At 46.5% G+C, this 54437-nt stretch carries 69 protein-coding genes and 3 pseudogenes (1 of these 72 running past the window's edge); 46 read left to right on the forward strand and 26 right to left on the reverse strand.

The features are described 5' to 3' along the window. Positions 1–122: 122 nt before the first annotated feature. Positions 123–1043, reverse strand: a complete 921-nt coding sequence (gene lpxP, locus BEB54_RS00005; protein ID WP_000484014.1) for a kdo(2)-lipid IV(A) palmitoleoyltransferase — start codon at positions 1041–1043, stop codon at positions 123–125. A gap of 352 nt (positions 1044–1395) precedes the next feature. Here lpxP and BEB54_RS00015 point away from each other — a divergent pair, with 352 nt between their 5' ends. Continuing rightward, positions 1396–1638, forward strand: a complete 243-nt coding sequence (locus BEB54_RS00015) for a YfdY family protein (protein WP_000639883.1) — start codon at positions 1396–1398, stop codon at positions 1636–1638. 76 nt (positions 1639–1714) lie between these two features. Here the strand turns inward: BEB54_RS00015 and ypdI are convergent, their stop codons facing one another. Continuing rightward, positions 1715–1990 carry a colanic acid biosynthesis lipoprotein YpdI gene (ypdI, locus tag BEB54_RS00020; RefSeq protein ID WP_000867670.1) on the reverse strand — a complete coding sequence of 92 codons (276 nt, stop codon included), beginning with the start codon at positions 1988–1990 and terminating at the stop codon, positions 1715–1717. A gap of 295 nt (positions 1991–2285) precedes the next feature. On the opposite strand from ypdI, the gene BEB54_RS00025 reads away from it, so the two are divergent. From BEB54_RS00025 to yfdE, 5 genes are all read left to right on the forward strand, one after another. Then, positions 2286–2918 (forward strand): YfdX family protein, encoded by a 633-nt coding sequence (locus BEB54_RS00025; protein ID WP_000825610.1) that lies wholly within the window; start codon positions 2286–2288, stop codon positions 2916–2918. A 513-nt stretch (positions 2919–3431) separates the two neighbouring features. Beyond that, positions 3432–4682, forward strand: coding sequence for a formyl-CoA transferase (frc, locus tag BEB54_RS00030; protein ID WP_000106772.1), 1251 nt, complete (start codon positions 3432–3434; stop codon positions 4680–4682). Between the two features lie 53 nt (positions 4683–4735). Beyond that, positions 4736–6430 (forward strand): oxalyl-CoA decarboxylase, encoded by a 1695-nt coding sequence (gene oxc, locus BEB54_RS00035; protein ID WP_039020916.1) that lies wholly within the window; start codon positions 4736–4738, stop codon positions 6428–6430. A 68-nt stretch (positions 6431–6498) separates the two neighbouring features. After that, positions 6499–7443 (forward strand): transporter YfdV, encoded by a 945-nt coding sequence (yfdV, locus tag BEB54_RS00040; RefSeq protein WP_000955028.1) that lies wholly within the window; start codon positions 6499–6501, stop codon positions 7441–7443. Between the two features lie 73 nt (positions 7444–7516). Next, positions 7517–8662: a CoA:oxalate CoA-transferase gene (yfdE, locus tag BEB54_RS00045; RefSeq protein ID WP_105277563.1), complete on the forward strand. Its 1146-nt coding sequence runs from the start codon at positions 7517–7519 to the stop codon at positions 8660–8662. A gap of 55 nt (positions 8663–8717) precedes the next feature. Here the strand turns inward: yfdE and evgS are convergent, their stop codons facing one another. Together evgS and evgA are read right to left on the reverse strand one after the other, a co-directional pair. After that, positions 8718–12311 carry an acid-sensing system histidine kinase EvgS gene (gene evgS, locus BEB54_RS00050; RefSeq protein WP_105277562.1) on the reverse strand — a complete coding sequence of 1198 codons (3594 nt, stop codon included), beginning with the start codon at positions 12309–12311 and terminating at the stop codon, positions 8718–8720. A gap of 4 nt (positions 12312–12315) precedes the next feature. After that, on the reverse strand, positions 12316–12930 hold the full coding sequence (gene evgA / locus BEB54_RS00055; RefSeq protein WP_000991370.1) for an acid-sensing system DNA-binding response regulator EvgA: 615 nt from the start codon (positions 12928–12930) through the stop codon (positions 12316–12318). 415 nt (positions 12931–13345) lie between these two features. On the opposite strand from evgA, the gene emrK reads away from it, so the two are divergent. Together emrK and emrY are read left to right on the forward strand one after the other, a co-directional pair. Continuing rightward, positions 13346–14509 carry a multidrug efflux MFS transporter periplasmic adaptor subunit EmrK gene (gene emrK / locus BEB54_RS00060; protein WP_105277561.1) on the forward strand — a complete coding sequence of 388 codons (1164 nt, stop codon included), beginning with the start codon at positions 13346–13348 and terminating at the stop codon, positions 14507–14509. Further along, on the forward strand, positions 14509–16047 hold the full coding sequence (gene emrY / locus BEB54_RS00065) for a multidrug efflux MFS transporter permease subunit EmrY (protein WP_039020914.1): 1539 nt from the start codon (positions 14509–14511) through the stop codon (positions 16045–16047). The genes emrK and emrY overlap by 1 nt, the downstream gene beginning before the upstream one ends. 128 nt (positions 16048–16175) lie before the next feature. Here emrY and dsdA read toward each other — a convergent pair whose 3' ends face one another. Continuing rightward, entirely contained in the window at positions 16176–17504 is a 1329-nt protein-coding gene (gene dsdA, locus BEB54_RS00070; RefSeq protein ID WP_105277560.1) for a D-serine ammonia-lyase, read from the reverse strand. After that, a pseudogene (locus BEB54_RS00075) lies at positions 17486–17702 on the reverse strand (GntT/GntP/DsdX family permease); the annotation flags it as partial. The pseudogene BEB54_RS00075 and the gene dsdA, both read right to left, overlap by 19 nt. Before the next feature lie 255 nt (positions 17703–17957). Here BEB54_RS00075 and BEB54_RS00080 point away from each other — a divergent pair. Continuing rightward, positions 17958–18953, forward strand: a complete 996-nt coding sequence (locus BEB54_RS00080; RefSeq protein ID WP_105277559.1) for a LacI family DNA-binding transcriptional regulator — start codon at positions 17958–17960, stop codon at positions 18951–18953. Between the two features lie 7 nt (positions 18954–18960). Here BEB54_RS00080 and cscA read toward each other — a convergent pair whose 3' ends face one another. Then, positions 18961–20394 (reverse strand): sucrose-6-phosphate hydrolase, encoded by a 1434-nt coding sequence (gene cscA, locus BEB54_RS00085; protein ID WP_105277558.1) that lies wholly within the window; start codon positions 20392–20394, stop codon positions 18961–18963. 215 nt (positions 20395–20609) lie between these two features. On the opposite strand from cscA, the gene BEB54_RS00090 reads away from it, so the two are divergent. Both BEB54_RS00090 and BEB54_RS00095 read left to right on the forward strand, forming a co-directional pair. Beyond that, on the forward strand, positions 20610–21524 hold the full coding sequence (locus BEB54_RS00090) for an aminoimidazole riboside kinase (RefSeq protein WP_105277557.1): 915 nt from the start codon (positions 20610–20612) through the stop codon (positions 21522–21524). Positions 21525–21595: 71 nt separating this feature from the next. After that, positions 21596–22843 (forward strand): oligosaccharide MFS transporter, encoded by a 1248-nt coding sequence (locus tag BEB54_RS00095; RefSeq protein WP_001197033.1) that lies wholly within the window; start codon positions 21596–21598, stop codon positions 22841–22843. 523 nt (positions 22844–23366) lie between these two features. On the opposite strand, the gene torI is transcribed toward BEB54_RS00095, so the two are convergent. The 19 genes and pseudogenes from torI to BEB54_RS00200 form a co-directional block, all read right to left on the reverse strand. Then, on the reverse strand, positions 23367–23567 hold the full coding sequence (gene torI / locus BEB54_RS00105; RefSeq protein ID WP_001163428.1) for a response regulator inhibitor TorI: 201 nt from the start codon (positions 23565–23567) through the stop codon (positions 23367–23369). A 57-nt stretch (positions 23568–23624) separates the two neighbouring features. Further along, on the reverse strand, positions 23625–23792 hold the full coding sequence (locus BEB54_RS00110; protein WP_032320906.1) for a hypothetical protein: 168 nt from the start codon (positions 23790–23792) through the stop codon (positions 23625–23627). A gap of 72 nt (positions 23793–23864) precedes the next feature. After that, positions 23865–24149 carry an ASCH domain-containing protein gene (locus BEB54_RS00115; protein ID WP_105282087.1) on the reverse strand — a complete coding sequence of 95 codons (285 nt, stop codon included), beginning with the start codon at positions 24147–24149 and terminating at the stop codon, positions 23865–23867. Then, the gene (locus BEB54_RS00120) at positions 24142–24741 is read right to left on the reverse strand and encodes a DUF551 domain-containing protein (protein WP_236943371.1); all 600 of its coding nucleotides are present in this window, start codon (positions 24739–24741) and stop codon (positions 24142–24144) included. Before BEB54_RS00120 ends, BEB54_RS00115 begins: the two co-directional genes overlap by 8 nt. A gap of 411 nt (positions 24742–25152) precedes the next feature. Further along, positions 25153–25331: pseudogene (locus BEB54_RS28490) on the reverse strand (hypothetical protein). Position 25332: 1 nt separating this feature from the next. Further along, on the reverse strand, positions 25333–25854 hold the full coding sequence (locus BEB54_RS00130; RefSeq protein ID WP_105282089.1) for an ead/Ea22-like family protein: 522 nt from the start codon (positions 25852–25854) through the stop codon (positions 25333–25335). A gap of 1 nt (position 25855) precedes the next feature. Beyond that, the gene (locus BEB54_RS00135) at positions 25856–26155 is read right to left on the reverse strand and encodes a DUF7739 domain-containing protein (RefSeq protein WP_000118152.1); all 300 of its coding nucleotides are present in this window, start codon (positions 26153–26155) and stop codon (positions 25856–25858) included. Then, positions 26152–26310 (reverse strand): annotated as a pseudogene (locus BEB54_RS00140) (DUF2737 family protein); the annotation flags it as partial. The pseudogene BEB54_RS00140 and the gene BEB54_RS00135, both read right to left, overlap by 4 nt. 5 nt (positions 26311–26315) lie before the next feature. Next, positions 26316–26597, reverse strand: coding sequence for a DUF5405 family protein (locus BEB54_RS00145; protein WP_000773123.1), 282 nt, complete (start codon positions 26595–26597; stop codon positions 26316–26318). A 16-nt stretch (positions 26598–26613) separates the two neighbouring features. Further along, positions 26614–26928: a hypothetical protein gene (locus BEB54_RS00150; RefSeq protein WP_000753555.1), complete on the reverse strand. Its 315-nt coding sequence runs from the start codon at positions 26926–26928 to the stop codon at positions 26614–26616. An 11-nt stretch (positions 26929–26939) separates the two neighbouring features. Next, positions 26940–27422 (reverse strand): siphovirus Gp157 family protein, encoded by a 483-nt coding sequence (locus tag BEB54_RS00155; protein ID WP_023241535.1) that lies wholly within the window; start codon positions 27420–27422, stop codon positions 26940–26942. Then, a complete protein-coding gene (locus tag BEB54_RS00160) occupies positions 27406–28317 on the reverse strand; it encodes a recombinase RecT (RefSeq protein ID WP_105282090.1) in 912 nt (303 codons plus the stop codon). The genes BEB54_RS00155 and BEB54_RS00160 overlap by 17 nt, the downstream gene beginning before the upstream one ends. After that, entirely contained in the window at positions 28314–28622 is a 309-nt protein-coding gene (locus tag BEB54_RS00165; RefSeq protein WP_000604108.1) for a hypothetical protein, read from the reverse strand. Before BEB54_RS00165 ends, BEB54_RS00160 begins: the two co-directional genes overlap by 4 nt. A gap of 84 nt (positions 28623–28706) precedes the next feature. After that, entirely contained in the window at positions 28707–28877 is a 171-nt protein-coding gene (locus tag BEB54_RS28960) for a hypothetical protein (protein ID WP_001183771.1), read from the reverse strand. Between the two features lie 239 nt (positions 28878–29116). Beyond that, entirely contained in the window at positions 29117–29482 is a 366-nt protein-coding gene (locus BEB54_RS00175) for a hypothetical protein (protein WP_010835874.1), read from the reverse strand. A 59-nt stretch (positions 29483–29541) separates the two neighbouring features. Next, complete coding sequence (locus BEB54_RS00180) at positions 29542–29793, reverse strand: hypothetical protein (protein WP_000394305.1); 252 nt, start codon at positions 29791–29793, stop codon at positions 29542–29544. 8 nt (positions 29794–29801) lie between these two features. Then, positions 29802–30101: a hypothetical protein gene (locus BEB54_RS00185; protein ID WP_094323805.1), complete on the reverse strand. Its 300-nt coding sequence runs from the start codon at positions 30099–30101 to the stop codon at positions 29802–29804. Positions 30102–30503: 402 nt separating this feature from the next. Further along, positions 30504–30872, reverse strand: a complete 369-nt coding sequence (locus BEB54_RS00195) for a hypothetical protein (protein WP_058914985.1) — start codon at positions 30870–30872, stop codon at positions 30504–30506. 17 nt (positions 30873–30889) lie between these two features. After that, positions 30890–31606 carry a LexA family protein gene (locus BEB54_RS00200; RefSeq protein WP_000428318.1) on the reverse strand — a complete coding sequence of 239 codons (717 nt, stop codon included), beginning with the start codon at positions 31604–31606 and terminating at the stop codon, positions 30890–30892. 106 nt (positions 31607–31712) lie between these two features. Between BEB54_RS00200 and BEB54_RS00205 the strand changes: the two genes are divergently transcribed. The 35 genes from BEB54_RS00205 to BEB54_RS00375 form a co-directional block, all read left to right on the forward strand. Further along, complete coding sequence (locus tag BEB54_RS00205) at positions 31713–31907, forward strand: Cro/CI family transcriptional regulator (protein ID WP_000620665.1); 195 nt, start codon at positions 31713–31715, stop codon at positions 31905–31907. A gap of 108 nt (positions 31908–32015) precedes the next feature. Beyond that, a complete protein-coding gene (locus BEB54_RS00210; protein WP_015966855.1) occupies positions 32016–32294 on the forward strand; it encodes a lambda phage CII family protein in 279 nt (92 codons plus the stop codon). A gap of 34 nt (positions 32295–32328) precedes the next feature. Next, positions 32329–32490 (forward strand): hypothetical protein, encoded by a 162-nt coding sequence (locus BEB54_RS28965; RefSeq protein ID WP_000166961.1) that lies wholly within the window; start codon positions 32329–32331, stop codon positions 32488–32490. Continuing rightward, complete coding sequence (locus BEB54_RS00215; protein WP_097492989.1) at positions 32477–33367, forward strand: DNA replication protein; 891 nt, start codon at positions 32477–32479, stop codon at positions 33365–33367. Before BEB54_RS28965 ends, BEB54_RS00215 begins: the two co-directional genes overlap by 14 nt. Next, positions 33357–34793, forward strand: a complete 1437-nt coding sequence (locus BEB54_RS00220; RefSeq protein WP_123059722.1) for a DnaB-like helicase C-terminal domain-containing protein — start codon at positions 33357–33359, stop codon at positions 34791–34793. The genes BEB54_RS00215 and BEB54_RS00220 overlap by 11 nt, the downstream gene beginning before the upstream one ends. 76 nt (positions 34794–34869) lie before the next feature. Continuing rightward, positions 34870–35310 carry a recombination protein NinB gene (locus BEB54_RS00225; RefSeq protein WP_000736903.1) on the forward strand — a complete coding sequence of 147 codons (441 nt, stop codon included), beginning with the start codon at positions 34870–34872 and terminating at the stop codon, positions 35308–35310. Continuing rightward, positions 35307–35834 (forward strand): phage N-6-adenine-methyltransferase, encoded by a 528-nt coding sequence (locus BEB54_RS00230; protein ID WP_000153280.1) that lies wholly within the window; start codon positions 35307–35309, stop codon positions 35832–35834. The genes BEB54_RS00225 and BEB54_RS00230 overlap by 4 nt, the downstream gene beginning before the upstream one ends. Then, entirely contained in the window at positions 35831–36007 is a 177-nt protein-coding gene (locus BEB54_RS00235; protein ID WP_001254255.1) for a NinE family protein, read from the forward strand. Before BEB54_RS00230 ends, BEB54_RS00235 begins: the two co-directional genes overlap by 4 nt. Before the next feature lie 2 nt (positions 36008–36009). Continuing rightward, entirely contained in the window at positions 36010–36393 is a 384-nt protein-coding gene (locus tag BEB54_RS00240; protein ID WP_000386649.1) for a phage protein NinX family protein, read from the forward strand. Continuing rightward, on the forward strand, positions 36386–36562 hold the full coding sequence (locus BEB54_RS00245) for a protein NinF (RefSeq protein WP_000950962.1): 177 nt from the start codon (positions 36386–36388) through the stop codon (positions 36560–36562). The genes BEB54_RS00240 and BEB54_RS00245 overlap by 8 nt, the downstream gene beginning before the upstream one ends. Then, positions 36555–37277 carry a phage antirepressor KilAC domain-containing protein gene (locus tag BEB54_RS00250; RefSeq protein WP_016231963.1) on the forward strand — a complete coding sequence of 241 codons (723 nt, stop codon included), beginning with the start codon at positions 36555–36557 and terminating at the stop codon, positions 37275–37277. Before BEB54_RS00245 ends, BEB54_RS00250 begins: the two co-directional genes overlap by 8 nt. Next, positions 37277–37567: a DUF1364 domain-containing protein gene (locus BEB54_RS00255; RefSeq protein ID WP_105282093.1), complete on the forward strand. Its 291-nt coding sequence runs from the start codon at positions 37277–37279 to the stop codon at positions 37565–37567. Before BEB54_RS00250 ends, BEB54_RS00255 begins: the two co-directional genes overlap by 1 nt. Continuing rightward, positions 37564–37926, forward strand: a complete 363-nt coding sequence (locus tag BEB54_RS00260) for a RusA family crossover junction endodeoxyribonuclease (RefSeq protein WP_001008200.1) — start codon at positions 37564–37566, stop codon at positions 37924–37926. Before BEB54_RS00255 ends, BEB54_RS00260 begins: the two co-directional genes overlap by 4 nt. Further along, positions 37923–38111, forward strand: coding sequence for a protein ninH (locus tag BEB54_RS00265; RefSeq protein WP_000994516.1), 189 nt, complete (start codon positions 37923–37925; stop codon positions 38109–38111). Before BEB54_RS00260 ends, BEB54_RS00265 begins: the two co-directional genes overlap by 4 nt. Further along, positions 38108–38731 (forward strand): antitermination protein, encoded by a 624-nt coding sequence (locus tag BEB54_RS00270; RefSeq protein WP_105282094.1) that lies wholly within the window; start codon positions 38108–38110, stop codon positions 38729–38731. The genes BEB54_RS00265 and BEB54_RS00270 overlap by 4 nt, the downstream gene beginning before the upstream one ends. A gap of 435 nt (positions 38732–39166) precedes the next feature. After that, positions 39167–39370 carry a phage holin family protein gene (locus BEB54_RS00280; RefSeq protein WP_000286100.1) on the forward strand — a complete coding sequence of 68 codons (204 nt, stop codon included), beginning with the start codon at positions 39167–39169 and terminating at the stop codon, positions 39368–39370. After that, positions 39348–39845 (forward strand): lysozyme RrrD, encoded by a 498-nt coding sequence (gene rrrD, locus BEB54_RS00285; protein WP_001504512.1) that lies wholly within the window; start codon positions 39348–39350, stop codon positions 39843–39845. The genes BEB54_RS00280 and rrrD overlap by 23 nt, the downstream gene beginning before the upstream one ends. Continuing rightward, the gene (locus BEB54_RS00290) at positions 39842–40279 is read left to right on the forward strand and encodes a lysis protein (RefSeq protein WP_040063255.1); all 438 of its coding nucleotides are present in this window, start codon (positions 39842–39844) and stop codon (positions 40277–40279) included. The genes rrrD and BEB54_RS00290 overlap by 4 nt, the downstream gene beginning before the upstream one ends. A gap of 201 nt (positions 40280–40480) precedes the next feature. After that, positions 40481–41002: a KilA-N domain-containing protein gene (locus BEB54_RS00295; RefSeq protein ID WP_105282095.1), complete on the forward strand. Its 522-nt coding sequence runs from the start codon at positions 40481–40483 to the stop codon at positions 41000–41002. 358 nt (positions 41003–41360) lie between these two features. Beyond that, complete coding sequence (locus BEB54_RS00300) at positions 41361–41603, forward strand: DUF2560 family protein (RefSeq protein ID WP_024623275.1); 243 nt, start codon at positions 41361–41363, stop codon at positions 41601–41603. Between the two features lie 3 nt (positions 41604–41606). Further along, positions 41607–41894, forward strand: coding sequence for a hypothetical protein (locus BEB54_RS00305; RefSeq protein WP_001700895.1), 288 nt, complete (start codon positions 41607–41609; stop codon positions 41892–41894). Between the two features lie 9 nt (positions 41895–41903). After that, entirely contained in the window at positions 41904–42083 is a 180-nt protein-coding gene (locus tag BEB54_RS00310) for a hypothetical protein (protein WP_105282096.1), read from the forward strand. Between the two features lie 23 nt (positions 42084–42106). Beyond that, on the forward strand, positions 42107–42595 hold the full coding sequence (locus BEB54_RS00315; RefSeq protein WP_000729922.1) for a DNA-packaging protein: 489 nt from the start codon (positions 42107–42109) through the stop codon (positions 42593–42595). Continuing rightward, entirely contained in the window at positions 42573–44072 is a 1500-nt protein-coding gene (locus BEB54_RS00320) for a terminase large subunit domain-containing protein (protein WP_105282097.1), read from the forward strand. The genes BEB54_RS00315 and BEB54_RS00320 overlap by 23 nt, the downstream gene beginning before the upstream one ends. After that, positions 44073–46238, forward strand: a complete 2166-nt coding sequence (locus BEB54_RS00325; protein ID WP_105282098.1) for a portal protein — start codon at positions 44073–44075, stop codon at positions 46236–46238. A 13-nt stretch (positions 46239–46251) separates the two neighbouring features. After that, positions 46252–47163 carry a scaffold protein gene (locus BEB54_RS00330; protein ID WP_000373006.1) on the forward strand — a complete coding sequence of 304 codons (912 nt, stop codon included), beginning with the start codon at positions 46252–46254 and terminating at the stop codon, positions 47161–47163. Further along, on the forward strand, positions 47163–48458 hold the full coding sequence (locus BEB54_RS00335) for a P22 phage major capsid protein family protein (RefSeq protein ID WP_072800732.1): 1296 nt from the start codon (positions 47163–47165) through the stop codon (positions 48456–48458). Before BEB54_RS00330 ends, BEB54_RS00335 begins: the two co-directional genes overlap by 1 nt. 44 nt (positions 48459–48502) lie before the next feature. Continuing rightward, a complete protein-coding gene (locus BEB54_RS00340) occupies positions 48503–48733 on the forward strand; it encodes a hypothetical protein (RefSeq protein ID WP_089519029.1) in 231 nt (76 codons plus the stop codon). Then, positions 48711–49211 (forward strand): packaged DNA stabilization gp4 family protein, encoded by a 501-nt coding sequence (locus tag BEB54_RS00345; protein WP_105282099.1) that lies wholly within the window; start codon positions 48711–48713, stop codon positions 49209–49211. The genes BEB54_RS00340 and BEB54_RS00345 overlap by 23 nt, the downstream gene beginning before the upstream one ends. After that, on the forward strand, positions 49211–50629 hold the full coding sequence (locus BEB54_RS00350; RefSeq protein WP_105282100.1) for a packaged DNA stabilization protein gp10: 1419 nt from the start codon (positions 49211–49213) through the stop codon (positions 50627–50629). Before BEB54_RS00345 ends, BEB54_RS00350 begins: the two co-directional genes overlap by 1 nt. Further along, positions 50629–51477 carry a tail needle knob protein gene (locus tag BEB54_RS00355; RefSeq protein WP_105282101.1) on the forward strand — a complete coding sequence of 283 codons (849 nt, stop codon included), beginning with the start codon at positions 50629–50631 and terminating at the stop codon, positions 51475–51477. The genes BEB54_RS00350 and BEB54_RS00355 overlap by 1 nt, the downstream gene beginning before the upstream one ends. Next, positions 51477–51944, forward strand: coding sequence for a DUF2824 family protein (locus BEB54_RS00360; RefSeq protein ID WP_000403514.1), 468 nt, complete (start codon positions 51477–51479; stop codon positions 51942–51944). The genes BEB54_RS00355 and BEB54_RS00360 overlap by 1 nt, the downstream gene beginning before the upstream one ends. Further along, positions 51931–52611 carry a hypothetical protein gene (locus BEB54_RS00365; protein ID WP_001544386.1) on the forward strand — a complete coding sequence of 227 codons (681 nt, stop codon included), beginning with the start codon at positions 51931–51933 and terminating at the stop codon, positions 52609–52611. The genes BEB54_RS00360 and BEB54_RS00365 overlap by 14 nt, the downstream gene beginning before the upstream one ends. A gap of 9 nt (positions 52612–52620) precedes the next feature. After that, complete coding sequence (locus tag BEB54_RS00370; RefSeq protein ID WP_105282102.1) at positions 52621–54033, forward strand: phage DNA ejection protein; 1413 nt, start codon at positions 52621–52623, stop codon at positions 54031–54033. Next, positions 54033–54437: the start of a DNA transfer protein gene (locus tag BEB54_RS00375; RefSeq protein ID WP_105282103.1), read on the forward strand. It continues 1440 nt past the right edge of the window; 405 of the gene's 1845 nt are visible here — the first part of the coding sequence; its start codon is at positions 54033–54035; the stop codon falls past the right edge of the window. Before BEB54_RS00370 ends, BEB54_RS00375 begins: the two co-directional genes overlap by 1 nt.

Raw genomic sequence — 54437 nt, forward strand, 5'->3', positions numbered from 1 at the left:
CAGTTTAATTTCTGACGGTAATAATTAGAGATTCAGCGAAGGAAAAAACCTTAAGAAAAAAGCCATAAAAACCATGAGGTTATTATGGCTGATTTGAGGAGGGAAAGAGTAAGAGCAGTTTGTTAAATGTATAACGACGATTCACCCACCGGGCGCGTTTTAAAGCGACGGTGGATCCAGAGGTATTGCTCAGGTGCGCGCATAATCTCTTTCTCGATAATCTTGTTCATATAGGCAGCGGCTTGATTTTCATCTGCCGGGTAGCCTTCCATTTCAGGGGTGATGAACAACCGATATCCGCTGTAATCCGTTTTTCTGACCATCGTTACGGTCAACATGGCTGCGCCAGAGAGACGAGAGAGGACATAGGTGCCATTGGTTGTGGCAACATTTTCTACCGCAAAGAACGGTGCGAAGGAGCTACCTTTACGACCATAATCCTGATCGGGAGCAAACCATACGGCTTCACCTTTCTTCAGCGCACCGACAATACCGCGCAGATTATTTCTGCCGATCATCGCTTTGTTAGAGCGCATGCGACCACGGGTCTGCACCCATTCCATCAGCTGATTATTATGCGGACGATAGGTGGCCATCATTGGCTGACATAGTCCCATCACGCGGCCGCCTAATTCCAGCGACATAAAATGGACGCCGACAACCATCACGCCACGATTTTGCAGTTGTGCGCGTTTGAGGTTATCCAGCCCTTCAACATCAAACCATTTACGTACGCGACTGTCGGGCCAGAACCATGCCATGCCGGTTTCTACCAGCGCCATGCCGAGTGAACGAAAGTTTTCGGCAATCATCTTCTCGCGCTCTTCAGCAGAATGCTGTGGGAAACAAAGTTCCAGGTTCTTACGGGCGATAGATTCACGACGTTTCAGGAATGGTCGCGCCATCGTGCCGATACGCGTGCCGAGAAAACAGAGAACAGGGTAAGGAAGCTGTACCCAAAGCCAGAGTACACCAAGCCCAAACCATGTGAGCCAGTAGCGAGGATGTAGAAACTCGCGGGAAAATTTGCATTTTGGAAACATAGTTACCTTCTGTAGATACGAATTGTTGTATCGCAGAAGATTCCATGTCGACAGCGGTACACTCAATTGATTGGGCCATCATGTACGACAATGGTTCCTGTAAAGAGTGTAAAGACTAGTCAGGACATAACCACGAGGAGCATGAATGCGGTATCTGTACTTTATCACTCGCTGACTGCTTTCAGCTACTGATTATTAATCGTGCAAAGTAAATATTTTTCCGTACGCAACAGTGTTGCATTTAACATGCTGTTTTCATTGATGCTTAGCAAAAATTGCCAGAGGTTAAGGATTGTCTTACTATTAAAGTGACTGAAGTTACAGGTTTTTTAGCGCGGCAGGAGGTTGAGCTATGATTTATTTATGGATGTTTCTCGCCCTGTGCATTGTCTGCGTAAGCGGATACATCGGTCAGGTACTGAACGTGGTCTCGGCGGTCTCTTCTTTCTTCGGCATGGTGATCCTCGCTGCACTCATTTACTACTTCACCATGTGGTTAACTGGCGGTAATGAACTAGTGACGGGGATATTTATGTTTCTTGCCCCGGCTTGTGGCTTGATGATTCGCTTTATGGTGGGGTATGGCAGGCGGTAGTAGTTCAGGATGGATCATTTGGGCAGGTGCTCACATCATCAACAGATATGATTGTTCACCTGCCATGTGACAGACGCTATCGCACAGGATGAATAAGATAATTCGCCTTTGTCGGAAAAGGGGGCGTGATGTCTTCTGTGAGATTTAATGGTGGCGCATCTTCTCTCATCTTAAACAAAATCGCCTGTGATGGTTGAAGTTTTGTAGAATGAGTTGTCGTCATCACTGATGTTTTTTCTGTCTCTTTATAGCTCGTCTCACTTCCACCACCAGAAATGGAAAATGCAAAAACATTGCATGCCATAATAGAGACCAATAAAAATAAGCTAAAAAGCATTAAGTTTACTTTCATAGAAAGTTATCCTGAGAATGGCTCACTGAGAACCTACGATGTTATGGCTGTATTTACATTTAATTAATCAGTATTTACATCGATATAATAAATGACATCTCTTTGTGGTATATAAGAATAGTTCTCTGCGACAGGAAGCATATTCCTACAATTGTAAGACTAAAATACTTCTTGCGATAATAACTACAACTGTAAGATAACCCTTTCAAAATGACCGTTGCTCTCTGATTTCTCATTTCATGCTCACCCAATATGATGGCGGCGTTTTCTAAAACTGTTAAAGAATGAGGTAAGTATGAAACGTTTAATTATGGCTACGATGGTCACAGCGATTTTGGCATCATCAACTGTATGGGCTGCTGATAATGCACCGGTAGCAGCACAACAGCAAACTCAGCAAGTTCAGCAAACCCAGAAAACTGTAGCAGCAGAGCGTATCTCTGAACAGGGTTTATATGCGATGCGTGACGTGCAGGTAGCGCGCCTGGCTCTGTTTCATGGCGATCCGGAAAAGGCAAAAGAACTGACCAATGAAGCTTCCGCTTTGCTGTCAGATGACAGTACTGAATGGGCAAAGTTCGCTAAACCAGGTAAAAAGACCAATATCAATGATGACCAATATATTGTCATTAATGCATCTGTCGGAATTTCTGAGAGTTATGTAGCGACACCAGAAAAAGAAGCAGCGATAAAAATTGCGAATGAAAAAATGGCGAAAGGAGATAAAAAGGGCGCAATGGAAGAGCTTCGCCTGGCCGGTGTTGGCGTAATGGAAAACCAATATCTGATGCCGCTTAAACAGACTCGTAATGCACTTGCTGATGCGCAGAAACTGCTTGATAAAAAGCAATACTACGAGGCAAACCTGGCGCTTAAAGGTGCGGAAGATGGAATCATCGTCGATAGCGAAGCACTGTTTGTGAACTAATGCTGATAGGCAGCATATTGAAGTAAAAGATTTTACTCCCTCCAGGCGACAATTTTTTATGACCACAATACGACCGATTGTGGTCATAAAATTATTTGGCGCTCGCGGTTCTATAAACACGCATTTTCTATTCCTCAAAGTAAACATCAATAATCCCGTGTCATCACGAAATCATTGTTTATGTTATGTTTTATGGTACGATTTAAAAATCGTAATCATTTCCCTAACTGTAAATCACAATCGCTTCTTACAGTTGTAAGAATAACATCACAAATGTCGCGGCTCTCTCTGATTACCGCAAACCAATATTTATCATATTCTTCTTTTCGTCCTCACTACTTACCATGCAAAAAGGAATTGGAAGTGGCGATGAAATGATTTTCAGCACTTGATACAGGAATTTAAAAATATCGAGTGCAGCTACGACGATATTTTGCGGATTATTTATAGAGGGCGTTATGCCTTAAATAAACGCTAAATTAACATATATTTAATTAACTAATAGGTATTGCTATGTCAACTCCACTTCAAGGAATTAAAGTTCTCGATTTCACCGGTGTGCAATCTGGCCCATCTTGTACTCAGATGCTGGCGTGGTTTGGCGCTGACGTCATTAAAATTGAACGTCCCGGCGTTGGTGACGTAACGCGTCGCCAGCTGCGAGATATTCCTGATATCGATGCACTTTACTTCACCATGCTTAACAGCAACAAACGTTCTATTGAATTAAATACCAAAACAGCGGAAGGCAAAGAGGTAATGGAAAAGCTGATCCGCGAAGCTGATATCTTAGTCGAGAACTTTCATCCAGGGGCCATTGATCACATGGGCTTCACCTGGGAGCATATTCAGGAAATCAATCCACGTTTGATTTTTGGTTCGATCAAAGGGTTTGATGAGTGTTCGCCTTATGTGAATGTAAAAGCCTATGAAAACGTTGCTCAGGCAGCGGGTGGCGCGGCATCCACTACGGGTTTTTGGGACGGCCCGCCGCTGGTAAGCGCTGCAGCGTTGGGTGACAGCAACACCGGAATGCATTTGCTGATCGGTTTACTTGCTGCTTTGCTGCATCGCGAAAAAACGGGGCGTGGGCAACGAGTTACCATGTCAATGCAGGATGCCGTGTTGAACCTTTGCCGCGTGAAATTACGTGACCAGCAGCGCCTCGATAAGCTGGGTTATCTGGAAGAATACCCGCAGTATCCGAATGGCACATTTGGCGACGCAGTACCACGCGGTGGTAATGCGGGTGGTGGCGGTCAGCCTGGCTGGATCCTGAAATGTAAAGGCTGGGAAACCGATCCTAACGCCTATATTTATTTCACTATTCAGGAGCAAAACTGGGAAAACACCTGTAAAGCTATCGGCAAACCAGAATGGATTACCGATCCGGCATACAGTACAGCTCATGCCCGACAGCCACATATTTTCGATATTTTTGCTGAAATCGAAAAATACACTGTCACTATTGATAAACATGAAGCGGTGGCCTATTTGACTCAGTTTGATATTCCTTGTGCACCGGTTTTAAGTATGAAAGAAATTTCACTTGATCCCTCTTTGCGCCAAAGTGGCAGTGTTGTCGAAGTGGAGCAACCGTTGCGTGGAAAATATCTGACAGTTGGTTGTCCAATGAAATTCTCTGCCTTTACGCCGGATATTAAAGCTGCGCCGCTATTAGGTGAACATACCGCTGCTGTATTGCAGGAGCTGGGTTATAGCGACGATGAAATTGCTGCAATGAAGCAAAACCACGCCATCTGATATTAACGGGGGCTTCTGGCTCCCAATTTATAAAAATTTCGAGGTTATTAATCATGTCAGATCAACTTCAAATGACAGATGGTATGCATATCATCGTTGAAGCATTAAAACAGAATAATATTGACACTATTTATGGTGTTGTAGGTATTCCTGTGACGGATATGGCGCGCCATGCCCAGGCGGAAGGCATTCGTTATATTGGTTTTCGTCATGAGCAATCTGCAGGCTATGCGGCTGCGGCAAGCGGTTTTCTTACCCAAAAGCCAGGGATCTGCCTGACCGTTTCTGCGCCAGGATTCCTCAATGGTTTGACCGCATTGGCCAACGCAACAGTAAATGGTTTTCCGATGATCATGATCAGCGGCTCCAGCGATCGCGCGATCGTTGATCTCCAGCAAGGTGATTATGAAGAGCTGGACCAAATGAATGCGGCAAAACCCTATGCCAAAGCGGCATTCCGCGTTAACCAGCCGCAGGATCTTGGCATTGCGTTGGCACGCGCTATCCGGGTCTCCGTTTCGGGTCGCCCTGGCGGTGTTTATCTTGATTTGCCAGCAAATGTCCTGGCTGCGACGATGGAAAAAGACGAGGCATTAGCCACTATTGTTAAAGTTGAAAACCCATCGCCAGCGTTATTGCCATGCCCGAAGTCAGTCACTAGTGCAATTTCGCTGTTAGCAAAAGCAGAACGGCCATTAATTATCCTTGGTAAAGGCGCGGCGTATTCACAAGCTGATGAGCAGCTTCGTGAGTTTATTGAAAGTACCCAGATTCCATTCCTGCCAATGTCTATGGCGAAAGGGATCCTGGAAGATACGCATCCACTTTCTGCGGCGGCTGCGCGTTCGTTTGCGCTGGCAAATGCTGATGTTGTCATGCTTGTTGGGGCGCGACTGAATTGGTTACTGGCGCACGGTAAAAAAGGATGGGCGGCAGATACACAGTTTATTCAACTGGATATAGAACCGCAGGAAATTGACAGCAACCGCCCCATTGCTGTGCCAGTCGTTGGCGATATTGCATCCAGTATGCACGGTATGCTGGCAGAACTGAAACAAAACACATTTACGACTCCACTGGTGTGGCGCGATATTTTAAATATCCACAAGCAGCAAAATGCGCAAAAAATGCATGAAAAGTTAAGTACAGATACCCAACCATTAAATTACTTTAATGCATTGAGTGCGGTGCGCGATGTATTGCGCGAGAACCAGGATATTTATTTAGTTAATGAAGGGGCAAATACTCTGGATAATGCACGAAATATTATTGATATGTATAAACCACGTCGTCGTCTGGATTGTGGCACCTGGGGTGTCATGGGCATCGGTATGGGCTATGCCATCGGTGCTAGCGTGACCTCTGGTTCTCCGGTTGTCGCCATTGAAGGTGATAGTGCTTTTGGTTTCAGTGGGATGGAGATTGAAACGATTTGTCGATATAACCTGCCGGTGACAATCGTTATTTTTAATAATGGCGGCATCTACAGAGGAGACGGTGTTGATCTCAGTGGCGCTGGTGCACCATCACCAACAGATCTATTGCACCATGCAAGGTATGACAAATTAATGGATGCATTTCGTGGCGTTGGATATAACGTCACCACGACAGATGAACTTCGTCATGCTTTAACCACCGGTATTCAGTCGCGCAAACCGACCATTATTAATGTGGTCATCGACCCAGCAGCAGGAACTGAAAGTGGCCATATTACCAAACTTAACCCAAAACAAGTCGCTGGTAATTAAATACTGACATCGTCTCCTCTTGCCAACTCATTATCGATGGTGAGGGGACCCTTATCGGAAATACTATTATGCTAACATTTTTTATTGGCGATTTATTGCCTATTATCGTAATCATGCTGTTGGGTTATTTTAGCGGCAGACGAGAAACTTTTTCAGAAGATCAAGCCCGGGCATTTAATAAACTGGTATTAAACTACGCTCTTCCTGCGGCCCTATTTGTTTCTATTACCCGGGCAAACAGGGAAATGATTTTTGCGGACACTCGCCTGACCCTTGTATCACTTGTGGTTATTGTCGGATGTTTCTTTTTCTCCTGGTTTGGTTGCTACAAATTTTTTAAACGTACCCATGCAGAAGCAGCAGTATGTGCATTAATTGCAGGTTCACCTACCATTGGATTCCTGGGGTTTGCAGTTCTCGACCCTATTTATGGTGATTCCGTATCAACAGGTTTAGTGGTAGCAATTATTTCTATTATTGTTAACGCAATTACTATTCCTATTGGTCTGTATTTGCTGAATCCCTCCTCAGGAGCGGATGGTAAGAAGAATAGCAATCTGAGCGCGTTAATCTCTGCGGCAAAGGAGCCAGTCGTATGGGCACCTGTTCTGGCAACGATCCTGGTGTTGGTTGGGGTAAAAATTCCGGCAGCATGGGACCCAACCTTTAATCTGATTGCGAAGGCTAACTCAGGGGTAGCGGTATTCGCTGCGGGGTTGACTCTGGCTGCACATAAATTCGAGTTCAGTGCTGAAATTGCTTATAACACCTTCCTGAAGCTGATTCTGATGCCACTGGCACTGCTTCTCGTTGGTATGGCATGTCATTTGAACAGCGAACATCTGCAGATGATGGTACTGGCAGGCGCATTACCGCCGGCATTCTCCGGAATCATTATTGCCAGCCGGTTTAATGTCTACACCCGCACTGGTACAGCGTCATTGGCTGTTAGCGTGCTGGGTTTTGTCGTCACGGCTCCCTTGTGGATTTATGTCAGTCGACTGGTTTCATAATTAATCATGTTATTAATTTTCATAAATGCCGAAGAGTCTTTTCACCTTCGGCTTTTTTTCAAGGCATAAGCAAATGACAAATACTGAAAGCAAAGGCCCATTTGAAGGGTTATTAGTTATTGATATGACTCATGTCCTTAATGGGCCTTTCGGAACTCAACTTCTTTGTAATATGGGCGCAAGGGTAATTAAAGTTGAGCCGCCAGGTCATGGTGATGATACCCGCACATTTGGTCCCTATGTGGATGGACAGTCACTCTATTACAGTTTTATTAATCATGGCAAAGAGAGTGTGGTTCTTGATTTAAAGAATGACCACGATAAAAGTATATTTATAAATATGCTTAAACAAGCTGATGTATTAGCCGAGAATTTCCGCCCAGGTACAATGGAAAAAATGGGGTTTTCGTGGGAAACGCTACAAGAAATCAACCCACGTCTCATCTATGCTTCATCGTCAGGTTTCGGACATACCGGTCCGCTAAAAGATGCTCCGGCCTACGATACCATTATTCAGGCAATGAGTGGAATAATGATGGAAACGGGATATCCTGATGCTCCGCCAGTGCGTGTTGGCACCTCTCTTGCAGATCTCTGTGGCGGTGTCTATTTATTCAGTGGAATCGTGAGTGCGCTTTATGGCCGCGAAAAGAGCCAGCGAGGGGCGCATGTCGATATCGCGATGTTTGATGCCACTCTGAGTTTTCTGGAGCATGGACTGATGGCATATATCGCGACAGGGAAGTCACCACAACGCCTGGGAAATCGCCATCCCTACATGGCTCCTTTTGATGTGTTCGATACTCAGGATAAACCAATTACTATTTGTTGTGGTAATGACAAGCTTTTTTCTGCGTTATGCCAGGCACTGGATCTGACGGAACTTGTTGATGATCTCCGATTTAACAGCAATATTTTACGTGTACAAAATCAAGCTATTCTTAAACAATATATTGAGCGGACGTTAAAAACGCAGGCAGCTGAAGTTTGGTTAGCCAGAATAAATGAAGTTGGTGTGCCTGTAGCGCCGCTATTAAGTGTGGCTGAGGCCATTAATTTGCCACAAACTCAGGCGAGAAATATGTTGATTGAAGCTGGCGGAATAATGATGCCGGGTAATCCGATAAAAATCAGCGGCTGTGCGGACCCGCATGTTATGCCGGGAGCGGCAACGCTCGACCAGCATGGGGAACAAATTCGCCAGGAATTCTCATCGTAAATGTTAGATGTGCTGGTAAATAGCTCCCACATTTGAACATTGTGGGAACCGCTATTTAGTCATTTTGTTGACAGAAAACCGCAATCTCCTGGTCTAACTCTGCAATGTGTTCTTTAACAGAGTTCAGCAACTTAAGAATTTCAGGCTTGCTGTCATCTGAAACGGGCGTTATTTCTAACTGGTGGCTAAGATTAATCAACTTTTGCAAATTCAGGATGTTAGCCGCACCGTGGATGCGATGAATACACTGATGGAAAGTTCTGTTATCGCCAGCTTCTAACGCATGAAACGCAGCGGGTAGATCTTTATGCGTTTCATGCTGGAAAGTCATGAGAATCTCCTGCATCAGTTGTAGATCGTTCGCCGTATTATTTTTCAGGGCCTCGATATCAAGGTGGCGATACTGAGGTGCAATATGCGCAACCTGGTGTAACTGACTTAAATGTGTTTTCAGTACATCCAGGGTTAACGGTTTGAACAAACATAAGTTCATGCCGCAATTTAACCCTTTTTCACGTTCGTTAGCCTGTGCGTTGGCTGTAAGCCCCCAGATGGGTAAGGAAGAATTTTGCTCACGGAGTTTGCGAGTCAACTCAAAACCATCCATATTCGGCATATTAACGTCAGTAATAAGCAGATCATAATGTTGCATACTGACTTTGTGTAGCGCTTGCACACCATCAGTTGCTTCATCAACATCATATCCTAATAGGTTTAGCTGGCGTTTGAGTAATAGCCTGTTGGTCGGATGATCATCCGCGATTAATATGCTCAACTTTTCAGGGAGTGTCATAGGTTGTTCTGCTTTTGCCTCGACAGTCGCCACTTGTTGGGTAATTTCTACCGGGATTGTGATCGTAAATGTCGTTCCTATGCCTGGATGACTTTCTAATGACAAATCGCCCTGCATGTTTTTAATTAATTCTTTGCAGATCATTAAGCCTAAACCAGAACCTGTTTGCTGACGACCTGCTGTTGTTTGGCTATAGCGTTTAAACAGTTGTTGTTGTTCTTCCTGCGATAATCCGCTTCCGGTGTCCATAATGGTCATTTTGATAACAGCGTGGTTGTCATCAATATGAACCAGGGAAGTCGTAATTTTTACTGCCCCCTCGGTGGTAAATTTAAGGGCATTACTCAGTAAATTAGACAGCACCTGCTTAAATGCTTGAGGGTCGATTTTAACCAGGTAGCGTTCAGGAAGCGTGCTGCTGCAATTTAATGCGATGGATTTGCTTGCAGCAATCGCACCGAAAGAATGACAAGTGTTTTGGACTAAAGTAGGGATATCGACCCATTGTGGTTGAAGTTGATAGTTACCCGACTCAATTTTGTCGACATCAAGGATTTCACCAATTAAGCCGAGGAGCGACTGTCCGGTGGCGTAAGCAAGTGAAATCGCCTCCACACGTTGCTCCTTGCTAAGACCTGAACCCGACAGAAGTTCCAGGAAGCCCATAATGGAGCTTATTGGTGTTCTTATTTCGTGACTCATTGTTGCCAGGAACTGGCTTTTTGCGACAGTTGCATTGATCGCTTTATTTCTTTCTACTTCGAGTGCATGAATTAAATCACGCGTCTCGGTAATATCTTGCCAACCACAAATATATACTGCATTGTCACTTGCAGGTAAATTACATAATGTATGCCAATGATTAATGCATCTTTTTTCAGTACCATTATTAATTTCAAAAACTTGGCTATATATTGTTCTGTTTTCTTTCGTTTCTGCTGTGACTTCATGCACATTAGAAAAAACATCTTTAAAGGGGGAGTCACTGTTTTCTAATGGTAACATTGCATTTTTGTAGTAATCAGCAGTGAAATAATGTTCAAATGCACTATTGTGACTAATGACATTACCTTGCCAGTTTACAACATAAGTTGGATTCGGTAAGGAATCCGAGAGTGCTTTCCGGAATGATATTTGGTTTTCTAAATCACCCTGAATTACCTTACGACGACGAACTGAGCGTAACAGGTAGAATCCCCATAAAAGGCTACTGCCAACTAATAAAACGGATAAAGTCGTAACAATGTAAAATTGCTCACTATAGAGGTCCCATGTGTCAATGGTCACATTGGGCATTTTGATCCATTTTTCCGTCAGGCGCAGAACTTCGCTTGGGGGAATTGCATTCAATGCTTTATTAATAATATCCTTAAGTTCTGGTTCTCCGCGAGGAAAAGCGAACGAAAGCGATGCATTCTCAACGCCGGGAATAAGAAAATGATAAAGCTCATTAGGATAGTAATGGTCGATCATGTAACGCGAATTTAGCTGTGTCGCGACCAGGGCATCAAGTTCACCTTCCTTAACCTTGTGAAATGCAGCGCTAGCATTATCGACTTGTATCCACTCAACCTCCGGATACATCTCTTTCAATTGCGAATGAAGCTCATAATAATATGGAATGGCAACTTTCATTCCTTTTTTTAAAGTTTGTTCACTATCAGGCGCTTTTTGCATGACGAAAACGTAAGGCGTTGTTATGAAGGCTTCAGCAAATAAAACATTATTTTCTCGATCTTCACTATAAATAGCACCAGGTAATATATCCCATCCACCGGGATTAAGCTGTGTTCCGGCATGGATATTGTGTGAAACGGTGATCGGAGAAAAATTTAAACCTGTTTGCAAGGTAATAATATTAAGAATATCCCCCATAACGCCCCGAACCGAGCCATTTTCATCAGTCATAGAATAGGGAGGGGAGTAAGGATTTTCCAGCACCTTTAAATCGGGATGTTGCTTAATCCACTGTTTTTCATGTTCAGTGAGTTCTAATGGTTTGTTCAGAAAGGCCAGGTTTCCTGTATCAAGCCAATTTTGTGATACTTCATAGCGAACTTCATTTGTTAAAGCATCAACAAACCGATTGAGTACTTCATTAAGAATGACGGATTCTTTTCTGGTCAAGAAAAAATTATATTGACGCGGCGAGTTATAATATTTCACTACATTTAAGGAGTGAGTGAAATAGCGGGAAATCATACTGCTGGTAATGATGTTACTACCAATAAAGTAATCATTATGTCCGGTAGAAACGGATGCTAATGCCTGATATAAATTTGTAAAAGAGATAATTGTTGCTTTTGGAAATGATTGATGAATTACCTCGTCTGGGGGGTAATTTGCTACCCGAGCAATATTTACTGGTTTTGGTGAGGTAAGCGGTCGCATTGAGTCGTGAAGGGTGGTTACCAGCGCCGGAAAGGTAATTATCAATGGTTTGGTTGCAGCAATGTCATTATTAAGAGGCGGAGAAGTAACTAAATGTGATAACACTATATCGACTTCACCTTCTGCAAGCGCGTCCATTGCTTTTTGATGATCTGCGTATTCCCGGAGTGTTAATTTGATATTTAACGCTCTTTTTAAAAGATTTAAATAATCCGCATTAATACCACGAACCCGTTGCTGCGAATCGGTATGCAACAACGTAGCCGTTTGGGACTTGTGTACTGCAATCACAAGATTTTTTTTGCTCGCTAACCAACGTAATTCCTTGTTGCTCAGACGTAGTGGATCAAGCGTGACACGGTTGTTACTACTGATGCCACGATATTCGATGTAATCTTCGTCTGCGAAACTTATGGTCGACCAAAGACCACAACAGAGAAGAAAAAAATAGGGTAAAAACTTCATGTGATTAGCCGATTTTGTTACGTTGCGCGAATGTGTAAAGATCCATCAGTGATTTACATTCTAATTTTTCCATCAGGCGACTTTTATACGTGCTGACAGTTTTGTTGCTGATGAACATTTTTTCCGCAATGTCATTATTGTCCTTGCCATCAAGAATATACCTCATGACACTAATTTCTTGTTTCGATAAGGAGTCGAGTTTTTGCTGGTCGGACGTTAAACTTCCAACAAACCGGTTGAGAGAGAAAGGGAAATAGCAGTAGCCATTTTTTGCAGCTTCAATAGCCGCAATGATATTGTTCATGCCTTCTTTTTTACTCACGAATCCATTAGCGCCTGCATCAGCACAATGTTTCCCGTAAAAATGGTCATTTTTAGCGGAGACGATAATAATAATTCCGCTATATTGGCGCTTCCTCAGCGTTTCTAACACCTGGATACCGTTAACTCCGGGGATATCGACATCAATGATGACGATATCAGGTTTAAGTGTTTCCACCCGCTGAACGGCACTTCCCCCTTCAGTCAACTCCGCTAAGATTTCAATATCGTTTTTGATCAATAAATTACGGATTGCTGCGATAGCAAGAGGATGGTCATCAATAATTATTGCGTTCATAGATTATTCCCTTTGCAATGAAGCATCTCCCTTCTCCCTGTAGTAATACAGACATAAGGCATCATCTCATTTTCTCAATCAAAATAAGAAAATTTGAGCTTCCTTTAAGATAATTCAAAAAGTATACCATATAAATAGTCGGCATAAATGAAATGTCAACAATAAAATCAGGGATAATACCGCTAACTTATAGTTTCAAATGAGTACTATAAGGCTTCTTATTAATCCTACAGGCGTAAGAATTGTATTGCAAAAGTCACGGTTTAGTCCTCTGTTGTATCTTCTGCAACTCCTTTAAATTAGGCCTCCAACGTTCCTGGGATAATGTGTAACACATGCACTGTGTTTGATATGAAGAATGAATACTCTTTTCATTCAATTCATAAATTTCATCTATGCGAAATGAGAGATAATAGTGGAACAGATTAATTCAAATAAAAAACATTCTGACAGAAGAAAATATTTTGCTTTATTAGCAGTGGTTTTATTTATTGCGTTTTCAGGAGCCTATGCCTATTGGTCACTGGAATTAGAAGACATGATTAGTACAGATGACGCCTATGTTACGGGGAATGCTGATCCAATTTCTGCACAAGTCTCAGGCAGTGTCACTGTCGTTAATCATAAAGATACGAACTTTGTTCGACAGGGTGACATTTTAGTTTCACTGGATAAAACTGATGCTACGATTGCACTCAATAAAGCTAAAAATAATCTGGCAAATATTGTGCGACAAACGAATAAACTATACTTACAGGATAAACAATACAGTGCCGAAGTCGCTTCAGCACGTATCCAGTATCAACAATCTTTAGAAGATTATAATCGTCGTGTGCCGCTAGCAAAGCAGGGGGTTATTTCAAAAGAAACGCTGGAGCACACCAAAGATACGTTAATAAGTAGCAAAGCGGCATTGAATGCAGCTATTCAGGCTTATAAAGCGAACAAAGCCTTAGTAATGAACACACCATTAAATCGCCAGCCACAAGTTGTTGAAGCTGCGGATGCAACCAAAGAAGCCTGGTTAGCGCTTAAGCGTACGGATATTAAGAGTCCGGTTACTGGTTATATTGCCCAGCGAAGTGTGCAGGTTGGCGAAACAGTGAGTCCTGGACAATCGTTAATGGCTGTCGTACCGGCACGTCAAATGTGGGTTAATGCCAACTTTAAAGAAACACAACTCACGGATGTACGGATTGGTCAATCGGTTAATATAATCAGCGATCTTTATGGTGAAAATGTTGTGTTTCATGGTCGGGTGACAGGGATCAATATGGGAACCGGCAATGCGTTCTCCTTATTACCTGCACAAAATGCGACAGGGAACTGGATCAAAATCGTTCAGCGTGTACCGGTTGAGGTGTCTCTGGATCCAAAAGAACTCATGGAACATCCCTTGCGCATTGGTTTATCGATGACTGCAACCATTGATACCAAGAACGAAGACATTGCCGATATGCCTGATCTGGCTTCATCCGTGACGTCCATGCCTGCTTACACCAGTAAGGCCTTAGTTATCGATACCAGTCCGATAGAAAAAGAGATTAACAACATTATTTCTCATAATGGACAACTTTAATGGCAATCACTAAATCAACTCCGGCACCATTAACCGGTGGGACGTTATGGTGCGTCACTATTGCATTGTCATTAGCGACGTTTATGCAAATGTTGGACTCCACTATTTCTAACGTCGCAATACCCACAATATCTGGCTTTCTCGGAGCATCAACTGACGAAGGCACATGGGTTATCACATCGTTTGGCGTAGCAAATGCCATTGCGATCCCTGTTACCGGCAGGCTGGCACAAAGAATAGGCGAATTAAGGTTATTTTTACTATCAGTAACCTTCTTTTCGCTGTCTTCATTAATGTGTAGTCTTTCGACTAATCTTGATGTTCTTATATTTTTTAGAGTCGTCCAGGGATTAATGGCGGGGCCGTTAATTCCATTGTCACAGAGTTTATTATTAAGGAATTATCCGCCAGAAAAAAGAACATTTGCTTTGGCGTTATGGTCAATGACCGTAATTATCGCTCCGATTTGTGGGCCGATATTGGGTGGCTATATTTGTGATAACTTTAGTTGGGGATGGATATTTTTAATCAATGTCCCTATGGGGATTATCGTCCTGACATTATGTTTAACTTTACTTAAAGGAAGAGAAACTGAAACTTCACCGGTCAAAATGAATTTACCAGGGTTGACCCTGTTAGTGCTCGGTGTTGGTGGCTTGCAAATTATGCTTGATAAAGGGCGCGATCTGGATTGGTTTAACTCGAGTACAATCATAATATTAACAATAGTGTCAATTATTTCTCTGATCTCTTTAGTAATTTGGGAGTCGACCTCAGAGAACCCAATTCTTGACCTCAGTTTATTCAAGTCGCGTAATTTCACCATTGGTATTGTGTGTATCACATGTGCATATTTATTTTACTCTGGGGCGATTGTACTTATGCCGCAGTTGCTGCAGGAAACTATGGGGTATAATGCGATATGGGCCGGGCTTGCCTATGCGCCAATCGGCATAATGCCACTATTAATATCGCCTTTAATAGGACGTTATGGCAACAAAATTGATATGCGTGCATTGGTTACATTTAGTTTTTTGATGTATGCGGTTTGCTATTACTGGCGTTCTGTGACATTTATGCCAACGATTGATTTCACAGGCATCATTTTGCCACAGTTTTTCCAGGGATTCGCCGTTGCCTGTTTCTTTTTACCCTTAACAACGATTTCGTTTTCAGGGTTGCCAGATAATAAATTTGCCAATGCCTCGAGTATGAGTAATTTTTTTCGTACCCTGTCAGGATCAGTTGGTACGTCGTTGACAATGACGTTGTGGGGACGACGCGAATCGTTACACCATAGTCAGTTGACAGCAACCATCGATCAATTTAACCCCGTGTTTAATTCATCATCACAAATTATGGATAAATACTATGGTTCGCTTTCAGGGGTTCTTAATGAAATTAATAATGAAATAACCCAGCAGTCACTTTCTATTTCTGCAAATGAGATTTTCCGTATGGCGGCTATTGCTTTTATCTTACTTACAGTTTTAGTTTGGTTCGCGAGACCGCCGTTTACAGCGAAAGGCGTTGGGTGATGGTAAAAAGAGGAGGCTAGAGCAGGTAAGTCCGCGGAATTTTGAACCTGTACCATCATTTTATATGGATATTATCAGGCAGCATCGCTCACCCAGGGAAAGGATGGCGATGCTGCGGTGAAACGTTATTAACGGACTTTAGCCAGATATTGCTTCATCTCTTCTTCCGGCACCATTCCACCTCCTGTCGCCCACACCAGATGAGTGGCATTACGCAGTTGTTCTGTGCTGAAACCTTGCATCTGTTGGTAAATTACTGATGCGCACACGCGCTGAGGCCCGGCCATACCCGCCAGTGCTGAAGGCTCAAGACGAATGTCTTCTTCCTGCGCCAGCCAGCCAAGCATGTCATACATGGTTTGATCGCTAAGGGTATAGAAGCCATCCAGTAGACGCTCCATTGCCCGCCCGACAAAGCCTGATGCGCGACCAACTGCAAGGCCATCCGCGGCGGTAAGGTTGTCGATACCAATATCCTGAACAGAAATCTGATCGTGTAATCCAGTATGGACGCCTAACAGCATACAAGGGGAGTGCGTGGGTTCGGCAAAAAAGCAGTGAACATGATCGCCAAACGCCAGTTTAAGCCCGAATGCGACGCCACCAGGACCACCGCCAACGCCACACGGCAGATAGACAAACAGAGGGTTATCAGCATCGACAATACGACCTTGCTCGGCAAATTGCGCTTTAAGACGCTGGCCTGCGACGGAATACCCAAGGAACAACGTGCGGGAATTCTCGTCATCAATAAAGAAACAGTTCGGGTCAGACTGCGCTGCTTTACGTCCTTCCTCGACGGCAACACCATAATCTTGCTCATATTCCACGACCGTAACGCCATGGCTGCGCAGTTTCGCTTTTTTCCATGCCCGGGCATCAGCAGACATATGTACTGTCACCTTAAAGCCAATGCGGGCGCTCATAATACCGATTGATAACCCCAGATTTCCGGTTGAGCCCACAGCAATGCTGTATTGGCTAAAGAACTGCTTAAACTCCGGAGAAAGCAGTTTGCTGTAGTCATCTTCAAGCGTCAGCAACCCTGCTTCCAGAGCCAGTTTTTCTGCATGTGCCAGGACTTCATAAATCCCGCCGCGTGCTTTTATGGAGCCGGAAATAGGCAAATGGCTATCTTTTTTCAGTAACAGTTGTCCGCTGATCGGTTGCTGATATTCCTTTTCCAGCCGTTTTTGCATAGCCGGAATCGCAACCAGTTCTGATTCAATAATCCCTCCAGTGGCAGCAGTTTCAGAAAATGCTTTTGCCAGATAAGGGGCAAAACGAGATAAGCGCGCATGGGCGTCCTGAACATCCTGTTCGGTCAGGCCAACATAAGGTAAACCTTCAGCCAATAGAGTCGTGCCAGGATTAAACCAGGTGGTTTCTTTAAGAGCAACCAGATCCTTTACCAACGGATACTGGGCGATGAGCGAGTTCATTTTAGCGTTTTCCATAATATGTCTCTTTGCGCTTCGATGATAAATGACAGCAGGAATGTGCCCGCCAGAGCGACGACTGAAGCGATAAATGTCGCTGTCGTATAGTATTTATATGTTTCACTGAGCGTAGCGCCGCAAAATTGTTTCATGCCAGAAAAGCGAGTCCGTAACGATCGTGCAGCCAATCGCAATAATTTCCGGGCTGATGTCTGGTTACAGCCACAGCACAATGATCCATATTTATATTTTTTCTCCGGGTGGATGATGCCAGTCGGCATGTTTTACCTACTTGTCTGCATGGTGACTCGTTGCGAGAACAGAGGCGGAATTGGTTACAATTGTCCGGGAATTCTTGTTATTTTTTACTGTATTGTCGTGTCGGGTGATAGGACGTTGAGAATATCGCTGGATCTCGCCAGTGACGTCTGTTTCTGCTACAGTGCCCGTTTTACGGCAAACGGCTTGGGTATGGCTTCATTAAAGGATGTCGCACGCCTGGCGGGAGTGTCGATGATGACTGTCTCCCGGGTGATGCATAATGCAGAATCTGTGCGTCCTGCAACGCGTGACCGCGTATTGCAGGCAATCCAAACCCTGAATTATGTTCCTGATCTTTCCGCTCGTAAGATGCGCGCTCAGGGACGTAAGCCGTCGACTCTCGCCGTGCTGGCGCAGGATACTGCTACCACTCCTTTCTCTGTTGATATTCTGCTTGCCATTGAACAAACCGCCAGCGAGTTTGGCTGGAATAGTTTTTTAATCAATATTTTTTCTGAAGATGACGCTGCCCGCGCGGCACGTCAGCTGCTTGCCCTCCGTCCGGATGGCATTATCTATACTACAATGGGACTGAGGCATATCACGCTGCCTGAGTCTCTGCATGGTGAAAATATTGTATTGGCGAACTGTGTGGCGGATGACCCAGCGTTACCCAGTTATATCCCTGATGATTACACTGCCCAATATGAAGCAACACAGCATTTGCTCGCGGCAGGCTATCGTCAACCGTTATGCTTCTGGCTACCGGAAGGTGCGTTGGCAACAGGGTATCGTCGGCAGGGATTTGAGCAGGCCTGGCGTGATGCTGGACGAGATCTGGCTGAGGTGAAACAATTTCACATGGTCATAGGTGATGATCACTACACCGATCTCGCAAGTATACTCAATGCCCACTTCCAGTCTGGAAAACCAGATTTTGATGTTCTGATTTGTGGTAACGATCGCGCAGCCTTTGTTGCTTATCAGGTTCTTCTGGCGAAGGGGGTACGTATCCCGCAGGATGTCGCCGTAATGGGCTTTGATAATCTGGTTGGCGTCGGGCATCTGTTTTTACCGCCGCTGACCACAATTCAGCTTCCACATGACATTATCGGGCGGGAAGCTGCATTGCATATTATTGAAGGTCGTGAAGGGGGAAGGGTAACGCAGATCCCTTGCCCGCTGTTGATCCGTTGTTCCACCTGATATTATGTTACCCCAGTTGCCAGAGTGCTCCATGTTGCAGCACGGCCACTCCGTGGGCGGCATAGAGCGACAGTTCCCGTTCTTCTGGCTGCGGATAGATTCGGCTACTCATCACAGCTTCCCCGTCGTTAATAAATACTTCCACGGATGATGTATCGATAAATATCCTTAGGGCGAGCGTGTCACGCTGCGGGAGGGGAATACTACGGTAACCATCTAAATTCTCGTGTGGGTAATACCGCCACAAAACAAGTCGCTCAGATTGGTTATCAATATACAGCCGCATTCCCGTGCCGAGCTGTAATCCGTAATGTTCGGCATCGCTGTTCTTCAGAGCCCAGTGCAACTGAATCTCAACCGCTTGCACGTTTTCCTGCAAAACATATTTGTTGCTGATTGTGTGGGGAGAGATTGATTGATGCTGCTGGCGTAACGACTCAGCTTCGTGTACCGGGCGTTGTTGGAGTTTGCCATTGCTCTCTGATAGCTCGCGCGCCAGTGTCATGCAGCCTGCCCAGCCTTCACGTTTTGAGGGCATTGGCGATTCCCACATATCCATCCATCCGATAACAATACGCCGACCATCCTTCGCTAAAAAGCTTTGTGGTGCATAAAAGTCATGCCCATTATCAAGTTCAGTAAAATGCCCGGATTGTGCAAAAAGTCGTCCTGGCGACCATATTCCGGGTATTACACCACTTTGAAAGCGATTTCGATAATTGTATCCCTCGGCATTTATTCCCTGCGGGGAAAACATCAGATAATGTTGATCGCCAAGGCTGAAAAAGTCCGGACATTCCCACATATAGCTTTCACCCGCATCAGCGTGGGCCAGTACGCGATCGAAAGTCCATTCACGCAATGAACTACCGCGATAAAGCAGGATCTGTCCCGTGTTGCCTGGGTCTTTCGCCCCGACTACCATCCACCAGGTGTCGGCTTCACGCCACACTTTAGGATCGCGGAAGTGCATGATTCCTTCTGGTGGAGTGAGGATCACACCTTGTTTCTCGAAATGAATACCATCCCGGCTGGTAGCCAGACATTGTACTTCACGAATTGCATCGTCATTACCTGCACCATCGAGCCAGACGTGGCCGGTGTAGATAAGTGAGAGGACACCATTGTCATCAACAGCACTACCTGAAAAACACCCGTCTTTGTCATTCTCGTCTCCTGGCGCTAGCGCAATAGGCTCGTGCTGCCAGTGGATCATATCGTCGCTGGTGGCATGTCCCCAGTGCATTGGCCCCCAGTGTTCGCTCATCGGGTGATGCTGATAAAACGCGTGATAACGATTGTTAAACCAGATCAGGCCGTTTGGATCGTTCATCCACCCGGCTGGAGGCGCGAGGTGAAAATGGGGATAAAAAGTATTCCCCCGGCGCTCGTGAAGTTTTGCTAGTGCGTTTTGCGCCGCATGCAATCGAGATTGCGTCATTTTAATCATCCTGGTTAAGCAAATTTGGTGAATTGTTAACGTTAACTTTTATAAAAATAAAGCCCCTTATCTTTATAAATGTGATTAATATCACAAATGTTAACGTTAACTATGACGTTTTGTGATCGAATGTGCATGTTTTAGTAAATCCATGACGATTTTGCGAAAAAGAGGTTTATCACTATGCGTAAGTCAGATGAATTTGAGGGAAAAAAATGTCAGCCAAAGTATGGGTTTTAGGGGATGCGGTTGTCGATCTCTTGCCTGAATCAGACGGGCGCCTACTGTCTTGTCCTGGCGGCGCGCCAGCTAACGTTGCGGTGGGAATCGCCAGATTAGGCGGAATAAGTGGGTTTATAGGCCGGGTGGGTGATGATCCTTTTGGCGCGTTAATGCAAAGAACGCTGCTAACGGAGGGAGTCGATATCACGTATCTGAAGCAGGATGAATGGCACCGAACATCCACGGTGCTTGTCGATCTGAACGATCAGGGGGAACGTTCATTTACGTTTATGGTCCGCCCTAGTGCCGATCTTTTTTTAGAGACGACTGACTTGCCCTTCTGGCGACATGGCGAATGGTTACATCTCTGTTCTATTGCGTTGTCTGCTGAACCTTCGCGTACCAGCGCATTTACTGCGATGACGGCGATCCGGCATGCCGGAGGTTTTGTCAGCTTCGATCCCAATATTCGTGAAGATCTGTGGCAAGACGAGCATTTGCTCCGCTTGTGTTTGCGACAGGCGCTACAACTGGCGGATGTCGTCAAGCTCTCGGAAGAAGAATGGCGACTTATCAGCGGAAAAACACAGAACGATCGGGATATATGTGCTCTGGCAAAAGAGTATGAGATCGCCATGCTGTTGGTGACTAAAGGTGCAGAAGGGGTGGTGGTCTGTTATCGAGGACAAGTTCACCATTTTGCTGGAATGTCTGTGAATTGTGTCGATAGCACGGGGGCGGGAGATGCGTTCGTTGCCGGGTTACTCACAGGTCTTTCCTCTACAGGATTAGAGACCGATGAGAGAGAAATGCGACGAATTATCGATCTCGCTCAACGTTGCGGAGCGCTTGCAGTAACGGCGAAAGGGGCAATGACAGCGCTGCCATGTCGACAAGATCTGGAATAGTGAGAAATAAACGGCGAGGCCGTTCTTGTCTCTGAATAGGACGTGAATATTTTAACGACAGGCAGGTAATTATGGCACTGAATATACCATTCAGAAATGTGTACTATCGTTTTGCATCCAGTTACTCATTTCTCTTTTTTATTTCCTGGTCGCTGTGGTGGTCGTTATACGCTATTTGGCTGAAAGGACATCTAGGGTTGACTGGGACGGAATTAGGTACACTTTATTCGGTCAACCAGTTTACCAGCATTCTATTTATGATGGTCTACGGCATCGTCCAGGATAAACTCGGTCTGAAGAAACCGCTTATCTGGTGTATGAGTTTCATCCTGGTCTTGACCGGACCGTTTATGATTTACGTTTATGAACCGTTACTGCAAAGCAATTTTTCTGTAGGTCTAATTTTGGGGGCGCTCTTTTTTGGCTTGGGGTATCTGGCGGGCTGCGGTCTGCTTGATAGCTTCACCGAAAAAATGGCACGAAATTTTCATTTCGAATATGGAACAGCGCGCGCCTGGGGATCTTTTGGCTATGCGATTGGCGCGTTCTTTGCTGGCATATTTTTCAGTATCAGTCCCCATATCAACTTCTGGTTGGTTTCGCTATTTGGCGCTGTATTTATGATGATCAACATGCGTTTTAAATATCAGGATCAGCAGTGCGTAGCGGCAGATGCGGGAGGGGTAAAAAAAGAGGATTTTATTGCAGTTTTCAAGGATCGAAACTTCTGGATTTTCGTCATATTTATTGTGGGGACGTGGTCTTTCTATAACATTTTTGATCAACAGCTCTTTCCTGTTTTTTATGCAGGTTTATTCGAATCACACGATGTAGGAACGCGCCTGTATGGTTATCTCAACTCATTCCAGGTTGTACTCGAAGCGCTGTGCATGGCCATTATTCCTTTCTTTGTTAATCGGGTAGGGCCAAAAAATGCATTACTTATCGGTGTTGTGATTATGGCGTTGCGTATTCTTTCCTGCGCACTGTTCGTTAATCCCTGGATTATTTCATTAGTGAAGCTGTTACATGCCATTGAGGTTCCACTGTGTGTCATTTCCGTCTTCAAATACAGCGTGGCAAACTTTGATAAGCGCCTGTCGTCGACGATCTTTCTGATTGGTTTTCAAATTGCCAGTTCGTTGGGGATTGTGTTGCTTTCAACGCCGACTGGAATACTCTTTGACCATGCAGGTTACCAGACGGTTTTCTTCGTAATTTCGGGTATTGTCTGCCTGATGTTGTTATTTGGCATTTTCTTCCTGAGTAAAAAACGTGAGCAAATGGTGATGGAAACGCCTGTACCTTCTGCAATATAGACGTAAACTCATTCCGGTTGTTGTCGATAGCTCTATATCCCTCAACCGGAAAATAATAATACCAAAATGCTTAGCGCGGCTAATAATCGCCTAATCCAAACGCCTCATTCATGTTCTGGAACAGTCGCTCAAATGTACTCAGGATACGCGGTTCGCTGATTTCCAGGATATTGTCGTAATTCAGCGACCTGTCCCGTGTATCACGGGCCTGCTAATCCATCAAGGAATGCATTGCGGAGTGAAGTATCGAGTCAAGCCAGATTTCGCGATCAGGATTCTGTGTGATGATTACATTGCCAGGCCCGGGGCTGTTTAGTCATCGCCGCACAGTGCTGAGATTTCAACCTGTTGCAGGGAAAATGAGTAGATTTAGGGCAAGTGTGCTGCCAAACCCAACTTTTACGCGGGGAAGGTAGATTTCGTTGGAAGGATAAATGGTGTCCCCTGCAGACATCTACTTGAGGCGGCAGGGGATTGATTGGAATGGTGTTTTTTAGATGTGAAAAATATTTTACCCGCTATTTTACCCATTGGCGCGGCTTAAGAGCTTATTTTTGAATTCACAATGGTCACGATATAACCATCTTGCTCGCCCGTGGATAACTTTGGCTTTTGGCAGGTCGCCGGACTTAATCCGGTCATAGATGAAGGTTTTACCGAAGCCAGTATCGGCCATGATGAATTTCAAATCAACCAGTGAATCAGGCTGTAGTTCGTGTTGCATGAGTGCTATCTCCGAATAGGGAATCGAACCTGCAAATCAGGTAATAAAAAACCGCCATCAGGCGGTTTGGTGTTCTTTCAGTTCTTCAATTCGAATATTGGTTACGTCTGCATGTGCTATCTGCGCCCATATCATCCAGTGGTTATAGCAGTCGTTGATGTCCTCTGCTTCGATAACCCTGTCGAATGGTTCTCCATTCCATTCACCTGTGACTCGGAAGTGCATTTATCATCTCCATAAAACAAAACTCGCCGTAGCGAGTTCAGATAAAAGAAATCCCCGCGAGTGCGAGGATTGTTATTCATTGCTGATATTCACCTTTATCGCGAACACCTTTACCAGTTTATCACCGAAGTGCGGATGTGTGATTGTCTTGATTTCATATCCGTCATACGGAATATCAATTCTGCGGCTGGAATCGTCGCGCTTCGGATATCCCTTTGTGATAATCAGGCGGTCATACTCCCGGAACATAATTCGCTTATTCCAGTAGTCATTACACAGGCGATACTCTTCCGTTTTCTCTCCGCGAATCATGGCATCGAAGTATTCACCTTTGACGGCAAGTTGCAGGTTAGCCACGGTTAACCTCCTGCGGCGGTTCTGGTAGCGGCATCCAGAACAAGGCGTTCCCTAACCAGGATAAAGTGCCGTCGCTCAACTCCACGTATTCCCCTTGCACCTGTCCTGCCATATACTCACCGTGCTTTGAATAAATTAAAATCCAATCATCTTGAGCGGGCATTCGCTCACTACAGCTTATCCAACCATCCGGAGTTACCTGAGAATTGCCATTTACCAAGTCAGCTCGAACATATAGCGTGTCATCATGGTGCTGATTGTGGCTGCACCACGTTAATTCGCTTAACTCGCCATCTTCTGGCCATACTCCAGCTGTTTGCAGCCAGATATGGGCTGGCGCATCCTGGCAAGGTGTATTAACTGGAAACTTGTAAGTTTGGCTTACAGGTTGGCCTCCCTGAAGCATGGCGGCGCGGTGACACCAGATAATCCAGCCAAGCGCCATATCCCATGCCATGTATTCTCTATCGCCATTTTTCGCCCTGCGGCGATCTACAGATTCCCCGAAACGCTTCTCCATAAATAATTCATAGGCTGCTCGTTCATCCGATACTGCTGCCAGTGATGCCAGTGCAATTCGTGCCAGTTCCATTTGTTCGCCACGGGTAAGCCCGTTTCCAAGCGGATTTTTAATGAATAATTCGATACGTTCTTTGGTAATAGAATTCATGCCGCGTTTCCTTCTTTCTTATTAACAATTACACCGTCATATATTTCATTAAGGTGCCCTCTCAACTCCATGCGCCTTAATGCAGATAACATGTAATCGCATTCAACCTGCTTATTTCCAGTAAATGGCTTATCGTCAGGATTACCCCAACAGCAATTACCCTTGGGCCACCCATGTACTTTCCGTACTCTTCCGTTAACAACGTGAAGTAATCCCCAGCCAGGTGGTAAATCCTCAATTGAAATAATTCCCGGCTCACTAATAAAGAATCGCCAGTCGCCCATTCCAAGAGACGGATTTTTACGAAAACGCTTTTTTCTATCTGCCAACAAGTCAGCACGAGAACATTTCGCCTCTATCAGGCATGATGCTGAATTTCTGAATCCCATAGCATCTGGCTGTTCTCCGGTACTGGTTACAGCTATAAAGCGGTCATGAAAACAAACCTTGAACCCGTTGCGCTTAAGGAATTTGTACGCAATCTGACAGAGTTCGCGGTGTGTTAACGCCATATCACTCTCCTTTGATGCGAATGCCAGTAGCGCGGATTGCATCGATGACTTCAGAAACTTTGTATGCCATTACCGTTTGGTAATCATCGTGAAAATCTGTTCGATGAAGCATGCTGCTACGTTCCGGGAGCAGTATTTCCCGCTCCTCCAGTTCTGCTATGCGCTTACTTCCATCCGCGATTACTCCCTCGTAATACTCGCGTTGCTCGTTGAGTTTTGATTTTGCTTCCTCAAGCTCAACACGCAGTTTCCCTACCGTTAGCGCAATATCCTCGTTCTCCTGGTCACGGCGTTTGATGTATTGCTTGTTTCTTTCCCGTTCATCCAGCAGTGCCAAAGAAATCTTTGGATTAAAGGCAGCAATAAATTCAGCGTTGTTTTTCAGAACGTGTTGCGCAATGGCCTGACTACTTAGTCGGACCTCATAACCACGTGCGCCACGGTGTGGTTTATATGAGTCCCAGTCTCCCCACGTTGCTTTCTCTGCCGCTTCACGCAGTGCCTGATAGTCAATCTTGTTCATGTCACATCACCCTGAATCCGTTGCATTTACGTAAGAAATCGCAGATGTAGCCCTTCATTTTTTCGTGCCAATCTCGATCATTCCCATTGCACCAACCATCAGGTGGAGTCCAGTTTTCTATCAGAGCAGCCATTTTCTTTGCTTTCGCCGGAGTAGCTGTTGCGGTATCGCAGTAATGACGAGTGTCAACCAAAGCATCCATACCATCGATATCAAGTACGCAAAACCATGTGTGATTCGGAATTCCTACAGGTGGTATTTGTTGCCCACGTCGACGTTTATCAATAAGATATACACTCACTGCTTGCCTCCTTTGCGCCACATCGCATTCAGATATTTGTTTTGATTTACTGACGGAAAAGAATTTCTCTTAAGCAATTCCTCTCTCGATGGCATTGGCTTTACGCGTTTGCGAATAATCATTTCTGCCGGAAGAATGCCGGGATTGTATGCAAGTCATCTCATGATTTACTCTCCACGAACTGGTCAATAGCCATGCTAAGTGATACACCTAAAGTCTCGATATGCTGCTGAATATCCTGTAGCGTCTGCGCCTGAGATAACAGGATTTCACGGTTGCATAACTCTTTGACCAGATGCTCAAACTTGCTGTAATAACCGATACGGCTTAGTGTTTCTTTCCCTGCATTCTCGCCTTCTTTGATAATTCCTCTTTCACTAAGAATCAGGTCGTGTTTGGTTCCGGTAATAACGTATTTGCCGAGGTCGATGTTTAGCTTCATTGTTAATTACTCCATGTTAATTTATTCGTATGCCTGCTCTTTCTTCATCGAGTTTTTTTAGCTTGTATCGCATAGCTCTTACTGAATAAATTGAGCGGCAGGTTGCAATTGCTATTTCTTCTGCGGAGAACTTACCGAAAAGTGATACTTCGGCTCTTGTCCATCGTCTTCCACGAAGTCGGCTAACAATGTCAGCGCCAATCCTTGTTGCTTTCGCCATTACTGCTTTTTCAGTCCTTTCCAGTTTTTCAGCGATAACTTCAACTGGCATTGTCGCCGCTACTTCGCGCAAGAAATCGACTTCCCATTTCTCCCAAGGAGTCTTTTTCATAGGCGATACCGTTATTTGATAAGAAGTGAAGGTTTCCCAACCTTGAGTTGAGCGCCTGGGATATTTATTCCTGCTTTTAGTTGGTGCTTGATTGCCAACTTGTCGGCTTTAATTGTCGTTTCAAACTCAACGTATTCAGGAGGAAGGGCGCTTGAGTCGATGATTTCTACAGTTTCTGACGGTTTGCGGATTGTTACCTGGTGAATACCTGCTCGCATCTTTTTCTTGCCAACCATTTCAAGCGATGACGCTATATACGCCATAATGCTGTCAATCTTATTTTGAATTACTGCGGCTCGCTCATTTAGTGACTTTGCCTCTTCCTTGAGGCGTTCAGCATAACCAGATTCATTTTTAATGACGGAAAGAAGTTGCTCTATTTTATCGGTAAATTCTCCTTCCATGCCTTCTATTGTGTCAGCAATCATCTCTGGTTCTAAATCTGAATCCATCAATTTTGCGTATTCATTGGCTATTTCATACAGTTTGCTCACTGGCAACCTCCAGTTTCGCTTTGCATTCTATGTAAATGGCTTGTACGTTCTGCTGCAATTTCATTCCAGATGTCAGGCGATATGCTTCTGCAAAATATCGCTTCAAATCATCCATGTTTTCTGCCTGAGCCATTTCATCACAAAGAAGTTGTGCTTTATCCGTTATTTCCTGCTGGCGTTTCCGTTCATCTTCGCGGATATCTTCCTCTGATTTGTGCGGCATAACTGGTTCAGTCCACACACCTTCTTCTTCGTTTAGTACGTGAATAGCACTATCAAGACGTGATGCCTTAGGCCAATACTTGCTTGCACGCTTTACGACCGTCTTTCGCGCCATCTCATTCCAGTGATTTACCCATGGTCCTTTATCGCTGAATGCCGCCTTGCTTGTTTTCCTTACAGCCTCAATTTCAGCCAGACTCATCTCTTCCGTTAGATAATCACCTGCTGGCGTCTTAACTGTGCAGTAAACGCCAACGATATCACCACGATCACCGAAGGCGTTGTATTTATGGGTTGGTGCTTTATCAAGCCCGTTTGACTCATAGGTATCGTTAGCATGAACAATTTTTGCCTGACCCCATGAGATAACACCAGACTCCATTGCAATATGGAGCAATCCCATATAGCTGATATCAAGGCAAACCATGCCATCGCGCGGAACCAGATAAGCCAGTTTGCTTGCAGGGTTTAAGGTGATGCCGATCGCCGCAACATTGATGATGGCGTTCTGTGCGCTGGTTGGATTTGCCAGTGCCGTTTTAGCCAGGTAATCATTTTTCTGGAAATACTGAATTGCAAACTGGCTTTCCTTAGCCCATGTCACCGTATGTTCAGTCAATGCTCCGCAGAATAACTGCTCTTGCTGTTTAACGAATTCAACGATATTGCTCATGCTGCTTCTCCAAAAATGTGTCTGCGTTTGAATATTGCGAAGGCATATTCAGCCTTAACTCTTTTGGTTATTGCATCCCAGAACCATTCAGCGGCTTTTTCCTGATAGTCACAGTCATCATCTTCCAGCCAGTCGATAGCGTCCTTAGTGTGTTCATCTGGTTTATATGAGCGAAGCATTTCGCTTATTGGGTCGCAACGTTTGCAGAGGCGATCAACTTCACTGTTGATTCGTTCGTAATCTTCATCAGTAAAACTTGCGATTATTTGCGATATTTCACGCTTATCATTCAGAGTCAGAATCATCATCTTTCTCCTGTTCTTTGTGCTGATTGAGCATTTTGTTCATCTGACGAATGAATTCTTCGTCTGACCAGTTATCTGTAAAACTCATGGGCGGCCTTGTTGTTTCAAAATATCCCAAAGCTTTTCGAGCAAACTTTTCATTCTTGGTTGTTTAAAGTCTGCTCCGGTTAAAATATTCTTTCGTGAATGCTGTACCGATAAAATCGGGTTGAAAGGGCGAACCGATGCCGCCCCTGCAATAGCGAACTGTTGCATAGGATGCTCCTTCTGTTTGATTGCATAACGAAAACGCCTCAAGTGAAGCGTTATTGGTATGCATATAAAAAAGCCATCACATAGGAGGGCAAAGAAGATTTCCAATAATCAGAACAAGTCGGCTCCTGTTTAGTTACGAGCGACATTGCTCCGTGTATTCACTCGTTGGAATGAATACACAGTGCAGTATTTATTCTGTTGTTTATGCTAAAAATAAAGGACGACTATGCGTCCTGAAATTACTTAACCAATGATGCTGCATATTCGATAAGGTAAAGTTTTGGAGCAAGCCAAATTTTCAGCCAGTCGAAATAATTGAAGAAAACAACAATAGAAGTAATCGCTATTCCTGATGTAACAAGTAGTGATAAAAGAACAATATCTGCATCATCTCCTTTATTCCATGCAAAAATCATCAGATAAACACACGCTATAATCACCAATACACAGATAGCCTGAATTCCAGCTGATGATACGGCGTGCCACATCAAAAGCTGATGGATGACATCAGGAATCTGTGCCTGGCTAAATGAAACAGCCGCGTCTATTCCATTGCTGGCTTTTTGCAGTAGTTCTACGAGAATCTTGTTTGCTTGTTCTTCCATATATCACCTTGATTGTAATAAGCATGAAATTATTTACGGCTAAAAAATAAAGGCCACCATCAGGCAGCCTTGTTGTAAATGTTGCAGGTATCAAGTAAGTAATTAGATGGAGCGCCATAAATTATGAATTCATCGTTTGTCGGGTCCATCTCCATCTCTTGGCCTATTGCCATTCTTGCGTCAGTGTCATCAGCGGCGAAGCATAAAACAGCCCACGCACCCATTGTTTTAAAAAGAACTGCAATTGGCTGTGGTTTTACTGAATTTGCGTTAGCGCGAAAATCATAAATCGCACTTTCATGAAATTCCATATATCACCTCAAATAAGTGGTTTGCTGCCTAATTTCATTTTCTGGCGACCAACACAAGTCACACCCATTTCACTGCGTGGCTTGCGGTAGTAAATACGATTCTGTTTACTCTCGACTTCTTCTGTCTTCTTGCAGCGAAGGCTTCCGAGTGATGCTGCTTTGTCTGCTCTGACGCAACCAGAGAGCTTTAGCGCAATTTTTCGCGCCAGTCGCTGTTCTTGCATTGCCTGTTCACGTTGATCCTGTCTGCGTGCTCTGCGGCGATTTCTGGCGTTATCGTCAGCCAGATATGTAATGACTACTGTCATGTTGACCTCCGATGATTGACTTTGGCGATTGGATGGCCGGTGCTGAACTCCGGCTTATTTACAGGCACCTTGTTCTCCCGAAGCTCTCCTGCGCGCATCAGCCTGCGCATTCATCCAATCCCAAAGCCAACTACTCTTTGGTTCCCGCATTTCGGCGGGACAATCCCATCAATGTTAAAGAGCCTGCCAATCTGTTCCGTTTGGCTTCCAGCGTCCTGCTGATGGCTAAAGAATACTGTAGGTATTTTATTGTGTAAATACCCAAGGTATTTATTTTTGATGAAATAATGATAAACAAATGAATACAAAGGATATTTATTTTTTCGCTGTCTGCTTGTTCAGTGATTTTTATGCGGGATATGTGAAGTGGATCCCGATAGCTATTGCTGCCGGGATTATGGGTTAGTCAGCGAAGGTTAAGACGAGAATTACCTTAATGATGTCTGCTACAACAGACACGGCCATAGATAAACCAAAGACGATCCAAGCCACAGTGATGTCTTCACTACCATCGTATAGAGTTCCGTAATCACTGGTGTAAGGCGTAAATGTCGCGCCTTGATACAATAGGTATAAGCTTGATCCATAGAGGATAAATGCAGATATCCCTTGTATTGCTATGATCACAAGAATCATGAAACGAGCTGATCTATGCGCCCAAGCCTGGCTTATTTTTTCTGATAGAGATTTCGCAATAAAAGCATGCGCTAAGCCGTAAATTGTCGAGATTGCCAACATCGCAAAAAAGCTTGCTATAGCGGTTCCAACCATAATCGCCCCTTGCGTGATCAAACCAGCCTTAGTTTTGTCTCAATTGCAACGCCTATAATCTTGCAGTTTCCATTGATTGGCACGAGAGGCCATGCAGGATTAAGTCCCTTGAGGTATTTATTTCCGCCGTCGATTATCAGCTTCTTGAATGTTGCTTCGTTAGAGTCAGAAAGTTTTGCTATGACCAAGCTGCCGTTGATCGCCTCCCTTCCGGTATCGAAAAGAACGAATGTTCCCTCTGGAATGCTTAACCCAACCGGTGCCGTCATTGAATCACCTTCCACTTTAAGCCAAAACGCATTACCTTGAATATGCGCGTCAGACTCAAGCCAAACATCTATGTCTTTAATGGTGTATGGTTCGCATGCTTCACACCACGAGCCAGCCTGGATACTGCTTAACACCGGATACCTCTTTCCTGCTCTGTATTCCCCTGCATACCTTACGTTGGCATCGCTCTTAAGGCTTTCTGCCTGTTCTGCAACCTTGGCAGCAATTGACTGGCTAAAATCAGCAATTGAGACTTGCAACAATCGCGCAAAACCAGATGCAACCTCAACGTTTAGCGCGTTTCTGCCATTAAGATAATGCCCTACCGCTCCTTGGGTGATACCCAGTTCATCAGCGATTGAGTATTGGGTTATTCCCAATTCTTTCTTTTTTGACTCATACAAAGCCTTAAGCCGCTTAGCGTCTTCGAGCTGTTCTGTCGTCAGTGATTTTTTATTTTCCATAGCTTAATTCTAATAGCTAAGGTACTTAAACTAAAAATACCCTGAGTATTGATTGCTTTGAATACCTGTAGTATTCTTTGTTCATGGTTAATAACGGAGAGTGCATATGATTCGAATGACACTTGCCGATTACGCCAAAATCCATGGACAGGCTAAAGCAGCCAGTGACTTTGGTGTAATCCAGTGCGCTATCAGCAAGGCCATTCTGGCAGGCCGTAACATTATGGTTACGGTAAAGCCTGATGGCAGTGTGATTGGAGAGGAAGTTCGTCCTTTCCCAAGCAACAAGAAAAACAAATAGTAACACCGCTCTTTAACAGTCATGGTCCTTATTCCCGCCGAAATGCGGGAATACAACGCGCATCAGTTGGTGCGCATAACTTCTTATTTGTTAAGGAAATACTTACATATGCAACTTACAAGTACTCGCAAGAAAGCGAATGCAATTACAAGCAACATCCTAAATCGAATTGCTGTACGTGGTCAGCGAAAGGTTGCTGATGCATTAGGGATCAATGAATCGCAAATTTCGCGATGGAAAGACAGCTTTATCCCAAAGATGGCCATGCTTCTGGCTGTACTGGAGTGGGGTGTTGAAGACGAGGAGTTGGCGGAACTGGCTAAGAAAGTAGCCAGAATGCTGACAAAAGAAAAAGCCCCGAAGAACGGCGAATTCTTCGAGGCCTGATGTAGAAAGACTGGATCAATCCACAGGAGTAATTATGACAAAACGTCGTAAGAAATACCAGGAAAAAGAAGAGATTCGACACCCTGATTCACCTGAGGGATTAGTGGTAGCCGCAGCAAATAACAGGGCGTTCGCAGAGCGCCTTGTTGGTGTTTACAGACTAGCCAAAGCAGGAGTGAAACATGGGCGTCGTTAAGTTAGCTGATTACAGGCATAACCCTGTACAACATCAGGAGGCATCCAGTATGGGGTATGTCTCTATACACCGCCAGTTTATGGACAGCAGGCTCTATAAGGACTCTCAGGCAGTACATCTTTGGCTTCACTTAATCCTCAAGGCTAATCACGAATCTACTGTCGTCAATACGGATATCGGTTCGATAACTGTTGATCGCGGTCAGATGATAACTGGACGCCCGTCGCTGGTCAGAGAAACATTCATCCCCGACAACAAAGTTCGGAGCTTATTACGGACTTTTGAGTCGAAAGGTATGCTTAATATTTGCTCGATGGGGAAGAAATTTAGCCTGTTTACAATCGTTAAATATGACGATTTTCAGGCAAAAAATTGTCCAACGGTTGTCCAACGGTTGTCCAACGCAAACACCAGTAATGGTGCGGCTCTCAGCGGAGATTGTCCAACGGTTGTCCAACGGTTGTCCATAAACAATAATATAAATAATATCTCTAATACTGACGTATTAGAGAGTGCCACAGCAGACAAAAAGTCTGACAAGAAAAAACCTTCCGTCAGCTGTCAGGATGTTGTCGATGCTTACCACGAAATCCTTCCTGAAGCGCCAAGAATACGCGCACTGAATGACAAGCGTAAAAACCAGATCCGAACGTTCTGGCGCAAAGCCGGAGTGATAACCCGCCAGCTTGACGGGCATGGGTTCACGATGCAGGACTGGAGAAATTATTTGAGCTACGTAGGCGAAAATTGTCGATGGATGTTCGAAGAGCGTCCAAACCATCAACGCGGAACTGTCTGGCACAAAAAGGGATTTGATTTCCTGCTTAACGATAATACCTACCTGAAAGTTCGTGAGGGTGAACACGATGACCGATAATTTTTATGCGCCGCCCCATAGCATCGAGGCAGAGCAGGCGGTGATTGGTGGATTGCTTCTGGATGATGACAGCAGTGAGCGCGTCAAGAAAGTTTTGGCGATGCTGAAGCCTGATTCATTTTACAGCCGACCACACAAAATCCTTTTCGAAGAAATAACCAGAATGCACCGGGAGCAAAAGCCAGTAGATGGCCTGACGCTTTTCGATGAACTGGAGCGTAAATCGTTAACGGCGTCTGTTGGCGGTTTTGCTTATATCGCTGAGATCGCAAAGAACACGCCGAGCGCCGCAAACATCGTTGCCTATGCAATGCAGGTTCGCGAAACCGCAATGGAACGCTACGCCATCAACCGCATGACTGAAGCGACGGAATTGCTCTATTCACGCAACGGAATGACTGCAACGCAGAAGTACGAAGCTATTCAGACGATTTTCACGCAACTGACAGACCATGCAAAAACCGGATCGCGTCGCGGCCTTCGTTCATTTGGTGAGGTCATGGAAGACTGGGTTAGCGACCTTGAGAAGCGATTTGACCCGTCAGGCGAACAACGAGGAATGAGCACAGGGATCCCATCGCTGGACAGGATGCTGTCACCGAAAGGTCTGGTGAAAGGCTCTCTGTTTGTCATTGGCGCTCGCCCTAAGATGGGGAAAACGACGCTATACAGCCAGATGGCAATCAACTGCGCAGTGCATGAGAAAAAGCCTGCTCTGATGTTCAGCCTTGAAATGCCAGGTGATCAGATACTGGAAAAACTGGTAGGACAGAAGTCAGGTGTTAACCCGAATATTTTTTACCTTCCGGCGACAAATGACGCTGATGACGGCTATCAGGGTGATTACGATGGTGACTTCAACAGGGCGATCGAAACAGCAAATCGCTTGAGTGAAATCGACCTGCTTTACATCGACGACACGCCGGGATTATCTCTGGCTCAAATCGTCAGCGAAAGCCGTCGAATCAAGCGAGAAAAAGGATGTGTTGGCATGATTCTGGTCGATTACCTGACACTAATGACCGCTGAGAAAGCCGATCGTAACGACCTTGCTTACGGCATGATCACCAAAGGACTGAAGAACCTTGCCAAAGAGCTTGATTGCGTTGTTGTGCTTCTGACGCAGCTTAACCGCGCACTGGAAAGCCGAACCAATAAACGCCCATTACCAAGTGACTCACGAGATACAGGGCAGATTGAACAGGATTGCGATTATTGGGTGGGGATCCATCGTGAAGGTGCTTTTGATGACAGTGTTCCACCTGGTGAAACCGAACTAATCCTTCGTCTCAATCGTCATGGCAATACCGGCACGGTGTATTGCATTCAGGCAAATGGCGCTATTTATGACACAGACCAACAGTCTGCTGAAATGCGCCGACGTGAACGCGAGGAACCGCAGTCCAAGAAGAAAGGAGGATTCTGATGACCATCTACATCACTGAGCTAATAACAGGCCTGCTGGTAATCGCAGGCCTTTTTATTTGGGGGAGAGGGAAGTCATGAAAAAACTAACCTTTGAAATTCGATCTCCAGCACATCAGCAAAACGCTATTCACGCAGTACAGCAAATCCTTCCAGACCCAACCAAACCAATCGTAGTAACCATTCAGGAACGCAACCGCAGCTTAGACCAGAATCGAAAGCTTTGGGCTTGCCTTGGTGACGTCTCTCGTCAGGTTGAATGGCATGGTCGCTGGCTGGATGCAGAAAGCTGGAAGTGTGTGTTTACCGCAGCATTAAAGCAGCAGGACGTTGTTCCTAACCTTGCCGGGAATGGCTTTGTGGTAATAGGCCAGTCAACCAGCAGGATGCGTGTAGGCGAATTTGCGGAGCTATTAGAGCTTATACAGGCATTCGGTACAGAGCGTGGCGTTAAGTGGTCAGACGAAGCGAGACTGGCTCTGGAGTGGAAAGCGAGATGGGGAGATCGGGCTGCATGACTATCAAATCAAATACGCCAGCACACGACAAGGACTGCTGGCAAACGCCGCTTTGGCTTTTTGATGCACTGGATATTGAGTTTGGATTCTGGCTGGATTCGGCAGCGAGCGACAAAAATGCTCTGTGTGCTCACTGGCTAACTGAGGCCGACGACGCGCTCAATTCTGAGTGGGTAAGCCACGGTGCAATCTGGAATAACCCACCGTACAGCAATATCAGGCCGTGGGTGGAAAAAGCCGCTGAGCAGTGCATACAACAGCGACAGACGGTAGTTATGCTTGTGCCAGAGGATATGTCAGTCGGATGGTTCAGCAAGGCTCTGGAGAGTGTCGACGAAGTTCGCATTATCACTGATGGACGGATTAATTTTATCGAACCATCGACAGGGTTGGAGAAGAAGGGAAACAGCAAAGGCTCCATGCTGCTGATTTGGCGACCGTTCATCAGTCCTCGACGGATGTTTACTACCGTATCCAAAGCGGCATTGATGGCGATCGGGCAGGGCGTCAGGAGAGCGGCATGAGGCGACAGCGACGAAGTATCACCGACATAATCTGCGAAAACTGCAAATACCTTCCAACGAAACGCTCCAGAAATAAACGCAAGCCAATTCCAAAAGAATCTGACGTAAAAACCTTCAACTACACGGCTCACCTGTGGGATATCCGGTGGCTAAGACATCGTGCGAGGAAATGACAATGGATTATTCACAGTTAAGTGATTTTGAAATTAACGTGGCGGTATTCGAAGCCATTCATAACGGATCACCGGATTACAAAGAAGGTGAGAATGGCGCGATGGTGTTTATCTCATTTGAGGGAGACATTGTAAACGGAGACGCAGTTGAAGTAGAGGTTGAGCGCGGATCCTTTAACCCATGCGCAAACCCAGCAGACGCATGGCCGATTATCACTGAAAACAACATCAGCATAATTTTAGACAATCCCTCAATGCCGTGCGCTACAGACAACGCAAGGGACTTGTTTGATGATGCCGGACCGAATGTTGGTGTCGCATATGACAATCCACTCCGTGCCGCCATGATTGTCTTTCTCATGATGCAGGACGCCAATAATGCTTAGCCCATCCCAATCCCTTCAATACCAGAAAGAAAGCGTCGAGCGAGCTTTAACGTGCGCTAACTGCGGTCAGAAGCTGCATGTGCTGGAAGTTCACGTGTGTGAGCACTGCTGCGCAGAACTGATGAGCGATCCGAATAGCTCAATGTACGAGGAAGAAGACGATGAATGAGTTAATAAATGGCAACGCCATCAAAATGACAAGCATTGAAATCGCTGAGTTGGTGGGAAGTCGTCATGACAAGGTGAAACAATCTATTGAACGACTGGCGGCTCGAGGTGTGATCCGAAATCCCCCAATGGTGGTTTTCGAAAAAATCAATAACTTAGGATTACTTCGTGGCGTAGAGGCTTACGTTTTTGAGGGCGAACAAGGTAAGCGAGACAGTATTGTCGTTGTAGCCCAGTTGTCGCCGGAATTCACCGCTCGTCTTGTTGATCGTTGGCGAGAGCTTGAAGAAACTACGGTTAATATCCCCAAAACGCTACCGGAAGCGTTGCGCCTTGCTGCTGATCTTGCTGAGAAGAAAATGCAACTGGAAAACCAGCTCGCAATTGCCGCACCTAAAGTTGAGTTTGCCGATCGCGTTGGCGAGGCCAGCGGAATTTTGATTGGAAACTTTGCAAAGGTTGTTGGAATTGGTCCAAACAAACTGTTTGCGTGGATGCGCGATCACAAAATCCTTATTGCTTCAGGTTCCCGGCGCAATGTGCCAATGCAGGAATATATGGATCGCGGCTATTTCACAGTGAAAGAAACAGCGATCAACACAAATCACGGGATACAGATATCGTTCACCACAAAAATCACCGGGCGTGGTCAACAGTGGCTGACCAGAAAGCTGCTCGATAACGGAATGCTGAAAGTAACAGGGGAGGCTGCTTAATGGCTAACCGACGCAAAGAAGCACGCGGCAGAGAATGCCAGGTACGTATTTACGGCGTATGCAATGGCAACCCTGAAACTACAGTTCTGGCACATTACCGGATGGCTGGAATTTGCGGAACGGGAATGAAGCCTGACGACCTGATCGGTGCATGGGCTTGTAGTGCGTGTCACGATGAAATCGACCGACGCACCCATAATCTCGACAACAAAGACGCCAGACTTTACCACCTCGAAGGCGTGATCAGAACGCAGGCGATACTGCTGAGGGAGGGGAAGATTAAGTCATGAACGAATATCAGTTTGTGCTTCCATACCCGCCGTCGGTGAATACCTACTGGCGAAGACGGGGAAGCCAATATTACATAAGCGATAAAGGCCAGAAATACCGAAAAGACGTTCAGCAAATCATCCGCCAACTTAAGTTAGATATTTTCACCAAATCACGACTCCGCATCAAAGTCATCGCAGACGTTCCAGACTCCCGCCGCCGCGACCTCGACAACATCCTGAAAGGTTTACTCGACTCTCTTATCCACGCCGGATTTGCGGAAGACGACGAGCAATTCGATGACATTCGCGTAATTCGTGGCGTGAAAGTACCAGGCGGAAGGCTTGGAATAAAAATCACCGAACTGGAGAACGTATGAACGCCACAATTCAAACGATACCAGAGCTTCTTATCCAGACACGAGGCAATCAGACCGAAGTGGCGAGGATGCTTTCCTGCGCAAGAGGAACGGTGCTCAAGTACAACCGAGACAGCAAAGGCGAACGTCACGTAATAGTTAACGGCGTCCTGATGGTCAAACAGGGCAAGAGGGGAAGACGATGAGACTCGAAAGCGTAGCTAAATTTCATTCGCCAAAAAGCCCAATGATGAGCGACTCACCACGGGCCACGGCTTCTGACTCTCTTTCCGGTACTGATGTGATGGCTGCTATGGGGATGGCGCAATCACAAGCCGGATTCGGAATGGCTGCATTCTGCGGTAAGCATGAACTCAGCCAGAACGACAAACAAAAGGCTATCAACTATCTGATGCAATTTGCACACAAGGTATCGGGGAAATACCGTGGCGTGGCAAAGCTTGAAGGAAATACTAAGGCAAAGGTACTGCAAGTGCTCGCAACATTCGCTTATGCGGATTATTGCCGTAGTGCCGCGACGCCGGGAGCAAGGTGCAGAGATTGCCACGGTACAGGCCGTGCGGTTGATATATCAAAAACAGAGCTGTGGGGGAGAGTTGTTGAGAAAGAATGCGGAAGATGCAAAGGTGTCGGCTATTCAAGAATGCCAGCAAGCGCCGCATATCGCGCTGTAACGATGCTAATCCCAAACCTTACCCAACCCACCTGGTCACGCACTGTTAAGCCGCTGTATGACGCTCTGGTGGTGCAATGCCACAAAGAAGAGTCAATCGCAGACAGCATTTTGAATACGGTCACACGTTAGCAGCATGATTGCCACGGATAGCAACATATTAACGGCATAATATTGACTTTTTGAATAAAGTTGGGTAAATTTGACTCAACGATGGATAAATGCACTCGTTAAATAAAGCCCTGAGTTAATAGCTCGGGGCTTTTTGCGTTTTAAGCACGGCCTTTCTGAAAGCACATCAAACCAAATACCAGACAGACAAAAATAACCACCTTATCCGCTGTGGCTACGGTGCGGTGTGCTTTGCATAAAAGAAAACCAGCTCAATGGCTGGCTTCGTGAAAGCGGGTGGCAAGAAGTTGCGCTAACAACCTCCTGCCGTTTTGCCCGTGCATATCGGTCACGAACAAATCTGATTACTAAACACAGTAGCCTGGATTTGTTCTATCAGTAATCGACCTTATTCCTAATTAAATAGAGCAAATCCCCTCAATGAAGGGGTAGAGCATGTACCGTATGGACAAAATCAGAGAATGGTTCAGTTACAGCTTCGGAGGACTGACTGCGATGGGTGGCATTCTCTCCCTGAATGACTGGGCTGTCATCATTGGTATTCTTTGTACTGTCGGCACATTTGGCATCAACTGGTACTACAAGCGCAAAGAGCGCGAGGACAGATTGAATGGCAATGTCACCGGCACTACGAAATAGCGTAATAGCGGCGATAAGTGGCGGGGCTATTGCTATAGCATCTGTGTTAATCACTGGACCAAGTGGTAACGATGGTCTGGAAGGTGTCAGCTACATACCATACAAAGATATTGTTGGTGTATGGACTGTATGTCACGGACACACCGGAAAAGACATCATGCTCGGTAAAACGTATACCGAAGCAGAATGCAAAGCCCTCCTGAATAAAGACCTTGCCACGGTCGCCAGACAAATTAACCCGTACATCAAGGTCGATATACCGGAAACAACGCGCGGCGCTCTTTATTCGTTCGTCTATAACGTGGGCGCAGGCAATTTCAGAACATCGACGCTTCTTCGCAAAATCAACCAGGGCGATATCAAAGGCGCATGTGATCAGCTACGTCGCTGGACATATGCTGGCGGTAAGCAATGGAAAGGGCTGATGACTCGCCGTGAGATTGAGCGTGAAGTCTGTTTGTGGGGGCAACAATGAGCAGAGTAACCGCGATTATCTCCGCTCTGGTTATCTGCATCATCGTCTGCCTGTTATGGGCTGTTAATCATTACCGTGATAACGCCATCGCCTACAAAGAACAGCGCGATAAGGCCGCATCCATCATCGCTGACATGCAGAAGCGTCAACGTGATGTAGCAGAACTCGACGCCAGATACACAAAGGAGCTTGCTGATGCTAACGCGACTATCGAAAGTCTCCGTGCTGATGTTTCTGCTGGGCGTAAGCGCCTGCAAGTCGCCGCCACCTGTGCAAAGTCAACGACCGGAGCCAGCAGCATGGGCGATGGAGAAAGCCCAAGACTTACAGCAGATGCTGAACTCAATTATTACCGTCTCAGAAGTGGAATCGACAGGATAACCGCGCAGGTTAACTACCTGCAGGAGTACATCAGGACTCAGTGCCTGAAATAATTTTTTTGCAAATCACAAAGTCCATTTAATGAGCCTCGCGATGCGGGGCTTTTTGCAATAAATGCGTACCGCAACGCATGTTTTTTACACCGAACCTGCCCATTTGGAATGGGCCTTTGAGGATACCAGTTAGTGCTGGCGAGCCTCGGTGGGCTGGTTTCCTATGCGGCAAAGGTTCATTTCAAATGGTAGGTAAACGTTATGAATATCGTGCCACTTAATTACAAAGGTGAAATTGTCAGTTTCAACACTGATGGTTGGATCAACGTCACAGGTGTTGCTGAGAGATTTGGGAAACGCATTGATAACTGGATGCGTTTGGCAGAAACGCTTGAATACGTTCGTGCTTTAGACGAAGCGTTGACCGGGAAAGAATCTCAAATTTTACATCCCTCACAATCGAGGTATGTAAAAACCAGCAAGGCACGAAAGGACAGGGGTGGTGGTACGTGGCTACATCCAAAACTTTCAGTTGCATTTGCCCGTTGGTGTGATGCTCGTTTTGCTGTGTGGTGCGACCTGCACATTGATAGTCTGCTTCGCGGTGAACTGACTGAGCAGCAGAAATATGAGCAAGCATGTCGCATTCGCGATGACCGGAAATCAAAAGCCAGCAATGGGGCAAGAGAGATGGCTCGCTGGCGATGGAATAAGCCGGTTATTGAAGCAAATGTTGAGTACTGGCGCGAGCAACTGCAGTTGACTCTCGATATCGCGTGCTGATGGCAAACGCAAAACTGCGTTATCGGAAAAATCAAAGCATTACGAGAACTGAGCAACGGCTATCCATTACAAAGCCCATCTACGGGTGGGCTTGATAATGAAACCGGAGTTAATTTCTGGTCACTAATTAACGGCAGTACAGCGAAACAACCCAAGCCAGAAAGTGGGGAAATAACACTGTCAGCCACTGAAAGATGAACCTCCTGCCTTATGGCAAAAAAGATTCTTTGTGGTGGCGGACTGATGGAAAGACATCGGTTATTGCAGAGACCACTCATTGAATGGTCTCTACAATGGCTTATACCCTACACGGGATAACTTAACTGATATCCCTTTTAACGGATAAACGGAGCCAACAATGGCAGAGATTATTCCCATGACTGAAGAACAGAAATTCCAGTTAGAGATTTACAAGCTGGTCATGAACCAGAACGCAGCCGCAGAGGAAGCGTTTCAATTCATTGGCACTGACGAGCTGAAGCTTGAGCTATTCAAAATTCACTTCCAGTCAGGTGGCGCTAATTCAGATATCACGATCCGCACATTCGAAGCGGTGCGTAAATCGAAGGAAGCGTTAGACCTGTTCACTACCGGAGTGTAAGAGATGACTGAACAAGAAATGCCGAGATACCAGTGCCACAAAAAAGTTCGCGCCCTGAAGATTGGCTCTATAGAACATAAGCCAAACCCAGATCAGTCTGGTAAGACTGGCTCTTCTAGTTATGGGGCAATTATTCATCCGGATGATAAGAAATACGCAGCATTTGATGTTAGCGCGGAATATATCTGTAAGCACCGACCAATGTCTGGAGGCTATTACGTTGTCTATGAGGATGGATATGAATCATATTCTCCTGCTGAGGTATTTGAGTCTGGATATTCAAAATTATAGGAATCCTCTATGACAAACGTCGTTGATCTTGGTAATGAGAAGAAATTCCCAATTACTCAAGAGCTATACGAGCGGCTGGAAAGCGTCATCCATGATTACGATGGTGAAATCAGTTTATGCGAGGCGATTGGTACACTCGAATTGCTGAAGCAGTCACTGATTGAAGGCGCGAAAGAGTCCTCAGCCTGAAATAACAACTAAGTGAGATGAATATGGCAGCACCAAAGGGCAACCGATTTTGGGAGGCCCGCAGTAGTCATGGGCGAAACCCTAAATTCGAATCGCCTGAGGCGCTGTGGGCTGCTTGTTGTGAATACTTCGAGTGGGTAGAAGCTAACCCGCTATGGGAGATGAAGGCGTTCTCGTATCAGGGTGAAGTGATACAAGAGCCTATCGCCAAGATGCGAGCGATGACTATTACAGGCCTCACTCTGTTCATTGATGTGACGCTTGAAACATGGCGCACATATCGCCTGCGAGAAGATTTATCTGAAGTCGTTACGCGAGCAGAGCAGGTCATCTACGACCAGAAATTCTCTGGCGCAGCCGCTGACCTTCTCAACGCTAACATCATCGCCCGTGATTTGGGCCTCAAAGAGCAGTCGCAAGTTGAAGACGTGACACCTGATAAGGGAGATCGCGATAAGCGACGCTCTCGTATCAAGGAGCTATTCAACCGTGGAACTGGACGCGATTCTTGATAACCTGAGCGACGAAGAGCAAATCGAATTGCTCGAGCTACTCGAAGAAGAAGAGAACTACCGGAACACACACCTGCTATATGAATTTACGCCATACAGCAAACAGCGTGAGTTCATCGACGCCGGGCATGACTATCCAGAGCGCTGTTTTATGGCTGGTAACCAGCTTGGTAAGTCATTTACTGGTGCTGCTGAAGTCGCGTTTCACCTTACCGGGCGTTATCCGGGAACAAAAGGCTATCCTGCTGATGGTAAATATGGCGGTGAGTGGAAAGGTAAGCGTTTCTATGAGCCTGTTGTCTTCTGGATTGGCGGCGAGACAAACGAGACGGTAACCAAAACGACTCAACGCATCCTGTGCGGTCGTATTGAAGAGAATGATGAACCGGGTTACGGTTCAATACCGAAAGAGGACATCATTAGCTGGAAGAAGTCTCCTTTCTTTCCGAACCTTGTTGATCATCTTCTGGTTAAGCATCACACGGCTGATGGCGTTGAAGATGGCATTTCAATCTGCTACTTCAAACCATACTCGCAAGGCCGTGCACGCTGGCAGGGTGACACAATCCACGGCGTGTGGTTTGACGAAGAACCACCATACAGCATTTATGGCGAAGGGCTTACCCGTACCAACAAATACGGGCAATTCTCAATTCTGACGTTTACCCCGCTGATGGGGATGTCTGACGTTGTTACCAAGTTCCTGAAGAACCCCAGCAAGTCGCAGAAAGTGGTCAACATGACCATCTATGACGCTGAGCACTATACCGAAGAGCAGAAAGAGCAAATCATCGCATCCTATCCCGAGCATGAGAGAGAGGCGCGTGCTCGCGGTATTCCTACGATGGGTAGCGGGCGAATCTTCCAGATACCGGAAGAGACGATTAAGTGTCAGCCGTTCGAGTGTCCTGATCACTTCTACGTAATTGGCGGGATGGATTTCGGATGGGATCACCCGCAGGCGCAGGTTCAGCTTTGGTGGGATAAGGACGCAGACACAATCTACGTTTCACGCGTGTGGAAGGCGAAAGAAAAAACAGCCGTTCAGGCGTGGGGATCCGTTAAATCATGGGCGCATAAAGTGCCAACTGCATGGCCTCATGACGGAAACCAGCATGAGAAGGGCGGCGGTGAGCAGCTCAAAGGGCAGTACGCGGACGCTGGTTTTATGATGTTGCAGGAGCATGCGACATGGCCTGATGGCGGTAATGCTGTTGAACCTGGCATCACTGAATTGCGCGACATGATGCTTGATGGTCGCTTCAAAGTATTCAACACCTGTGAGCCATTCTTTGAGGAGTTCCGCCTCTATCACCGTGATGAAAACGGGAAGATCGTCAAGCTTAACGACGACGTTCTCTCAGCCGTTCGCTATGCATACATGATGCGCCGCTTCGCCAAAATGATGCGCGACATCAAAAAACCAAAAGAGAAAAAGATACCAGCCCCAATCAGGCCCATCGCACGGAGAACTTAAATGGCCGACGAAAACAGACTCAATTCCATTCTGTGTAAGTTTGACGCGGACTGGATGGCGAGCGATGAAGCCAGAACCGAGGCGACAAATGACCTGTATTTTAGCCGAGTGTCGCAATGGGATGACTGGCTATCAAACTACACTACCCTGCAATATCGCGGACAATTCGATGTTGTTCGCCCGGTGGTCAGGAAACTGGTCGCAGAGATGCGCCGGAACCCTATCGACGTTCTCTTCCGACCCAAAGACGGCGCTAATCCTGATGCTGCCGATGTGTTGATGGGAATGTATCGTACTGATATGCGCCATAACACGGCAAAAATTGCCGTTAACGTTGGCGTTCGTGAGCAGATAGAGTCCGGCGTTGGTGCATGGCGTCTGGTCACCCAGTACGAAGACAACGACCCAACAAGCAACAATCAGGTAATCCGACGCCTGCCAATCCATGAAGCCTGCTCACACGTCATATGGGACGCCAACAGCAAGCAGATGGATAAGAGCGATGCTAAGCACTGCACGGTGATTAACGCTTTGTCACGCAATGGCTGGAAAGAGTTCGCAGAGGATTACGGCATTGATCCTGACACGCTGCCATCTTTCCAGAATCCGAACGATACATGGCTGTTTCCGTGGGTATCGAATGATGTCGTCTACGTCGCTGAGTATTACGAGGTAGAAGAGAAGAAGGAGAAAGTCTTCATCTACCGCGACCCGCTGACAGGTGAGCCGGTCAGCTATTACCAGCAGGATATCAAAGACGTCATCGACGACCTGGCTAATCGTGGATTCATTAAGGTAGCAGAGCGTAAGGTCAAGCGTCGTCGTGTGTATAAGTCGATCATCACCTGCACGCAGATACTGAAAGACCGCGAGAAGATAGCAGGAGAGCATATTCCAATCGTTCCAGTGTATGGTGAATGGTCATTCGCTGGTGACAAGGAGTGCTACGAAGGAGTGGTAAGGCTGACGAAAGACGGTCAACGCCTTCGTAACATGATCATGTCATTCAACGCCGATATCGTTGCTCGTTCACCGAAGAAGAAACCGACCTTCTTCCCTGAGCAAATCGAAGGCTACGAATACATGTACGGAGGAAATGATGACTATCCGTACTATCTGCAGAACAAGACCGATGAAAACGGTAACGACCTGCCGATTGGTCCAATCTCCTACATGGAAAACCCTGAAGTGCCGCAAGCCAACGCTTACATGCTTGAGGCTGCCACCAACGCAGTGAAAGAGGTAGCTAGTCTTGGCGTGGATGCGCAGGCGGCAAATGGTCAGGTCGCTTTCGATACCGTCAATCAACTGAACATGCGGGCAGACCTTGAGACATACGTGTTTCAGGATAACCTGGCTACCGCAATGCGACGTGATGGCGAGATTTATGCCTCAATGGTCAACGATATTTATGACGTTCCTCGCCATGTAACGCTGACTCTTGAAGACGGAAGCGAGAAAGACGTTCAACTCTACGCGCAAGTTGTAGATTACCAGTCCGGCAATGTGGTCACACTCAACGACATTCGCGGTCGCTATGAGTGCTATACAGACGTTGGACCATCCTTCCAGAGTATGAAGGAACAGAACCGCGCAGAGATTCAGGAGTTGCTCACTAAGGTTCCGCAAGGTACTCCAGAGTTCCAGATGCTGATGCTGCAATACTTTACGCTGCTTGACGGTAAAGGCGTCGAGATGATGCGAGAGTACGCGAACAAGCAACTGGTGATGATGGGGCTGAAGAAACCAGAAACACCTGAAGAGATGGAGATGGTACAGCAGGCTCAACAGCAGCCGCAGCATCCATCAGCAGAGCAAATTCAGGCGCAGGGTATCCTTCTGCAAGGTCAGGCTGAATTGCTCAAGGCAGAGAACCAACAGGCGCAGATTCAGGTTGAAGCCGCCAAGGTTGAAGCCCAAAACCAACTCAACGCCGCGAAGATTGCAGAAATCTTCAACAATATGGACCTCGACAAGCAGGAAGAACTGCGTGAGTACCTCAAGCTCGTAGGTCAATTCCAGCAACAGCGCAGCAAAGACGCTCGCGCTAACGCTGAGCTGCTTCTTAAAGATGCAGACCAGACTCATTCACAACGCATGGATTTCGCGAATCTTATGCGTCAAGTTCAAATCCCCTCCGGCGGAGTAGCCGAGACACCTCAATAAGAGAGAGTTAATCATGGACCAAACCACCGACATTCAGGCTTCTGAAGAATTAACCCTGCCCGGCAATCATGCAGCGGCATCTGCTGATGGCTTAGTTGTCGATAATGCCAACGACAACGCAGGCCAGGAAGAAGGCTTCGAGATTGTCCTGAAAGACGATGAGAAACCAAAACAAGACCCGGCAACTAATGCTGAATTTGCCCGTCGCCGCATCGAACGCAAACGCCAGCGTGAGCTTGAGCAGCAGATGGAAGCGGTTAAGCGTGGAGAGTTGCCGGAGCACCTGCGGGTGAACCCTGAGTTACCAAAACAACCAGACCCTAACGATTATCTTTCCGAAGACGCACTGGCTAAGTACGACTATGACCAGAGCCGCGCACTGGCTGCCTTCCAGCAGGCAAATAGTGAATGGCAGATCAAGGCTATGGACGCACGAAGCCAGGCTGTCGCCGAGCAGGGTCGCAAAACTCAGGAGTTCACCCAGCAATCAGCGCAATATGTCGAGGCAGCCCGTAAGCACTACGACGCAGCGGAAAAGCTCAATATCCCTGACTATCAGGAGAAAGAGGATGCATTCATGCAACTGGTGCCGCCAGCAGTCGGTGCCGACATCATGCGCCTCTTCCCGGAGAAATCCGCTGCTCTCATGTATCACCTTGGTGCTAATCCTGAGAAAACACGCCAGTTGCTGGCGATGGACGGGCAATCCGCGCTGATTGAACTCACTCGACTGTCAGAACGTTTAACTCTCAAGCCTCGAGCCAAGCCTGTTTCAGAAGCCCCGTTACCTGATGAACCCATTCAGGGACACGCTGTTGCTGCAAATATCTCTGCGATTGAAAAGCAGATGGAAGCGGCAGCAAACAAAGGGGATGTAGAGACGTACCGCAAGCTCAAGGCGCAACTGAATAAAGGAATTCGATAATGGCATTAAATGAAGGTCAACTGGTCACGTATGCTCTGGATGAAATCATCGAAACCGTCCAGAACCTGACGCCAATGGCGTCCAAAGTGACAAAATACACCCCTCCGGCAGAATCCATGCAGCGTTCAAGCAACACCGTGTGGATGCCTGTTGAGCAGGAAGCGCCAACCCAGACTGGCTGGGATTTAACTGGCAAAGCAACCGGGATTCTGGAGCTCTCCGTGAAATGCAACATGGGCGATCCGGATAACGATTTCTTCGAGCTTCGTGCAGATGACCTGCGTGATGAGCGTTCTTACCGTCGCCGCATCCAGGCATCCGCCAAAAAACTGGCGAATAACATTGAGTCAGCGATTGCCAAACAGGCAACTGAAATGGGCTCGCTTGTTGTTCACGATACCCGCGCAATTGGTCCATCTACTGGCCTGTCTGGCTGGGATTTTGTGTCTGATGCAGAGCGCCTGATGTTCTCCCGTGAGCTAAACCGCGACATGGGCATCAGTTACTTCCTGAACCCTGACGATTACCGCAAAGCAGGCCGCAATCTTGTAGATGGTGACATCTTCGGGCGCGTTCCTGAAGAAGCGTATCGCAACGGTACTATTCAGCGTCAGATTGCTGGCTTTGATGAAATTCTTCGCTCACCGAAACTTCCGGCAGTTACCAAGTCAACCGCTACTGGTGTAACTGTTTCTGGTGCGCAGAAGTTTAAGCCCCAGGCATACACTCTTGATACCGATGGTAACAAAGAGAACGTTGACAACCGTGTTGCAACGGTGACCGTATCATCTACCACCGGATTTAAGCGCGGCGACAAAATCAGCTTCACTGGTGTGAAATTCCTGTCTCAGATGGCGAAGAACGTGCTGACTGATGATGCTACTTTCTCAATCACCCGAGTGATCGATAGTACTCACATCGAAATCACGCCGAAGCCGATTGCGCTGGATGACGCGTCACTGACAAAAGAAGAGAAGGCTTACGCTAACGTAAACACCTCTCTTGCTGATACCACTCCGGTAAACGTTCTGAACGTGGCAACAACCACCGCTAACGTGTTCTGGGCTGATGACTCAATCCGCCTGCTGTCTCAGCCGATTCCGGTAACCCATGAACTGTTTGCTGGCATGAAAACGTCTTCCTTCAGCATTCCAGGCATTGGTGTTAACGGCATCTTCGCAACGCAGGGTGATATCAACACTCTGTCTGGTAAGTGCCGTATTGCTGTGTGGTATTCAGCATGTGCTGTACGACCAGAGGCAATTGGTGTTGGTCTGCCTAACCAGACCGCGTGATAACCAGAGGGAGCTTCGGCTCCCTTTTTTATCTGGAGACAAGCATGACACACATGATTTTTCGTCATGGAGACATGAAGAAGTGGAAAGGCGTTGGATACGACTTTGAAATCGTGAAAGCCGAAGAGCTTCAGGAATATCTGGATGCTGGTTGGTTTTCACATCCTGATGACCTTTTGAAGGATGTTGCAGAGCCAGAGCCAGAAGAAAAACAGCGTAAAAAGCCTAGTCGAAAACCTAAGGCGGCAGCAGATGAACCTGACAACGAAGGGTGATTTAGTTCTTGCGGCATTACGTAAGCTCGGTGTGGCATCAAATGCCACGTTAACCGATGTCGAACCGCAGTCTATGGAAGACGGAGTCAACGACCTTGAAATGATGATGGCGGAATGGCTTGGCGGTGATTCGTCACCAGGTATCAACGTTGGCTACATTTTCGCTGATGCAGATGTCGCTCCGGATCCGGGAGATGAGCACGGTTTATCAAATAACGCTATCAATGCCGTCATTTTCAACCTTGCCTGCCGCATTGCTCCGGATTATGCGCTGGAAGCGTCAGCAAAACTTATAACCACTGCCAGATACGGGAAAGAGCGACTCGTCAAACTGTCTGCAATGGACAGAGCAAAAGCCGCTAAATGTAAGTCCGGTTATCCAAACCGTATGCCTGTTGGTAGCGGTAACCAGTTGGCGAAGTGGAACGGTTGGAATTACTTCCACCGAAAAGAATCTTGCGATAACGGGAGCGAATAATGCCGATTCAGCAACTTCCGCTCATGAAAGGTGTCGGCAAAGACTTCCGAAACGCCGACTATATCGACTATCTGCCAGTGAATATGCTGGCTACACCCAAAGAAATCCTGAACAGTAGCGGATATCTTCGCTCATTCCCGGGCATTGCCAAACGTTCTGATGTGAACGGCGTATCGCGAGGCGTCGAATACAACATGGCGCAGAATGCTGTTTATCGCGTGTGTGGTGGCAAACTGTATAAGGGCGAAAGTGAGGTCGGTGATGTTGCCGGAAGTGGTCGCGTATCAATGGCTCATGGTCGAACATCACAGGCGGTAGGCGTTAATGGTCAACTGGTCGAGTATCGCTATGATGGCACGGTTAAAACCGTCTCAAACTGGCCTACAGGCAGCGGATTCACGCAGTATGAGTTAGGCTCAGTCCGCGACATTACACGCTTACGTGGGCGTTATGCGTGGTCAAAAGACGGTACTGATTCATGGTTTATCACTGACCTTGAAGACGAATCTCATCCTGACCGTTACAGCGCACAATATCGCGCAGAGTCTCAGCCTGACGGCATCATCGGCATCGGAACATGGCGAGACTTCATCGTCTGCTTTGGTTCATCGACGATTGAATATTTCTCCCTGACTGGTGCAACCACCGTTGGTGCCGCTTTGTATGTTGCACAACCATCGCTGATGGTGCAGAAAGGTATTGCCGGAACCTATTGCAAAACGCCATTCGCTGATTCCTATGCGTTCATCAGCAATCCGGCAACAGGTGCGCCATCTGTATACATCATCGGATCCGGTCAGGTTTCACCAATCGCCAGCGCGAGCATTGAGAAAATCCTCCGCTCCTACACTGCTGATGAACTGGCTGATGGCGTGATGGAATCGTTGCGCTTTGATGCTCATGAGTTGCTGATTATCCACCTGCCGCGCCACGTCCTATTATATGACGCATCTTCAAGCGCTAATGGTCCGCAATGGTGTGTGCTGAAAACAGGCCTGTATGACGATGTGTACCGCGCTATCGACTTCATTTACGAAGGCAATCAGATAACGTGCGGCGATAAGCTGGAATCCGTGACCGGGAAATTGCAGTTCGATATCAGCAGCCAGTACGACAAGCAGCAGGAACACCTGCTGTTTACTCCGTTGTTCAAAGCGGATAACGCCAGAGTTTTCGACCTTGAAGTTGAATCGTCAACTGGAGTTGCGCAGTATGCTGACCGCCTTTTTCTCTCTGCAACCACTGACGGCATCAATTACGGGCGTGAGCAGATGATTGAGCAGAATGAACCGTTCGTTTACGACAAACGCGTTTTGTGGAAGCGTGTCGGGCGAATAAGGAAAAATGTCGGATTCAAATTGCGCGTTATCACGAAGTCACCTGTCACTCTGTCTGGCTGCCAGATAAGGATCGAGTAATGGCTGATTCGAATCTCAATGAGCCGGTAATCATTCAGGCTACACGACTCGACACATCAGTCCTTCCGCGTAATATCTTCTCGCAGTCATATCTGCTGTACGTTATTGCACAGGGTACTGATGTTGGTAATGTGGCTAACAAGGCCAACGAGGCCGGACAGGGAGCTTATGACGCACAAGTCAGGAACGATGAGCAGGATGTGATTCTTGTCGATCACGAAATTCGACTGGCATCAGCTGAAGCGAAGATTCAGGACCACGAAACAAGGATCACTAACGCAGAAGCGGCGATAGTCGGCCTTGATTCACGATTAACGACAGCAGAAAACGATATTGATTACCTGACGGATGAAGTTGTCGCCATTCAAAACACGCTTTCAGACCATGAAACGCGCATCGATGCTCTGGAGTATGCCACTACTCGCAAGAAGTCAGAGGTTGTTTACTCTGGCGTATCTGTAACCATCCCGACAGCGCCGACCAACCTTGTTAGCCTGCTGAAAACGCTCACGCCGTCATCCGGCGCGTTGGCACCATTCTTCGACACCGTTAACAACAAGATGGTTGTGTTCAACGAGAACAAAACCTTGTTCTTCAAGCTGTCGATCGTCGGGACGTGGCCCAGCGGAACCGCCAACAGGTCAATGCAGCTAACATTCTCCGGTTCTGTTCCTGACACACTGGTAAGCAGTCGCAACTCGGCGACAACAACCGACAACATCCTGTTAGCTACGTTCTTCAGCGTGGATAAAGACGGCTTTCTTGCCACAAATGGCAGTACGTTAACCATTCAGTCAAATGGTGCGGCGTTTACTGCCACAACCATCAAAATCATTGCGGAGCAGTGATGGAAATAAAGCTCATCGATAATCCGGTGAAGCTTGCAGAATTCCTCAACAACCCGGCAAACACGGGAAATATCGTAGACAGTGGAGATAAATACTACATCAAGCCTGATGCGGTATATCTCGGCATCTACGAAGGATTAGTGCTGGCTGGCGTTCATGAAGTGCGTAACTTCTGGCATAGCGTTGTTGAATGCCATGCGGTGTATGACCCCGGATTCCGTGGCGAATATGCACTACAAGGGCATCGATTATTCTGCAAATGGCTTCTCGAAAACTCACCATTCCTTAACAGCATCACCATGGTTCCTGACACCACCAAATACGGACGGGCAATTATCCGTTTGCTTGGCGCTACCCGTGTTGGTCACCTTGATGATGCGTACATGAGTAACGGAAAACCGGTAGGAATCACCCTCTATCAATTACCTCGTTCGAAATATGAGGAGCTATTAAATGTTAGTACTTAGCGAAAGCTTCAAGAATAAATTGCTTCCCATGAATGGGTATATGAAAGGCGGCAGCGACTCCGGATCTAAAGCCCAGGCACGCGCAACTGAAAAGGGCATCGAACTGCAGCGTGAAATGTGGCAGACGAACATGCAAAACCTTGCACCGTTCACGCCACTCGCTCAGCAGTACGTATCACAGTTGCAGAATCTTTCCTCTCTTCAGGGGCAAGGTCAGGCTCTTAACCAGTATTACAACTCTCAGCAGTACAAAGACCTTGCAGGTCAGGCGCGCTATCAGAGTCTGGCAGCAGCAGAAGCAACTGGTGGATTAGGCTCTACAGCAACCGGAAACCAGTTGGCAGCAATCGCGCCTACACTCGGTCAAAACTGGCTGTCAGGTCAGATGAACAACTACAACAATCTGGCAAATATCGGCCTTGGTGCTCTTACAGGTCAGGCAAACGCCGGACAAAACTACGCTAACAACGTCAGCCAATTGTATCAACAGCAGGCGGCAGCATCTGCGGCTAATGCTAACCGACCATCAGGACTGCAATCAGCCTTGGGAGGTGCCATGAGCGGTGCGGCATCAGGGGCGATGATTGGCTCTGTGGTGCCAGGAATAGGTACGGCTGTTGGCGCTATTGGTGGCGGCATTATCGGTGGTCTTGGATCATTGTTTTAAGGTGGGAATATGGCTACTTGGCAACAAGGAATCAACTCAGGCGGTTTTCTTGCTGGTATCGGTGGGCAAAACTCAAATGCGCCAAAGGCAAGTGATGTAAGTGAGGCGTTGGCCTATATTCGCCAGAACAACGAAATGGAGCGTTCAGGTCGCAATAACATCGGCCTTCAGGCGTTGCAGGGACTTGGTAGTGTCGCTCAAACATATCAAGCTGCAAAGCAACAGGAAGCGGATGCTGCATTCCAAAAAGAATATGCGGCAGCCATCCAGTCAGGTGATCGGCAGCAGGTGCGAGATCTGATGACCAAATATCCTGGTCAATTAGAGAAGATTCAGTCTGGTATGAAGTGGGCAGACGAAGACCAGCGCAATTCTATCGGCACCTTAGCGGCTGGCGCACGCCTTGCGGCATCGTCTCCAGAAGCAATGCAATCATGGCTGCAAAACAACGCCAAGGAACTGACTCGCGTCGGTGTTGACCCTAACAGCGTTGCTCAGATGTATCAGCAGAACCCTTCAGGATTTGGTGAGTTTGTTGATCACCTTGGGATGGCTGCGCTTGGTCCGATTGATTACTTCAATGTTCAGGACAAGATGGCTGGTCGTGAGATTGATCGCGGAAAACTTGCAGAGACAATCCGCAGCAATCAGGCTGGAGAGGCGCTTCAGGCGAGAGGCCAAAACCTTTCCTATCAGTCAGCAATGACTGGGCACAATATCGCAGCACAACGCTTGGCTCTGGATCAGCAAGAGTTCGGGTTTAAGATGCAGCAAGCGCAGGAAAAGGCACAGCAGTTGATTAGCGAAGCACCTAAGCTGTCAGTAAACATGGAAAAAGGCATCGAGACAGCTGTAAACAATGCCACAGCATCATCAAACTCAGCCAATTCCATGAGTGCGCTTGCTCAACAGTTCAGAGCAGAAAAACCAACGACAGGTTTGTTCGGTAACGCACAGAACATGTTCGCAAAACTTACCGGAAGCGATACGACATTGCGTGATTTGCGCATTCGCCAAAATGCCCTTGTTAACAGTCAGGTTCTTAAATTCCTACCTCCCGGCCCCGCAACGGATAAAGACGTTGAGATCGTTCGTCAGGGTGCACCAACTGACATGGATAACCCTGAGACGGTCGCAAGATGGCTTGATGCTATGGCAAACCTTGAGCGACGAAACGCGCAGTTTAATGAGTTTAAAGCCGAGTGGATGAGCGCGAATGGCAACCCTGGACAATCGCGTAATGGCGGTCAGATATTGGGGTTGGATGTTAAAAAAGGTGAATCATTGGGGAGTGCCGTTAAGCGGTATATGTCAATGAATACTGACGCAGCGCCAGCACAAGATTCGACACCTTCAGGTGAACCACGGAATCAGGTTGGATCATATACCTCAAAATCAGGCATTCAATTTACGGTGGAATGATGAAAGTAACTGCAAACGGTAAGACATTTACCTTTCCTGATGGTACGAGCACCGAAGATATTGGCACCGCCATTGATGAGTATTTTGCTGGTCAGGCTGTTCAGCAACAAACAGTTAATCAGGCCAATAATGCACCAACACGGGAAGAACCATCATTGATGCAACAAGCTGGCGATTGGCTCACTGGTGGTCAAAGTGCAGGGCAAATTGCAGAACAAGCTGGTCGTGGTCTGGTAAACATACCATTTGACGTATTGCAGGGCGGCGCAAGTCTGATTAATGCAATCAGTCAGGGGCTTGGTGGCCCCAAGGTTTTGGATGATGTTTATCGTCCAGTAGACAGACCGACAGACTCCTACGCACAAGCCGGTGAAACAATTGGTGGGTATTTAGTTCCAGGAGTT

The organism is Escherichia sp. MOD1-EC6021, from assembly GCF_002965245.1.
Classification (GTDB): domain Bacteria; phylum Pseudomonadota; class Gammaproteobacteria; order Enterobacterales; family Enterobacteriaceae; genus Escherichia; species Escherichia coli_F.

What these genes read in the sequence shown, in the direction of transcription:
- BEB54_RS00310 (WP_105282096.1), top strand. Translation starts at nt 41,904, where the DNA reads ATGACAAACGTCGTTGATCTTGGTAATGAGAAGAAATTCCCAATTACT.
- BEB54_RS00130 (WP_105282089.1), bottom strand. Translation starts at nt 25,854, where the DNA reads ATGAACAAGATTGACTATCAGGCACTGCGTGAAGCGGCAGAGAAAGCA.
- BEB54_RS00290 (WP_040063255.1), top strand. Translation starts at nt 39,842, where the DNA reads ATGAGCAGAGTAACCGCGATTATCTCCGCTCTGGTTATCTGCATCATC.
- BEB54_RS00315 (WP_000729922.1), top strand. Translation starts at nt 42,107, where the DNA reads ATGGCAGCACCAAAGGGCAACCGATTTTGGGAGGCCCGCAGTAGTCAT.
- BEB54_RS00250 (WP_016231963.1), top strand. Translation starts at nt 36,555, where the DNA reads ATGAATGAGTTAATAAATGGCAACGCCATCAAAATGACAAGCATTGAA.
- ypdI (WP_000867670.1), bottom strand. Translation starts at nt 1,990, where the DNA reads ATGAAAGTAAACTTAATGCTTTTTAGCTTATTTTTATTGGTCTCTATT.
- BEB54_RS00365 (WP_001544386.1), top strand. Translation starts at nt 51,931, where the DNA reads ATGTTAGTACTTAGCGAAAGCTTCAAGAATAAATTGCTTCCCATGAAT.
- BEB54_RS00345 (WP_105282099.1), top strand. Translation starts at nt 48,711, where the DNA reads ATGAACCTGACAACGAAGGGTGATTTAGTTCTTGCGGCATTACGTAAG.
- emrY (WP_039020914.1), top strand. Translation starts at nt 14,509, where the DNA reads ATGGCAATCACTAAATCAACTCCGGCACCATTAACCGGTGGGACGTTA.
- BEB54_RS00260 (WP_001008200.1), top strand. Translation starts at nt 37,564, where the DNA reads ATGAACGAATATCAGTTTGTGCTTCCATACCCGCCGTCGGTGAATACC.
- BEB54_RS00245 (WP_000950962.1), top strand. Translation starts at nt 36,386, where the DNA reads ATGCTTAGCCCATCCCAATCCCTTCAATACCAGAAAGAAAGCGTCGAG.
- oxc (WP_039020916.1), top strand. Translation starts at nt 4,736, where the DNA reads ATGTCAGATCAACTTCAAATGACAGATGGTATGCATATCATCGTTGAA.
- BEB54_RS00150 (WP_000753555.1), bottom strand. Translation starts at nt 26,928, where the DNA reads ATGAAAAAGACTCCTTGGGAGAAATGGGAAGTCGATTTCTTGCGCGAA.
- evgS (WP_105277562.1), bottom strand. Translation starts at nt 12,311, where the DNA reads ATGAAGTTTTTACCCTATTTTTTTCTTCTCTGTTGTGGTCTTTGGTCG.
- BEB54_RS00360 (WP_000403514.1), top strand. Translation starts at nt 51,477, where the DNA reads ATGGAAATAAAGCTCATCGATAATCCGGTGAAGCTTGCAGAATTCCTC.
- BEB54_RS00080 (WP_105277559.1), top strand. Translation starts at nt 17,958, where the DNA reads ATGGCTTCATTAAAGGATGTCGCACGCCTGGCGGGAGTGTCGATGATG.
- BEB54_RS00305 (WP_001700895.1), top strand. Translation starts at nt 41,607, where the DNA reads ATGACTGAACAAGAAATGCCGAGATACCAGTGCCACAAAAAAGTTCGC.
- BEB54_RS00110 (WP_032320906.1), bottom strand. Translation starts at nt 23,792, where the DNA reads ATGCACTTCCGAGTCACAGGTGAATGGAATGGAGAACCATTCGACAGG.
- BEB54_RS28960 (WP_001183771.1), bottom strand. Translation starts at nt 28,877, where the DNA reads ATGCAACAGTTCGCTATTGCAGGGGCGGCATCGGTTCGCCCTTTCAAC.
- BEB54_RS00095 (WP_001197033.1), top strand. Translation starts at nt 21,596, where the DNA reads ATGGCACTGAATATACCATTCAGAAATGTGTACTATCGTTTTGCATCC.
- BEB54_RS00300 (WP_024623275.1), top strand. Translation starts at nt 41,361, where the DNA reads ATGGCAGAGATTATTCCCATGACTGAAGAACAGAAATTCCAGTTAGAG.
- BEB54_RS00270 (WP_105282094.1), top strand. Translation starts at nt 38,108, where the DNA reads ATGAGACTCGAAAGCGTAGCTAAATTTCATTCGCCAAAAAGCCCAATG.
- BEB54_RS00015 (WP_000639883.1), top strand. Translation starts at nt 1,396, where the DNA reads ATGATTTATTTATGGATGTTTCTCGCCCTGTGCATTGTCTGCGTAAGC.
- BEB54_RS00225 (WP_000736903.1), top strand. Translation starts at nt 34,870, where the DNA reads ATGAAAAAACTAACCTTTGAAATTCGATCTCCAGCACATCAGCAAAAC.
- BEB54_RS00200 (WP_000428318.1), bottom strand. Translation starts at nt 31,606, where the DNA reads ATGGAAAATAAAAAATCACTGACGACAGAACAGCTCGAAGACGCTAAG.
- evgA (WP_000991370.1), bottom strand. Translation starts at nt 12,930, where the DNA reads ATGAACGCAATAATTATTGATGACCATCCTCTTGCTATCGCAGCAATC.
- BEB54_RS00330 (WP_000373006.1), top strand. Translation starts at nt 46,252, where the DNA reads ATGGACCAAACCACCGACATTCAGGCTTCTGAAGAATTAACCCTGCCC.
- BEB54_RS00255 (WP_105282093.1), top strand. Translation starts at nt 37,277, where the DNA reads ATGGCTAACCGACGCAAAGAAGCACGCGGCAGAGAATGCCAGGTACGT.
- lpxP (WP_000484014.1), bottom strand. Translation starts at nt 1,043, where the DNA reads ATGTTTCCAAAATGCAAATTTTCCCGCGAGTTTCTACATCCTCGCTAC.
- dsdA (WP_105277560.1), bottom strand. Translation starts at nt 17,504, where the DNA reads ATGGAAAACGCTAAAATGAACTCGCTCATCGCCCAGTATCCGTTGGTA.
- frc (WP_000106772.1), top strand. Translation starts at nt 3,432, where the DNA reads ATGTCAACTCCACTTCAAGGAATTAAAGTTCTCGATTTCACCGGTGTG.
- BEB54_RS00120 (WP_236943371.1), bottom strand. Translation starts at nt 24,741, where the DNA reads ATGGAACTGGCACGAATTGCACTGGCATCACTGGCAGCAGTATCGGAT.
- BEB54_RS00230 (WP_000153280.1), top strand. Translation starts at nt 35,307, where the DNA reads ATGACTATCAAATCAAATACGCCAGCACACGACAAGGACTGCTGGCAA.
- BEB54_RS00205 (WP_000620665.1), top strand. Translation starts at nt 31,713, where the DNA reads ATGATTCGAATGACACTTGCCGATTACGCCAAAATCCATGGACAGGCT.
- BEB54_RS00090 (WP_105277557.1), top strand. Translation starts at nt 20,610, where the DNA reads ATGTCAGCCAAAGTATGGGTTTTAGGGGATGCGGTTGTCGATCTCTTG.
- BEB54_RS00180 (WP_000394305.1), bottom strand. Translation starts at nt 29,793, where the DNA reads ATGGAATTTCATGAAAGTGCGATTTATGATTTTCGCGCTAACGCAAAT.
- BEB54_RS00355 (WP_105282101.1), top strand. Translation starts at nt 50,629, where the DNA reads ATGGCTGATTCGAATCTCAATGAGCCGGTAATCATTCAGGCTACACGA.
- cscA (WP_105277558.1), bottom strand. Translation starts at nt 20,394, where the DNA reads ATGACGCAATCTCGATTGCATGCGGCGCAAAACGCACTAGCAAAACTT.
- BEB54_RS00350 (WP_105282100.1), top strand. Translation starts at nt 49,211, where the DNA reads ATGCCGATTCAGCAACTTCCGCTCATGAAAGGTGTCGGCAAAGACTTC.
- BEB54_RS00160 (WP_105282090.1), bottom strand. Translation starts at nt 28,317, where the DNA reads ATGAGCAATATCGTTGAATTCGTTAAACAGCAAGAGCAGTTATTCTGC.
- BEB54_RS00185 (WP_094323805.1), bottom strand. Translation starts at nt 30,101, where the DNA reads ATGACAGTAGTCATTACATATCTGGCTGACGATAACGCCAGAAATCGC.
- BEB54_RS00025 (WP_000825610.1), top strand. Translation starts at nt 2,286, where the DNA reads ATGAAACGTTTAATTATGGCTACGATGGTCACAGCGATTTTGGCATCA.
- yfdE (WP_105277563.1), top strand. Translation starts at nt 7,517, where the DNA reads ATGACAAATACTGAAAGCAAAGGCCCATTTGAAGGGTTATTAGTTATT.
- BEB54_RS00220 (WP_123059722.1), top strand. Translation starts at nt 33,357, where the DNA reads ATGACCGATAATTTTTATGCGCCGCCCCATAGCATCGAGGCAGAGCAG.
- BEB54_RS00235 (WP_001254255.1), top strand. Translation starts at nt 35,831, where the DNA reads ATGAGGCGACAGCGACGAAGTATCACCGACATAATCTGCGAAAACTGC.
- BEB54_RS00215 (WP_097492989.1), top strand. Translation starts at nt 32,477, where the DNA reads ATGGGCGTCGTTAAGTTAGCTGATTACAGGCATAACCCTGTACAACAT.
- BEB54_RS00280 (WP_000286100.1), top strand. Translation starts at nt 39,167, where the DNA reads ATGTACCGTATGGACAAAATCAGAGAATGGTTCAGTTACAGCTTCGGA.
- BEB54_RS00335 (WP_072800732.1), top strand. Translation starts at nt 47,163, where the DNA reads ATGGCATTAAATGAAGGTCAACTGGTCACGTATGCTCTGGATGAAATC.
- BEB54_RS00340 (WP_089519029.1), top strand. Translation starts at nt 48,503, where the DNA reads ATGACACACATGATTTTTCGTCATGGAGACATGAAGAAGTGGAAAGGC.
- rrrD (WP_001504512.1), top strand. Translation starts at nt 39,348, where the DNA reads ATGTCACCGGCACTACGAAATAGCGTAATAGCGGCGATAAGTGGCGGG.
- BEB54_RS00295 (WP_105282095.1), top strand. Translation starts at nt 40,481, where the DNA reads ATGAATATCGTGCCACTTAATTACAAAGGTGAAATTGTCAGTTTCAAC.
- BEB54_RS00265 (WP_000994516.1), top strand. Translation starts at nt 37,923, where the DNA reads ATGAACGCCACAATTCAAACGATACCAGAGCTTCTTATCCAGACACGA.
- BEB54_RS28965 (WP_000166961.1), top strand. Translation starts at nt 32,329, where the DNA reads ATGACAAAACGTCGTAAGAAATACCAGGAAAAAGAAGAGATTCGACAC.
- BEB54_RS00145 (WP_000773123.1), bottom strand. Translation starts at nt 26,597, where the DNA reads ATGAAGCTAAACATCGACCTCGGCAAATACGTTATTACCGGAACCAAA.
- BEB54_RS00370 (WP_105282102.1), top strand. Translation starts at nt 52,621, where the DNA reads ATGGCTACTTGGCAACAAGGAATCAACTCAGGCGGTTTTCTTGCTGGT.
- BEB54_RS00325 (WP_105282098.1), top strand. Translation starts at nt 44,073, where the DNA reads ATGGCCGACGAAAACAGACTCAATTCCATTCTGTGTAAGTTTGACGCG.
- BEB54_RS00240 (WP_000386649.1), top strand. Translation starts at nt 36,010, where the DNA reads ATGGATTATTCACAGTTAAGTGATTTTGAAATTAACGTGGCGGTATTC.
- torI (WP_001163428.1), bottom strand. Translation starts at nt 23,567, where the DNA reads ATGCAACACGAACTACAGCCTGATTCACTGGTTGATTTGAAATTCATC.
- BEB54_RS00175 (WP_010835874.1), bottom strand. Translation starts at nt 29,482, where the DNA reads ATGGAAGAACAAGCAAACAAGATTCTCGTAGAACTACTGCAAAAAGCC.
- yfdV (WP_000955028.1), top strand. Translation starts at nt 6,499, where the DNA reads ATGCTAACATTTTTTATTGGCGATTTATTGCCTATTATCGTAATCATG.
- BEB54_RS00195 (WP_058914985.1), bottom strand. Translation starts at nt 30,872, where the DNA reads ATGGTTGGAACCGCTATAGCAAGCTTTTTTGCGATGTTGGCAATCTCG.
- BEB54_RS00210 (WP_015966855.1), top strand. Translation starts at nt 32,016, where the DNA reads ATGCAACTTACAAGTACTCGCAAGAAAGCGAATGCAATTACAAGCAAC.
- BEB54_RS00165 (WP_000604108.1), bottom strand. Translation starts at nt 28,622, where the DNA reads ATGATTCTGACTCTGAATGATAAGCGTGAAATATCGCAAATAATCGCA.